51 protein-coding genes, 2 tRNA genes and 2 pseudogenes (2 of these 55 cut by a window edge) are annotated in these 55,166 nt (G+C 70.9%); 32 read left to right on the top strand and 23 right to left on the bottom strand.

Annotation, left to right across the window (positions count from 1 at the left end; genetic code table 11):
• A protein-coding gene (locus ACFOWE_RS14635) for a hypothetical protein (protein ID WP_377287905.1) crosses the window boundary here: on the bottom strand, positions 1 to 11 show its start. It extends 328 nt beyond the left edge of the window; only the first 11 of its 339 coding nucleotides appear in the window; it begins with the start codon at positions 9 to 11; the stop codon falls past the left edge of the window.
• Between the two features lie 106 nt (positions 12 to 117).
• On the opposite strand from ACFOWE_RS14635, the gene ACFOWE_RS14630 reads away from it, so the two are divergent.
• Together ACFOWE_RS14630 and ACFOWE_RS14625 are read left to right on the top strand one after the other, a co-directional pair.
• Positions 118 to 600 carry a hypothetical protein gene (locus ACFOWE_RS14630; RefSeq protein WP_377287903.1) on the top strand — a complete coding sequence of 161 codons (483 nt, stop codon included), beginning with the start codon at positions 118 to 120 and terminating at the stop codon, positions 598 to 600.
• Positions 601 to 668: 68 nt separating this feature from the next.
• Complete coding sequence (locus ACFOWE_RS14625) at positions 669 to 1,415, top strand: serine/threonine-protein kinase (RefSeq protein WP_377287901.1); 747 nt, start codon at positions 669 to 671, stop codon at positions 1,413 to 1,415.
• 485 nt (positions 1,416 to 1,900) lie between these two features.
• Here ACFOWE_RS14625 and ACFOWE_RS14620 read toward each other — a convergent pair whose 3' ends face one another.
• On the bottom strand, positions 1,901 to 3,361 hold the full coding sequence (locus ACFOWE_RS14620; protein ID WP_377287899.1) for an alpha/beta fold hydrolase: 1,461 nt from the start codon (positions 3,359 to 3,361) through the stop codon (positions 1,901 to 1,903).
• Positions 3,362 to 3,551: 190 nt separating this feature from the next.
• Between ACFOWE_RS14620 and ACFOWE_RS14615 the strand changes: the two genes are divergently transcribed.
• The 3 genes from ACFOWE_RS14615 (at position 3,552) to ACFOWE_RS14605 (ending at position 5,055) form a co-directional block, all read left to right on the top strand.
• The gene (locus tag ACFOWE_RS14615) at positions 3,552 to 3,743 is read left to right on the top strand and encodes a hypothetical protein (RefSeq protein WP_377287897.1); all 192 of its coding nucleotides are present in this window, start codon (positions 3,552 to 3,554) and stop codon (positions 3,741 to 3,743) included.
• A 662-nt stretch (positions 3,744 to 4,405) separates the two neighbouring features.
• Positions 4,406 to 4,666, top strand: a complete 261-nt coding sequence (locus ACFOWE_RS14610) for a type II toxin-antitoxin system VapB family antitoxin (RefSeq protein ID WP_377287895.1) — start codon at positions 4,406 to 4,408, stop codon at positions 4,664 to 4,666.
• A complete protein-coding gene (locus ACFOWE_RS14605; RefSeq protein ID WP_377287893.1) occupies positions 4,663 to 5,055 on the top strand; it encodes a type II toxin-antitoxin system VapC family toxin in 393 nt (130 codons plus the stop codon). Before ACFOWE_RS14610 ends, ACFOWE_RS14605 begins: the two co-directional genes overlap by 4 nt.
• Before the next feature lie 122 nt (positions 5,056 to 5,177).
• On the opposite strand, the gene ACFOWE_RS14600 is transcribed toward ACFOWE_RS14605, so the two are convergent.
• A complete protein-coding gene (locus tag ACFOWE_RS14600) occupies positions 5,178 to 5,312 on the bottom strand; it encodes a hypothetical protein (protein WP_377287891.1) in 135 nt (44 codons plus the stop codon).
• 989 nt (positions 5,313 to 6,301) lie between these two features.
• On the opposite strand from ACFOWE_RS14600, the gene ACFOWE_RS14595 reads away from it, so the two are divergent.
• The 5 genes from ACFOWE_RS14595 to ACFOWE_RS14575 all read left to right on the top strand — a co-directional run bounded on the left by ACFOWE_RS14595 (position 6,302) and on the right by ACFOWE_RS14575 (position 11,944).
• A complete protein-coding gene (locus ACFOWE_RS14595; RefSeq protein ID WP_377287889.1) occupies positions 6,302 to 7,588 on the top strand; it encodes a helix-turn-helix domain-containing protein in 1,287 nt (428 codons plus the stop codon).
• 12 nt (positions 7,589 to 7,600) lie between these two features.
• Positions 7,601 to 8,344 (top strand): toll/interleukin-1 receptor domain-containing protein, encoded by a 744-nt coding sequence (locus ACFOWE_RS14590; RefSeq protein WP_377287887.1) that lies wholly within the window; start codon positions 7,601 to 7,603, stop codon positions 8,342 to 8,344.
• Positions 8,341 to 10,305, top strand: coding sequence for a hypothetical protein (locus tag ACFOWE_RS14585; RefSeq protein ID WP_377287885.1), 1,965 nt, complete (start codon positions 8,341 to 8,343; stop codon positions 10,303 to 10,305). Before ACFOWE_RS14590 ends, ACFOWE_RS14585 begins: the two co-directional genes overlap by 4 nt.
• A 63-nt stretch (positions 10,306 to 10,368) precedes the next feature.
• Positions 10,369 to 11,421 (top strand): hypothetical protein, encoded by a 1,053-nt coding sequence (locus ACFOWE_RS14580; protein WP_377287883.1) that lies wholly within the window; start codon positions 10,369 to 10,371, stop codon positions 11,419 to 11,421.
• A gap of 55 nt (positions 11,422 to 11,476) precedes the next feature.
• Entirely contained in the window at positions 11,477 to 11,944 is a 468-nt protein-coding gene (locus ACFOWE_RS14575) for a hypothetical protein (protein WP_377287881.1), read from the top strand.
• A gap of 65 nt (positions 11,945 to 12,009) precedes the next feature.
• On the opposite strand, the gene ACFOWE_RS14570 is transcribed toward ACFOWE_RS14575, so the two are convergent.
• A complete protein-coding gene (locus ACFOWE_RS14570; RefSeq protein WP_377287879.1) occupies positions 12,010 to 12,552 on the bottom strand; it encodes a flavoprotein in 543 nt (180 codons plus the stop codon).
• A gap of 111 nt (positions 12,553 to 12,663) precedes the next feature.
• Between ACFOWE_RS14570 and ACFOWE_RS14565 the strand changes: the two genes are divergently transcribed.
• From ACFOWE_RS14565 to ACFOWE_RS14540, 6 genes are all read left to right on the top strand, one after another.
• On the top strand, positions 12,664 to 13,914 hold the full coding sequence (locus ACFOWE_RS14565; protein WP_377287877.1) for a helix-turn-helix domain-containing protein: 1,251 nt from the start codon (positions 12,664 to 12,666) through the stop codon (positions 13,912 to 13,914).
• A gap of 57 nt (positions 13,915 to 13,971) precedes the next feature.
• Positions 13,972 to 14,274, top strand: a complete 303-nt coding sequence (locus tag ACFOWE_RS14560) for a hypothetical protein (RefSeq protein ID WP_377287875.1) — start codon at positions 13,972 to 13,974, stop codon at positions 14,272 to 14,274.
• Positions 14,275 to 14,474: 200 nt separating this feature from the next.
• Positions 14,475 to 14,762, top strand: a complete 288-nt coding sequence (locus tag ACFOWE_RS14555; RefSeq protein ID WP_377287873.1) for a hypothetical protein — start codon at positions 14,475 to 14,477, stop codon at positions 14,760 to 14,762.
• A gap of 352 nt (positions 14,763 to 15,114) precedes the next feature.
• Positions 15,115 to 15,861, top strand: coding sequence for a hypothetical protein (locus ACFOWE_RS14550; protein WP_377287871.1), 747 nt, complete (start codon positions 15,115 to 15,117; stop codon positions 15,859 to 15,861).
• Between the two features lie 35 nt (positions 15,862 to 15,896).
• A complete protein-coding gene (locus ACFOWE_RS14545; RefSeq protein ID WP_377287869.1) occupies positions 15,897 to 17,567 on the top strand; it encodes an McrB family protein in 1,671 nt (556 codons plus the stop codon).
• Entirely contained in the window at positions 17,567 to 18,859 is a 1,293-nt protein-coding gene (locus tag ACFOWE_RS14540) for an McrC family protein (protein WP_377287867.1), read from the top strand. The genes ACFOWE_RS14545 and ACFOWE_RS14540 overlap by 1 nt, the downstream gene beginning before the upstream one ends.
• A 435-nt stretch (positions 18,860 to 19,294) precedes the next feature.
• On the opposite strand, the gene ACFOWE_RS14535 is transcribed toward ACFOWE_RS14540, so the two are convergent.
• Positions 19,295 to 20,143, bottom strand: a complete 849-nt coding sequence (locus ACFOWE_RS14535; RefSeq protein ID WP_377287865.1) for a replication-relaxation family protein — start codon at positions 20,141 to 20,143, stop codon at positions 19,295 to 19,297.
• 1,016 nt (positions 20,144 to 21,159) lie between these two features.
• Here ACFOWE_RS14535 and ACFOWE_RS14530 point away from each other — a divergent pair.
• Positions 21,160 to 21,417, top strand: coding sequence for a DNA-binding protein (locus tag ACFOWE_RS14530; RefSeq protein WP_377287863.1), 258 nt, complete (start codon positions 21,160 to 21,162; stop codon positions 21,415 to 21,417).
• Positions 21,414 to 22,862 (top strand): tyrosine-type recombinase/integrase, encoded by a 1,449-nt coding sequence (locus tag ACFOWE_RS14525; RefSeq protein ID WP_377287862.1) that lies wholly within the window; start codon positions 21,414 to 21,416, stop codon positions 22,860 to 22,862. The genes ACFOWE_RS14530 and ACFOWE_RS14525 overlap by 4 nt, the downstream gene beginning before the upstream one ends.
• 122 nt (positions 22,863 to 22,984) lie before the next feature.
• On the opposite strand, the gene ACFOWE_RS14520 is transcribed toward ACFOWE_RS14525, so the two are convergent.
• Positions 22,985 to 23,058 (bottom strand) — tRNA-Ile (locus ACFOWE_RS14520).
• Positions 23,059 to 23,207: 149 nt separating this feature from the next.
• Between ACFOWE_RS14520 and galK the strand changes: the two genes are divergently transcribed.
• Both galK and ACFOWE_RS14510 read left to right on the top strand, forming a co-directional pair.
• A complete protein-coding gene (gene galK, locus ACFOWE_RS14515) occupies positions 23,208 to 24,329 on the top strand; it encodes a galactokinase (protein WP_377287860.1) in 1,122 nt (373 codons plus the stop codon).
• 273 nt (positions 24,330 to 24,602) lie between these two features.
• Positions 24,603 to 25,103 (top strand): DUF402 domain-containing protein, encoded by a 501-nt coding sequence (locus ACFOWE_RS14510; RefSeq protein ID WP_377287858.1) that lies wholly within the window; start codon positions 24,603 to 24,605, stop codon positions 25,101 to 25,103.
• 21 nt (positions 25,104 to 25,124) lie between these two features.
• On the opposite strand, the gene ACFOWE_RS14505 is transcribed toward ACFOWE_RS14510, so the two are convergent.
• Positions 25,125 to 25,325 carry a hypothetical protein gene (locus ACFOWE_RS14505; RefSeq protein ID WP_377287856.1) on the bottom strand — a complete coding sequence of 67 codons (201 nt, stop codon included), beginning with the start codon at positions 25,323 to 25,325 and terminating at the stop codon, positions 25,125 to 25,127.
• A 190-nt stretch (positions 25,326 to 25,515) separates the two neighbouring features.
• On the opposite strand from ACFOWE_RS14505, the gene ACFOWE_RS14500 reads away from it, so the two are divergent.
• Positions 25,516 to 27,465 (top strand): ABC transporter ATP-binding protein, encoded by a 1,950-nt coding sequence (locus tag ACFOWE_RS14500; protein ID WP_377287854.1) that lies wholly within the window; start codon positions 25,516 to 25,518, stop codon positions 27,463 to 27,465.
• A gap of 70 nt (positions 27,466 to 27,535) precedes the next feature.
• On the opposite strand, the gene ACFOWE_RS14495 is transcribed toward ACFOWE_RS14500, so the two are convergent.
• The 3 genes from ACFOWE_RS14495 to ACFOWE_RS14485 form a co-directional block, all read right to left on the bottom strand.
• On the bottom strand, positions 27,536 to 28,309 hold the full coding sequence (locus ACFOWE_RS14495) for an enoyl-CoA hydratase-related protein (RefSeq protein WP_377287852.1): 774 nt from the start codon (positions 28,307 to 28,309) through the stop codon (positions 27,536 to 27,538).
• 93 nt (positions 28,310 to 28,402) lie between these two features.
• Positions 28,403 to 29,554, bottom strand: a complete 1,152-nt coding sequence (locus ACFOWE_RS14490; protein ID WP_377287850.1) for a nitric oxide synthase oxygenase — start codon at positions 29,552 to 29,554, stop codon at positions 28,403 to 28,405.
• A gap of 351 nt (positions 29,555 to 29,905) precedes the next feature.
• A tRNA-Asn gene (locus ACFOWE_RS14485) sits at positions 29,906 to 29,981 on the bottom strand.
• Positions 29,982 to 30,106: 125 nt separating this feature from the next.
• Between ACFOWE_RS14485 and ACFOWE_RS14480 the strand changes: the two genes are divergently transcribed.
• Positions 30,107 to 30,484: a YtxH domain-containing protein gene (locus ACFOWE_RS14480; protein ID WP_377287848.1), complete on the top strand. Its 378-nt coding sequence runs from the start codon at positions 30,107 to 30,109 to the stop codon at positions 30,482 to 30,484.
• Positions 30,485 to 30,653: 169 nt separating this feature from the next.
• Here ACFOWE_RS14480 and ACFOWE_RS14475 read toward each other — a convergent pair whose 3' ends face one another.
• The 5 genes from ACFOWE_RS14475 to dnaG all read right to left on the bottom strand — a co-directional run bounded on the left by ACFOWE_RS14475 (position 30,654) and on the right by dnaG (position 37,289).
• Positions 30,654 to 31,115 (bottom strand): hypothetical protein, encoded by a 462-nt coding sequence (locus ACFOWE_RS14475; RefSeq protein WP_377287846.1) that lies wholly within the window; start codon positions 31,113 to 31,115, stop codon positions 30,654 to 30,656.
• A gap of 9 nt (positions 31,116 to 31,124) precedes the next feature.
• Entirely contained in the window at positions 31,125 to 32,477 is a 1,353-nt protein-coding gene (locus ACFOWE_RS14470; protein WP_377287844.1) for an MGH1-like glycoside hydrolase domain-containing protein, read from the bottom strand.
• A 24-nt stretch (positions 32,478 to 32,501) separates the two neighbouring features.
• Positions 32,502 to 33,698, bottom strand: a complete 1,197-nt coding sequence (efeB, locus tag ACFOWE_RS14465) for an iron uptake transporter deferrochelatase/peroxidase subunit (protein ID WP_377287842.1) — start codon at positions 33,696 to 33,698, stop codon at positions 32,502 to 32,504.
• Positions 33,699 to 34,077: 379 nt separating this feature from the next.
• Entirely contained in the window at positions 34,078 to 35,181 is a 1,104-nt protein-coding gene (rpoD, locus tag ACFOWE_RS14460; protein WP_377287840.1) for an RNA polymerase sigma factor RpoD, read from the bottom strand.
• A 185-nt stretch (positions 35,182 to 35,366) separates the two neighbouring features.
• Positions 35,367 to 37,289, bottom strand: coding sequence for a DNA primase (gene dnaG, locus ACFOWE_RS14455; protein ID WP_377287838.1), 1,923 nt, complete (start codon positions 37,287 to 37,289; stop codon positions 35,367 to 35,369).
• Between the two features lie 160 nt (positions 37,290 to 37,449).
• Between dnaG and ACFOWE_RS14450 the strand changes: the two genes are divergently transcribed.
• The gene (locus ACFOWE_RS14450; protein ID WP_377289124.1) at positions 37,450 to 38,310 is read left to right on the top strand and encodes a M23 family metallopeptidase; all 861 of its coding nucleotides are present in this window, start codon (positions 37,450 to 37,452) and stop codon (positions 38,308 to 38,310) included.
• A 38-nt stretch (positions 38,311 to 38,348) separates the two neighbouring features.
• On the opposite strand, the gene ACFOWE_RS14445 is transcribed toward ACFOWE_RS14450, so the two are convergent.
• Both ACFOWE_RS14445 and ACFOWE_RS14440 read right to left on the bottom strand, forming a co-directional pair.
• Positions 38,349 to 39,605, bottom strand: coding sequence for a deoxyguanosinetriphosphate triphosphohydrolase (locus tag ACFOWE_RS14445; protein ID WP_377287836.1), 1,257 nt, complete (start codon positions 39,603 to 39,605; stop codon positions 38,349 to 38,351).
• A 93-nt stretch (positions 39,606 to 39,698) separates the two neighbouring features.
• Entirely contained in the window at positions 39,699 to 41,012 is a 1,314-nt protein-coding gene (locus tag ACFOWE_RS14440; protein WP_377287834.1) for an RNA-guided endonuclease InsQ/TnpB family protein, read from the bottom strand.
• Between the two features lie 223 nt (positions 41,013 to 41,235).
• Between ACFOWE_RS14440 and ACFOWE_RS14435 the strand changes: the two genes are divergently transcribed.
• Positions 41,236 to 42,087, top strand: coding sequence for an IS5 family transposase (locus ACFOWE_RS14435; protein ID WP_377287832.1), 852 nt, complete (start codon positions 41,236 to 41,238; stop codon positions 42,085 to 42,087).
• Between the two features lie 26 nt (positions 42,088 to 42,113).
• On the top strand, positions 42,114 to 42,539 hold the full coding sequence (locus ACFOWE_RS14430; protein ID WP_377287830.1) for a hypothetical protein: 426 nt from the start codon (positions 42,114 to 42,116) through the stop codon (positions 42,537 to 42,539).
• A 12-nt stretch (positions 42,540 to 42,551) separates the two neighbouring features.
• On the opposite strand, the gene ACFOWE_RS14425 is transcribed toward ACFOWE_RS14430, so the two are convergent.
• Positions 42,552 to 43,358: a nucleotidyltransferase gene (locus ACFOWE_RS14425; protein WP_377287828.1), complete on the bottom strand. Its 807-nt coding sequence runs from the start codon at positions 43,356 to 43,358 to the stop codon at positions 42,552 to 42,554.
• Positions 43,359 to 43,547: 189 nt separating this feature from the next.
• Between ACFOWE_RS14425 and ACFOWE_RS14420 the strand changes: the two are divergent.
• From ACFOWE_RS14420 to ACFOWE_RS14410, 3 genes and pseudogenes are all read left to right on the top strand, one after another.
• A pseudogene (locus ACFOWE_RS14420) lies at positions 43,548 to 43,803 on the top strand (transposase domain-containing protein); the annotation flags it as partial.
• Positions 43,799 to 43,936 (top strand): annotated as a pseudogene (locus ACFOWE_RS14415) (transposase); the annotation flags it as partial. The pseudogenes ACFOWE_RS14420 and ACFOWE_RS14415, both read left to right, overlap by 5 nt.
• Positions 43,925 to 44,206, top strand: coding sequence for a hypothetical protein (locus ACFOWE_RS14410; RefSeq protein WP_377287826.1), 282 nt, complete (start codon positions 43,925 to 43,927; stop codon positions 44,204 to 44,206). The pseudogene ACFOWE_RS14415 and the gene ACFOWE_RS14410, both read left to right, overlap by 12 nt.
• Before the next feature lie 354 nt (positions 44,207 to 44,560).
• On the opposite strand, the gene ppdK is transcribed toward ACFOWE_RS14410, so the two are convergent.
• From ppdK to ACFOWE_RS14385, 5 genes are all read right to left on the bottom strand, one after another.
• Positions 44,561 to 47,203 carry a pyruvate, phosphate dikinase gene (gene ppdK / locus ACFOWE_RS14405; protein ID WP_377287824.1) on the bottom strand — a complete coding sequence of 881 codons (2,643 nt, stop codon included), beginning with the start codon at positions 47,201 to 47,203 and terminating at the stop codon, positions 44,561 to 44,563.
• 415 nt (positions 47,204 to 47,618) lie between these two features.
• The gene (locus ACFOWE_RS14400) at positions 47,619 to 48,587 is read right to left on the bottom strand and encodes an acetylxylan esterase (protein ID WP_377287822.1); all 969 of its coding nucleotides are present in this window, start codon (positions 48,585 to 48,587) and stop codon (positions 47,619 to 47,621) included.
• A gap of 140 nt (positions 48,588 to 48,727) precedes the next feature.
• Entirely contained in the window at positions 48,728 to 50,110 is a 1,383-nt protein-coding gene (locus tag ACFOWE_RS14395; protein WP_377287820.1) for a glycine--tRNA ligase, read from the bottom strand.
• A gap of 244 nt (positions 50,111 to 50,354) precedes the next feature.
• Complete coding sequence (locus tag ACFOWE_RS14390; protein WP_377287818.1) at positions 50,355 to 50,633, bottom strand: antibiotic biosynthesis monooxygenase family protein; 279 nt, start codon at positions 50,631 to 50,633, stop codon at positions 50,355 to 50,357.
• A 152-nt stretch (positions 50,634 to 50,785) separates the two neighbouring features.
• The gene (locus tag ACFOWE_RS14385) at positions 50,786 to 52,198 is read right to left on the bottom strand and encodes a BtrH N-terminal domain-containing protein (RefSeq protein ID WP_377287816.1); all 1,413 of its coding nucleotides are present in this window, start codon (positions 52,196 to 52,198) and stop codon (positions 50,786 to 50,788) included.
• 447 nt (positions 52,199 to 52,645) lie between these two features.
• Between ACFOWE_RS14385 and ACFOWE_RS14380 the strand changes: the two genes are divergently transcribed.
• From ACFOWE_RS14380 to ACFOWE_RS14365, 4 genes are all read left to right on the top strand, one after another.
• Positions 52,646 to 53,074 carry a DUF6703 family protein gene (locus ACFOWE_RS14380; RefSeq protein WP_377287814.1) on the top strand — a complete coding sequence of 143 codons (429 nt, stop codon included), beginning with the start codon at positions 52,646 to 52,648 and terminating at the stop codon, positions 53,072 to 53,074.
• 223 nt (positions 53,075 to 53,297) lie between these two features.
• A complete protein-coding gene (locus ACFOWE_RS14375) occupies positions 53,298 to 54,281 on the top strand; it encodes a metal ABC transporter substrate-binding protein (RefSeq protein ID WP_377287812.1) in 984 nt (327 codons plus the stop codon).
• Between the two features lie 60 nt (positions 54,282 to 54,341).
• Complete coding sequence (locus tag ACFOWE_RS14370; protein ID WP_377289122.1) at positions 54,342 to 55,100, top strand: metal ABC transporter ATP-binding protein; 759 nt, start codon at positions 54,342 to 54,344, stop codon at positions 55,098 to 55,100.
• A gap of 49 nt (positions 55,101 to 55,149) precedes the next feature.
• Positions 55,150 to 55,166, top strand: the start of a protein-coding gene (locus ACFOWE_RS14365) for a metal ABC transporter permease (RefSeq protein WP_377287810.1). The gene runs 817 nt beyond the window's last position; the window shows 17 of its 834 coding nt (coding positions 1-17); the start codon lies at positions 55,150 to 55,152; its stop codon lies beyond the right edge, outside the window.

Here is a 55,166-nt window from a genome sequence, read left to right as displayed (position 1 = left end):
CGGCTGTCCAACCTCCGTCATCCTTCGCGACGGAGCTCATATGCCCGCTGCAGAAAATACAGGATCATGCCGACGTTCACCGGGGTCCAAGAACGGCCCCCGTCCCAGAATTCCCTCATGTCCCCCGAGAACGCGACGAACCACCGGTTTCCATACCCGGATGAAAAGACCGGCCGTCGCGTCTCCCCTCTCATCCTCGTGCTGAGCATCCTGTGGGCTCTCATACCAGCGTTCTCGTTCGGACTTCTCACCTTCGCGGTCATCGGATCCGCAGCCATCCGCCTGAAGAGCCGCGCCCACGGCATCGCGGCAGGCATTTACGGCGTCACGCTCGTGGCATTCGTCTCGACAGCCGGAATCCACGACTTCCCGGCGGGCGCCTGGCGCAACGAGCTCGCGCTATGGATCTGGATCGCGGGGCTGTGGGGAGGTGGCGCCGTACACGCCCTCGTGCTCCGTGGCGAAGTTTTCCGTCCTCGTCCAGCGGAGCCGCAACCGCCTTCCCCGCCTGCCTTCCCGCGGACGTCGTCAAGCACCTCGGTCTCAGGCCCGTTCCAGGCCCCGATGCCGTTCCCCACGGCCGGCGCTCCTTTTTCCTGAGACCCCTGGGGAACCTCCCCTTCGTACGGCGGCGATGCCGGCAACATGCGCAGCGTCAGCGGCTCGCCTTGCTGCACAAGCTGGGCGAGGGCGGTCAGGGCGCGGTCTACATCGGAATGGCACCGGACGGCCGGCAGGTGGCGGTCAAGGTGCTTCACGCGTGGTTCCACGGAGGCACGAAGGAGCGGGAGGGATTCCTGCGTGAGGTGGCCGCCGCGCGGCGTGTCCCGCAGTTCTCGACGGCCCAGGTCATCGGCGCCGGAATCGAAGGCGACAGCGCCTACATCGTGAGCGAGTACGTCCCGGGCCGCTCCCTGGAACGGCTCGTGCGTGAAGACGGCCCGCTCGGCGGCGGCGGCCTGGTCCGGCCGGCCATCGCGACCTCCGCGGCGCTCGAAGCCATTCATTCCACCGGGGTCGTGCACCGCGACTTCAAGCCCGCCAACGTCCTCATCGGGCCGGACGGCCCCAGGGTCATCGACTTCGGCATCGCCAAGGCTCTGGACCAGGTGACCATGGCATCCGGCGGTATCAAAGGAACCCCCGCTTACATGTCACCCGAGCAGATCTCCGGCCTGCGGGTCGGCCCCGAGTCCGACATCTTCAGCTGGGCGTCGTCCATGTACTTCGCGGCGACCGGCCGCCTGGCCTTCAACGGCGCGACCCTGTTCCAGATCTACGATTCCATAGCCCATCGCCAGCCCGATCCGCTTGCCGTACCGCCACCGCTGCGTGATCCGCTGGCGGCCTGCTTCCGCAAAGAGCCCGGGGCGAGACCGACGGCCGCGCAGCTCATGATGACGATCGCGAGTTAGTCGCCACGCCGGTCCAGACTCTCCGGCGGCACGCGTACGTTCCCGGTCTCCGGATTGCCAGGGCTGCGACCATGTCGGGCGGCGGCGCACGCAGCCGGACACGGGCCTCCCGATGGTCGCCCATCCTCGCCATCGGTTCGGTGATCCCACGGCGGGGCTCCGACGTGAGGGCATCATGTCCGCCTGCTGCGGCCCGCACATCCGCGAGAAGAAGGGGCATCTCGTCCAGCGCGGCCTCGTCCCGGCCCAGTGCGGCCAGTCTGAGCGTCTGATCGCAGCGGCGGTCGGGACCGGCGTGGTGATCCGCTCCGGGCATCCCGGGGAGCGCGGGCGAAAGCTCCTCGAAGCCGTCCAGGGCCGGCCCGCGGCCACGGGCCGCGAGCCGGGCGTCCGCCGGATCCATGCGCAACGCGATCACCGGTTGCCGTTCCCCCGCGAGCGCCCTGCCGGCCCTGACGGCCTCTTCGGATCGTGTCAGGACCGGCTCACCGGACGGGGATCCGCGCGGTGAAGGGCCGGCCGTCGAAGCTGCCGGAGACGGGTACGGGGTCCAGCGGACGGAACGCGGGCCAGGACAGGACGACCTCGGCACCGCCGACGGTCAGCCGGGCGGTGGCCGTGCGGTCCGGGCTCAGGACGATCCGGCCGCTCACTGCCAGATCGCTCACGAAACGCACGTCCTCGAGGCGGATGCTCGCCGCCTTGTCGTCGAAGACCAGTCGTCCGCCGCGCAGACCGGGCTCCTCCGTCAACCTCCGGTAGGAAGCCGAACCCGGGTCACGCCGGACCAGCGCGTCGGAGGCGGCGGCGAATCCGGCGACGACGCGCCGGTCGAGGTCACCGGCGGCCGGCAGGTCCTCCGCAGTCCGCGGGAAGGCCGCGAGCGCACGGTGGCTCGACACGTCGCAGGAGCGCGGGAGCTCGCCGGCCTGGGCGAGGAACGACCGCAGCGCCTGGCGGGCGCAGTCCACGCCGAGCGTCGTGCTGTGCCCGCCGCCGATGACCCGGAGCAGTTCGCCGTGCGGGAAGTGCCGGGCGACCTCGGCAGGGGTGTGGGTGTCGTAGTCCCCGGCGACGGTCACGGTCGGCACGTCAGGATGGTCGGCGCGGCGCGGGACCGGCGGGTTGTCGCGGGGAGTGGGCCAGTGGAGGCACCAGTCGGCCCACCCGGTCGTCCCGCCCAGTTCGGCGACGGTGAACGGCCTCATCGGCCGCTTCTTGTCGTAGAAGCGGCTCAGCCGGCGCTCACGCTCGGCGGTCGTGGCGTTCCGGCCGAACGGGAACGCCGCGTCGCCGCACTTGTAGGAGAGCATGCCGGCGAAGCCGGGTCCGCGCAGAGGCTGGACCGGGGCCGCGGCGACGGCCTTGGCCAGGCGGCGCAGCGGCAGCGGGTCGCCGCGCAGATAGGCCGTGGCGGCCGCGTTGAGTTCACGGCCGAACACCGGCTCGTGGAGGCGGGGCAGCAGGCTCTGCAGCGTCAGCATGGAGATCGCCGGGTCCTGCCGGTCGCGCAGCCGCCGGACGAGCGCCGACCAGGTTGCCGCGCAGTCCCGGGACGAGCGGCAGGTCAGCTCCAGCAGGTCGGTCCTGGCCCGGATGGGCTCGATCGCGTAGCCGTTCTTCCCCACCGGGACGAGGCTGTCGAGGAACACCCCGGCGGTGCTGTCCGGGAAGCGGGCGGCGTAGGCCTGGGCGAACAGGGTTCCGTAGGAGATGCCGTAGAACGTCACTTTCGGCAGGCCCAGGGCCTTTCTGACCGCGTCCATGTCCTTGACGGCCTGGTCGGTGGTGAAGAACCGGCTCCGCGGGCCCAGGTGCGCGGCACACGCGGCGATGCTCTCCGGACGGTTCAGATCCAGTTCAGGGCAGTCGAGCGGGCTGGACGCACCCAGTCCGCGCGGTTCGACGACCAGGAGGTTCTGCCGGTCGACCGTCCGTTCAAGCACGGGGAGCATCGGCAGCGCCGGCAGCGGCCCTCCGGGGTTGGCGAGGACAGTGGATGTGGCACCCTTCCTGGGGACCCAGGCGAACGCCACCTCGATCCGTTCCGATGCGGGGTCGCTCCAGTCGAGCGGCACCCGGATCCGGCCCTCGCACCGCTGTGCGGCTGCGGCACACGGATGGGCGGGCGGGCTCGTGGGAGTGACCGTTGAGGCCGACGAGGCCGACGAGGCCGACGAGGCCGACGAGGCCGACGAGGCCGACGAGGCCGACGAGGCCGACGAGGCCGACGAGGCCGAAGGTACGGCGAGCAGCCCGGTGAGCAGAGCTACGGCCGTGAAAGTGATCCGTAACATCCGTGGCGCCTGCCCTGGCACCCGGAGGTAAAACCAGGGCAGATCTATATCTGCCACTGTCTTTCGACATCTCCGGAACGTCCGATCATCTGCTCTCGGAAGACCCGGTGATCCGGTCGTTCTTCCGGTTCCACCTCCTCCTCCGACGCCTCCCGTCGCACATGGCCGAGCCGAGCCGGGCCGGGATCCGGAGGAGACCAAGGTCACGTCACCCGGGTCCTTCCGCTCCGGGAAGTCGTGCAGCGCCAGCAGTGGAATCTCCGCCGTTCAGGATCTCCCCGCCGGTCAGGGAGTCCAGCGCGGACTCGGCCATCCGCGCGGCTTCGACGTCCTGCGCACGGAGCGCCGCCGGCGCCTGATGCCCGATCGCCATACGACCAGTCCGCCGGACGGCAGTGGGCCGACAGCGCCTCCGGCGCACCGCGAGCGGGGAACGGACTCAGGTCTCAGGACGAGCGCCTCCCGGATCGGGACTGACGCAGTAGAGCGAGGAGCGGCTCGATCCGGCGTCCGGCGCAGGGATGGCTCAACGGCAGCCGTGCGCCACGATCCCCGGCGCCGTCATCCCCGAGGCATCCCGCATCACCCGCAGCCCGACTCGGTTCGAGGGTGGCTGGGGCGGCCCGCGAAACGAGAACACCGGTTGCTGTAAAGGGTAGAATAATAGGGTAGTAAAGGTAGAAAGGAGCGGCCATGAGTTTGAACATCAAGAACCCCGAGGCCGACCGCCTGGCGGCCGAAGTCAGCGCGCTCACCGGGGAGAGCAAGACCGCGGCGGTCATCTCCGCGCTCCGGGAGCGGCGCGAGCGGCTGCTCGCCCACCGCCAGGCGACTCAGGATGACGCGATGGCCGACGACCTCCTCGCCCTCGCCGCGAAGATCCGCTCCCGGATCGGTCCGGCGGATCTGTCCACCGACTTCCTCTACGACCCGGAGACCGGACTCCCCACATGATCATCGACACCAGCGCGATCGTCGCGATCCTGAACGACGAGCCGGACGCCACCGACTTCGCCCGGGCCATCCAGGACGCTCCGACACGCCGGATGTCGGCTGCGACCTACGTGGAGCTGGCCGCCGTAGTGGAACGAACCCGCGATCCAGCCGCCTCCCGGCTTCTGGACGACTTTCTGGCCCGAATACGGATCGAGATCCTGCCCGTCACACCGGAGCAGGCACAGATCGCCCGCCGCGCCTACTGGGACTACGGCAAAGGCAGCGGACACAAGGCAGGACTGAACTTCGGCGACTGCTTCTCCTACGCGCTGGCGCGGGACAGACACGAACCATTGCTGTTCAAGGGCGACGACTTCACCCACACCGACGCGACCTCCGCGCTATGACATCATCACCGTTCCCTCAGACGAGCATGTGACAGGCCGAACCACCCCGCCGCTTCCGCGAAGGCCGTGGCCCCGGATTACCTGACCACCTCGACCCGGGCCATCTTGCCCAGTCTTACGGATCATCGCGTGTGAGCACGGTCCATCTCCTCGGCCGCCTCGTGCGCCTGGGCGACCTCGGCCGCGATGCCCGGGTCTGCCAGGAGCCGGTCCAGACGGTCGTTGCCACGGACGAAGACCCGCTCCGGATCGGTCATGTCTCCTCCTGGGAACCCGTCCTGCGAGCAGCACGCATTCCGGAACACGGTGCGTCCAGCCAGGCCCTCGCGCCAAGGCCGGCAGCCTCACCGAGCCGGGAAGCGCACCTCGCGTGGCACCCAAAGCCCCGCACCGTCCCAGAGCGACTCACCCTCAGGATGAGCAGATGCCCCTTCAGGCGAGCCCCTTCATCGGCGAGCCGCCCACACCGTGTGCCCACCAGGCGAAAAAGCGGACACGGAAACGATCAAGGAAACGGAATCGCCGCAGGTCACAAGGGGTAGGGCGGGCGGGACTCGAACCCGCGACCCAGGGATTATGAGCGTGCCTCGCCCCGTGACAGACCATGATCGGCGGTGCCGGATGAGGCCGTTTCCGCACGTCAGCGGCGATTTCCGGTGACGGCTGCTGACGACCCGTACGTGGGCACGGACACCCGTCCGTGCCCACCACGTGCCCCACCGGATATCACGGCACACCGGCTACCGTGCCCGTCACGGTCTCGTCAGTCAACGACCGCACCGAGCCGCCCAACCCCCGGACACCCAACCACCGCCGGAGACGACGCGTGGTCGATCGTCACTCAGACGCCCCTAAGAAAATCAAGGACCATAATTCCACACCCCAAACCTCTTATATAGGCCACTCCTTTAGTCACAGTCGGCCACTCTTCTCGCAACATACGAACAAGTATTCCTACCCGATTTACGGGCCATCCTATGTGAAACCCGGTACCCGCCTCTTCCCTTCGGCCGCCCGGACTTCAACCCGGCTACTGAAGACCATGATCGAAAGACAACGCCCTCTAGGAACAGGAAGAAGTCACACGGAGCCCTCGGATCAATCTGGACAGGAATGACGGCCTCCCGTTTCCTTCGAAGGAGGAAACGGGAAACCCCAGGACGAGTCTTGTCTCCCCGAGAGCAGATGACGCAGGCTGGTGCGCACCGGCTCAAGACTGCACGGGCGGACAGCGACGGAGGTTCGTGTGGTCGAGCAGCCGGTCCATTTCGGCAGGGAACTTCGCAGACGGCGCCTCGCCGCCGATCTCACCCTTACCGATTTATCCAAACTGGTTCATTACAGCAAAGGCCAGATCAGCAAGGTCGAACGAGGCATCAAAGCACCGAGCCGCGAACTGGCTCGTCTCTGCGACAACGTACTCGATGCCGGAGGGAGGCTCGCCGCTCTGGTCTGCGGGCCACCTCCTGACAGAGAACCCGCCCAGGAGAACGGTGACGACGAGGTGTGGTTGATGCAGTTGTCCGTAGACGGACAGAACCGGTTCCAGCCTATGAGCCGAAGGCAGGCGATGGCCGCCGGTGCGGTCTCGATCGCGGGGATGAGCATCGGCGGACCGGCCAACCAGGCTGGAATCGAGGACCCGACGCTTCTGGGAACGTCCCGCTCACTGTTCGACCATTACCGGCGGCTCGGCCAGACGGTCGGTCCCGGCCTCCTGCTCCCCGCACTCATCGCACAGACCCATACGCTCCGGGAGCTGTCCGTCCCTGCCGGTTCCCGGACCCGCCAAGGGCTGCTGCGACTCGGTGCCCGGTACGCCGAGTACGTCGGCTGGCTGGTGCAGGAGACGGGGAACGAGCAGGCGGCGCTGTGGTGGACGCAACGTGCCGTCGACCTCGCGGCCGCCGGCGGCGACCATGACCTGGCCGCGTACGGACTGGTCCGCCGGGCGCTGGTCACGCTCTACCGCGAGGATGCGGTGCAGACCGTCGAGCTGGCCAGGCAGGCGCAGAGCGGCAGGCTGCCACCGCGGATCCGCGGCCTGGCCGCGCAGAGGGAGGCGCAGGGCCATGCGCTCGCGGGTGACTACGAGGCTTGCATGCGCGCTCTGGACCGGGCGCGGACGCTCCTCACCCGCCATGTCCCCGACCCCGACGTACCTGTCATCGGCACCACCAACTTGACCGACCCGGCCGAGATGATCACTGGTTGGTGCCTGTACGACCTGGGGCGGCCGGCCGAGGCCGCCGAAATCATGGAAGCACAGTTGAAGCGGGTGTCACCCCAGGCGCTGCGTACCCGGGTCCGTTACGGGGTGCGCTGCGCGCTCGCCCACGCGGCGGCCGGGGAAGTCGATCATGCGTGTGCCCTCACCGGCAGGCTGCTCGGTGACGTCGTCACGGTGGGTTCGGCCACGATCGCCCCGGACCTGCGCAGCCTCGCTCGCGTCCTGGCCCGTCATCCGCGCAACCGGTCGGTACGCGAGCTCGCTCCCGACCTCGGTACGACCGTCCAGATCATCACCCCGTAGAGAGGACCCCACATGGCCACCGTGTTCATCAACTACCGCACCGGCGACGGGGAGAAAACCGCCCTCCTCATCGACAGGGAGCTCTCCGGAATCCTCGGAGGAGAGGACCACGTCTTCCGCGCCACCAGGTCCATCAGGCCCGGTCAGCGCTTCCCCGAGGAACTGCTCGGCAACGTACGGCGCGCCACCGTCGTCCTCGCCGTCATCGGCCCGGCCTGGGCCCGCTCCCCCAGGCTGCGCGACAAGGACGACTGGGTCCGCCGGGAGCTGCTCGAGGCGCTCACCTTCGGCATACCGGTTGTACCCGTCCTGGAAGGACCGGGAGCCCGGCGACTGGATCCGGCGGATCTTCCGCTGGAACTGAAGTGGCTCGCCGAGGTCCAGTCGGAACGCCTGGACATGGAGGACCTCCAGGCCGGCCTCAGACGCCTGTTCACCAGGATCGCCGAGTGGATCCCGTCACTCGGGCCGGTCGTCCGTCCTGCTCCCCGACCGGGGGCCCCCGATTCCGGCTCCGTCTCCAACGCGGCGGACAACGTGCACGGCCCGGTCCTCCAGGGCCGCGACATCACCGCCGGGGACGTCGGGACCGGCATCAAGAACAACCACGGGATCGCCCATCTGGGCAACGGCAACGTCTACCGCGACTCCCAGCACTTCTCCGGCGACGGGGCGACGTATGTCGCCGGAGACAATCACGGCGGCATCGGCCACCGGTTCGGGAACTCCCGCGAGGACGAAGAGGGCAAGCGTTGAACGAGCGGTCCGGCACCTTTGTCGAGAGCAACTACGGAGCGACGCACACGGGCGACGGCGACCAGTACGTGACCCAGCACATATCGTTCACGCAGCTGGCGCAGGCCGCCGGCAAGGACCCCCGGCGCATCGCCGACGACCAGCTGGCCTGGCTCCGGAAGCGTTTCGTCCCCCCGCCGGGTCTCGCCCGCGCCCGCCGGATCCTGGAATGCAACGGCACCGTCTTCCTGGACGGAACACCGGGCGCGGGGCGGAGGAGCGCGGCGTGGATGCTCCTGTACGAGCTGCACTCCGGACACGAGACGTTCCACGAAATCCTGCCGGACGAGGATGGCGGGCAGCGCTGTCTCGACCTCGACCAGGTCGGAGACAGCGCTCTGATCCTGGTGGACCTGTCGGCACCCGCCGACGAACAGACCTGGTCCAAGGTTCGGGGCGAACTCCACGATCTCCGGGTGGCCGCGCACGAGCACGCCGCCCGGCTGGTGGTGGTGCTCCCGGCCGGGACGGCCGGGCGGCTTCAACCGGATCTCAGCGCCTTCCGAGTCGAGATCACCCGCCCACCCGAGCAGACGGTGTTCCAGCGCTACCTGCGTGCGGCGGACATCCCGGTCACCGAGACCGACTCCATCTCCAAACCCCTCTCGGATTTCCTGGCGGGGACGCCCTCGATGCGGAAGATCGCGGACCTCGCCGAGCTCGTCGTCGAGGCGCGGGAGAGATCGGAGGGCGGATTCGCCGCCTGGTGCGAGGACGCCCTGGCCGTGCTGGACAACCGGCAGGGCACACGTGTTACGGAAAAGCTCACCACCCTGCGCGAAGGGCCGCAACGAGCGCTGCTGCTGGCCACAGCCATGCTGCACGGAACCCGCGCCGAGATCGTTCACCGCGCCACCGCTGCGCTCCTCCGAAAGGTGAAGCACCCGCAGGCCGACCTCCCGCTGCTGGAGCACACGGACCTCACCGTACGCCTCAAGGAGATCGGCGCATCGGCCGATGCCTCCGGCCGGGTCAGGTTCGACAAGTTCGGATACGACTCCGCGGTCCGGTCCCACTTCTGGACCCACTGGCCGGAGTTGCGAGACCCCCTCCAGAAGTGGGTCGCCGGCATCGTGGACCTGCCCGGCCTGGAACAGAGCGACCGCGACGAACTGGTCGAACGGTTCGCCCGGCAGTGTCTGCACGACGGACACCCGAACATGCTGATGGATCTCGTGCGGCAGTGCACCGGAGCCCCCGTAACCCGCTTCCGGCTGGAAGCCGCAGTCCGAGCGCTACACCACGGACTCCAGGACGAGGTGCACAGCCGGTTCTTCCGCCGGAAGATCCTCGATGCGGCGGAGACCACCCCCGTCTCCCGAGAATTCACCCAGGTGCTCGCCGTGACGTGCTGGAAGGTGATCGCGGTGCACCACCCGGACCAGGCTCTGGTCCGGCTCCACCACCTGGCCCGCAGGGAGGCCGGGACCGTACACGCCCGAGATGCACTCGCCCGACTGGTGGGCTCTGACGCGCAACTACGCGTCTGGATGCTGAAGCGACTGGTCCAGCGGCTCCAGTCGGAAAGCGAGAGATGGCGGCGGTTCGACGCCGGCCTGTTCCTGGAACTCGCCGATCCGGCGCCGCTCACGGCACCGGGACCGCACACGCACTCCCCGCTGTCCGACCCCGGCGTGCAGGAGCAATTGGCCGCCGGATGGCACCTTGTCTTCCTCATGTGCCCGTACGAGGTCTGGCGGGCGCAGGCACAGCACTGGTTCCGAACGGCCCTCGAGGGCGAGGCACAGCGCGGGCCCCTTATCGACGTCCTCATCAGGGGCGGCAGGCAACGTACGGATCTCCTGGCCCTCCTGTACGTCGCAGCCCGGGATCTCTCAGCGGACGGGCGGGAGCGCCGCGCCCCGTTCCTCGCCCTCGTCCGGCAGAAGATCGACGCTGCGCTGGGTCTCCGAGACCGGTGAGCCGTCACCGTGACAACGCATTGGAAGGACAACACCATGGGCTCCGGCCGTAGAACGATCACGATGTATTTCGCCGTCTTCGCGGGACTGCTCCTCATCGGTCTCATCGTGTTCGCCCCGCTTCCGCCCTGGATGTGGGCGGCGCTCGCCGCGGTGGCCGGCGCCGGGTTCCTCATCGTGAGACACCTCAGTCACGGGACGCATGCCGCTTCTCCGGCGGAGCCGACGTACTTCCTCCCGCCACCGGTGGAGAACCGGGAGCATCGGGTCGTCGACGTCGCGCTGCCGAGCCAGGAGGAGGATTACGACTTTCTCTTCTCGGCGACGGTGCGCTGGTCTCCCCTCGGCGGAACGACGGGCGAGGCGGGTGCCAACCTCGGCAACCTGGCGGTCGACGCGATCCTGGAGCGCGCCATGGCCATCACGAGGGACCGGCCTCCGGGGAGAGCCTCGCTCGTCCAGCACGAACTGAACGGCGCGCTGGGCACGATGCAACCGGACACCGCGGAACGCGTGCGGGCGATGGCCGAGTCGGTCGTACTCACCCTCTCCGATCACGACCGGCAGCGGCTGGACAAACTCGCGGAGATACGCAAGGAGAAAGCCGTCTGGGAGCACGAGAGGACCTACGAACAGAGCAGACGGGAGTACCTGGGGAAGGACGTGCTGAAGGATCCCGGTAGCGCCGTGGTCTGGTGGCTCGCCAGGAACGACGACCAGGTGGAGAAGGTGGTGGAGGACCTAGGCATCCTTGCCCAGGTCTCCTCCGCCGCGAACAACCAGGAGGTTCCCGAGCATTTTCGCCATTTGACCCAGTGGCAGTCCTCCCCCCGGCTGGCGGACGACGGCGAGCCGGGCACATCCGGCTTGAGGTGCGACTCTTCCGCCGCCGACATCTTCGCGACCTTCTTGAAGTCCGCTGACTTTCCGGACGGCGACCCGCAGCGTGCCCTGTTCAGCAGGCAGGTGGCCGAATACCTCACCAAGTACGGAAAGCAGGGCGTCGCCGACGATCTAATACGCAGATTCGACGCGCCTGACGACTTCATGCCAGATGATGAGGCCCCTCCCTCCGGGAGGCCCGGCGAGGGACCGCCGGTCGGTGATCTCGGATGAGCCGCATCACAGCATTCACCATGTCGGCCCTGACGACGTTTCTCGGAGGCGGATCGTGGAAGCAGAGCTTGCCGCTCTGGCGGGTTCGGGAGCGGCGACGCTGATCGGACTGATGGTCACGGATTCCTGGACACAGGTGAAGGAGAGACTTACGCGCTTCTTCGTCGGCAAGCACGCGGCGGAAGACCTGCTCCTCGATCTGGAGATCTCCCGCGGTGAGGTCATGGCCGCGTGTGACGCAGGTGACGGCGGCATGGCGGCTGACGTGGAGGCCCAGTGGCGGCTCCGGCTGCGTCGTCTGCTGCTGTCCGACCCCGTTACGGCCGCCGAACTGCTGCGCCTGCTCGGCGCCTTGGACTCGGAGCTGCGCAGCCCGCGAACGAACACCGTGCGCAACGTCGTCAGCGGAGGCGTGCAGTTCGGTCCGGTGATCCAGTCGGGACGGATCTCAGGATTGGCCTTCCACACGCCGCCTGCTCCTCCATTGAAAGAACACGCCATCCATCCCGAAGAGAAAGGGTGAGCCTGAACCGCGTCGGGTTTCGTGGAGGCCGCGGTCTCCACGAAACGCTCCGGAATTAGCCTCTATCAGATGGTGCGCATCGTCCGGAGCTCCTTGTGGAAGTCCTCCCAGGGGAACATGGCGGCTCCCGGCTGGCCCGAGTCGGGGGCGGGGAGCCGCTCCGGGTCGAGGACGACCTTCACGCCCCACTCCCGGAGCAGGGCCACGCTGTTGCCGAAGGCCGGATGGCGGGCGAGGGCGACGTTGGGCCAGGGGACGGCCACGATCGGCAGCCCCAGGCCGAGTGCCTCGTTCAGCAGCCCGAGGGCGAGGGTGTCGCTGATGCCCTGGGCCCACTTGTTCATCGTGTTGAAGGTGGCCGGGACCACCGCCATCGCGTCGGCCGGAGGCAGGACGTCCGGGTCCTCAGGGCGCTTGTAGTCGCTGCGCACCGGATACCCGGTCAGCTCCGCGAGCCTGGCGGAGTCGATGAACTTCGTCCCCGAGGGGGTCGCGACCACGCAGACGGTCCAGCCCTCCTGCTGAGCGTGCGTCACGAGGTCGGGTAGCTCTCCGGCCGGCCGCCCTCCGCACGCGATCACGTACAGAACCGGCCTGCCGTTCGTCATGTCCCGCCGCGCTCCTCGCTGCACCGATCACCCGTTGTCGCCCTCCTGCGGCGCAACGCGTGGTTACCGTGGTTCCACGCGAACCCTACGTCCGAGGCCCGAGGTCGTGCCATGGTGACGCAGCACAACGATGACGGTGAGGCGGACCGGCGTATCGGCCGGCGTGTCCGCGCGCTCCGGCTGCGCCGCGGGCTGGGCCTGCGGGCCTGCGCCGAGTTGTGCGGGCGCACCGAGGAGTGGCTGCGCCAGGTCGAGCGCGGCGAGCAGCGGTTGGACAAGCTCTCCACCCTGGTCACGCTGGCGCGCGTGCTCGGTGTCCGCGACCTGGGTCTCATCGCCGAAGACCGGCTGGGCGGGATGACCTGCAGCCTGGCCGAGGGTGGCCGGGTCCGACACGAGGCGGTGCCCGCCCTGCGGCAGGTGCTCTCGACCCCGGTCTTCCCCGCCCAGCCAGCCGGTGACCTGTCCGTCGAGGTCGACCGGCTGCGGCGTCGGCTGGCCATGGCGTGGTCGGCCTGGCACCGGTCGGTGCGGCCGTACACGGCGCTGGGCGTCGTGGCTCCCGGGCTGCTGCGCGACGCCCTCGGCGTGCACCGCGCAGCGCAGCCGCCTGAGCGGCGCGCCACCTGGACGGTCCTGGCCGAGGTGTTCCAGTTGGCCCAGCGGTTCCTGTACTGCGTGGGCGAGCCGGAGCCGGCAGCGCGGGCCGCCGACCGGGCGATGGTGGCCGCCGAGGAGACCGAGGACCCGGTCCTGCTCGCGGCCTCCGCCTGGACCTCCACCATGGCCGCCCTGGGCCGCGGCCAGGCCGGCGAGGCGTGTGAGATCGCCACCGCCGCGGCGGAGCATCTGCGGCCCGCGTGCGAGACGTCCGAGGCGGCGCTGTCGGTGTGGGGGTCTCTGCAGCTGTTCACGGCGATCGCGTACGCGAAGAACCGGCAGGCCGCCGACGCCTGGCGGCACTGGGACCTGGCCTGCCGCGCGGCGACCGCCCTGGGTCCCGCGCACCACAACCCGCTGACGATGTTCGGCGCGGCGAACGTGGCCGTCTACGCCGTGGCCATCGAGGTGGAGACCGGACGGTCGGCCGTGGCGGTCGACCGCGCCAAAGCCGTCGACGTCTCCACCATCCCCTCCTCCAACCGCCGGGCGCAGCACCTCATCGACCTGGCCCGCGGCCACGCCCACCGCCGCGACCCGGAGCAGGCGCTGGCGTGCCTGCGCCTGTCCGAGCGGCACTCCACCGAGACGATCGTCTTCAGCCCGGTCGCCCGGCAGACCATCAGCGAACTGATCGAAAAGCAGCGCCGTCCCTCTCCGTCCCTGCTCGACCTCGCGGTCCGGGCCCGCGTCATCGCGTAACCAACCCCCAAGTGCCACTTGGGTTCGCCGCTGCGCCCCGGCCGTACGGTCGGCGGCATGAACCGAGAGCTCGTTGACACCCAAGCCGCCCACGAGGCGTTGCAGAGCCTGGCGGCGGAGCTGGAGAAGCGGCGCTTCAGCGTGCGGCTCCGCACGGTCGAGGGCCGCCCGCTGAGCCTCATCGTCACCAACACCGCTGCGCCCGTCCTCACCGAGAGCATCCTGACCGCTCCGGACGACAGCGGCGCGCTCTGGTACTGGTTCCCCTGGCGCGCACCGATCAGCCGCGTCGACGACATCACGGCCGCCGCCGACCTCATCGAGCGGGTCCTCGCTGAGGTCGGCCGACCGGCCTCCTGACCGGCGCGGCGGCGTGACCCGCGCCGACGTGCAGGCGGGTGCGGGTCCATCCCACACCGCCGCCGCGCCTTCCCTGTTCCGGAACCCGACGACCTCGTACGGCGCCACTCGTGGAGGGGACGGCGCCGTACGACGCGGCGGCATGGCCGGGGCGCGTCACCGCCCAGGCCATGCCGTCGCAGCCATTCAAGGAGGCGGGCATGGGTTTTCCTCTGGAGTTCCACGGCGTCCATGCCGCTCCGCTCGCCGCCGCACACGAGCGGATCCGCTGGGCCGTTCCGGTCCCCCGCACCGATCGGATCCGGGGGCGCAGCCACACCTGCGTCTGCCAGGAGGTCCAGTTCGAGCTGTGCGAGGCCGGCGGACTGGCGTTCATCAGACGCCTCCGCGTTCTCCAGGGCCGCGTCGTCGTCCACGAGACGGAGTGGACAGTGACCGCGCGTGCCGTACGGCTCTGGGAACTCCTCCTACGCGGCCGGGCTCGATAAGCGGACCCACCAGTCTTGAAGTGTCCGCCCCGTTGTCGACATCTGTTCCGATCGTGGACAGGATGATCCTTTCTCCGGCTACGTAGCCGTACCTGCGCTCGATCTACCTGGAGGCCGTTCTTCCGGGCCTGCGTCGCCGTTTCACGGCCTGCACCAGCGCCTCCATCGCTGCGAGAGCAGCGCCCTATTGACCGCGACATGTTCTCCAGCCGCCCAGCATTAAAGCAATCGGTGATGTATGTATTACAGAGAGCAGCAACCACCGCAAGGTCACCCGCCCCTATGACAAGCGGAGCCCCAGCACCGTAGGCCACCTCGTTCACCCCGACCTGGAGCCCGGATGCCCGATGCCATGCCCGAGATCATCAAGTACGGGAGCAGGAACTACAGGCTGATCCCATCGCCGGGGAAGGTCATCTGCTCCGGGAGCGGCGAGAGCATGCACCACAGCGAGGACTGCCGGCGTCTGCGTGGCGGCGACCGGTCCGGCTGGCGGCTGTACGACGATCCCGACGGCCTCACATGGCAACGCCTCCTCGACTCCGCTCCGCCGAGCGACCGGGAGGGCCGCCGGGAGTTCGCCCGGATACACGGTTTGCTCAACGGCGTCGGGGAACCGATCACCGACGCCTGTGACGACTGCATCCTGAAGGAGGTCCCGATGACCGAGGACGGGCGTGCGATTCACATGCCCCTGGCCGAGGCCCTTGCGGCCTTCGACCGGTCCACCGCCACAGACGATGCCTCCAGAGCCGTCTCCGATCTCGAGCGGGTCCGCCGGGAGTTTCCTCTCACGGCCTGGGCCGACATGCCGCTCGAACGGTACGCGCTCGGAGTCGCCGACTACAGGAACACCTTCTGCTACCAGATGGAGTTCGGCACCGCAGGGCTGGGCGGCATCGGCGGTGGGAGCGCCCGCAAGCACATGATCTTCCGCCAGAAGAAGGACCAGCGCTGGTACCACGACCCCGCCTTCGGCAACGAGCAGGAGGCGTGGACACATCTACGGCAGGGGTTCCTCGACGCGTTCGTCCTGGCGGAGAAGGCGAGATCGCGGCGGTCAACGGGATCAAAGCGCTCCGTTCGGGACCCAGCCTGACGGCGAAGACCCTCTACGTCTACTTCTCGGACCGCATGCTGCCGATCTACGGCCGGGAGCACGTCCGCCACTTCGTCTCGCTGCTGTCGGGCGAGGACGCCTCGAAGCTGGAACCGTTCGAGGCCCATGCACGGCTGAAACAGCTGGTCGACCAGATCGACCACTTCCGCGGATGGCACGGCAGAGAGATCGCGAGCTTCCTGTACTGGTGGAGCGATCCCAGGCAGAGCGCGGCCGTAGTCAAAATCGCACCCGGGTCGGATGCGCAGTACTGGCAGGAGTGCCTGGAGGGCGGATACATCTGCGTCGGCTGGGACGACGTCGGAGACCTCACCGCCTACCCAGCGGAAGACGACTTCCTCGAAGCGTTCCGAGCGGCTTACAGCAAGGAGTACAAGGACAATCAATCCAAGATCACAACGAAGGCTCGGGAACTGTGGCGGTTGACCCAGCTCCAGCCCGGTGATCTGATCGTCGCCAACAAGGGCACCCGGCAGGTTCTCGCCGTCGGACACGTCACCGAAACCGGCTACACCTGGCGCGAGGATCGCCCCGAGTTCCGGCACACGGTGGCCGTGGACTGGGACACCTCCTATGCCCAGACGCTTCCAGAGCCGGAGAAACGCTGGGGTGTCGTCACCGTGGCCGGCGTGCCGACCCGCCTCTGGAAGATCATTCAAGCGGGAACCGGTACTTGGAAGGAACCAGCCCCCGGACGAGGAAACGGCCCGGTGGTGCCGCAAGCGGATCCGCAGCTCTCCAAACTCGCCACAGCGCTTACCCGCAAGGGGCAACTCGTGCTGTTCGGCCCGCCGGGCACCGGCAAGACGTACACCTCCCTGCGTTTCGCCGCCTGGTGGCTCTCGGAGAAGCTCGGACTGGAGTCCGACGCCGATCCCGACGGCGGTTCCGTCCACCGGTTGGTGGCCGAGTTGGCCCGGCGCGACGGGCGACCGGCAGGCCACCTCACCCAGGTGACCTTCCACCCGGCGTACGGCTACGAGGATTTCATCGAGGGCTTCCGTCCAGTCGAAGGCCAGGGCTCGGGCCTGTACCTGTCCCTCGTGGACGGTGTCTTCAAACGCATCTGCCGGGCCGCAGAGAAAGATCCTGACCATCCGTATCTGCTGCTCATCGATGAGATCAACCGCGGTGACATACCGAAGATCTTCGGCGAGCTGATCACTCTCCTGGAGAAGGACAAACGCGGCCTCAGTGTGGTCCTCCCGCAGAGCGGCGAGGACTTCAGCGTCCCGCCGAACGTCTACCTGCTCGGCACGATGAACACCGCGGACCGCAGCATCCGGCTGCTGGACTCCGCGCTGCGCAGGCGGTTCGCCTTCGAGGAGCTGCTTCCGGACGCCGCCCTGCTCCAGGGCTCGTTCGTGGGCAAGATCGACCTCGGTGACCTGCTCGACGAGCTCAACCGCCGTGTGCTCAAGGAACTGGGCCGTGAGCGTCAGATCGGCCACTCGTTCTTTCTCCTCGACGGGAAACCCGTACAGGACGAGGCCACTCTCGCCGCCGTGATCCACAACGAGGTGCTGCCCCTGCTGCAGGAGTACGCCTACGACGACTACTCCATGCTCGTCCGGTTCCTCGGACCTGAGGTCGTCGACGACGTCGAGCACCGCATCAACGACATCGACGACGAGAAACTCATCGACGCGCTCTACACCGAGCTCCTGGCGAACGCGGGCGGCTGATGAGAACCGAGGTCGTGGACGAGTACCAGAAGGTCGTCATCAGCGGTCTGACGCCGAGTCCTGCCGACCGGGCGGCGGCCGACTCCGATGATCTCGGAGGCCGGCTGAGACTGCGCTGGCTGGCGGACGGGAAGCTGGAAGTGGAGGCGACTTCCCACGTAGGAGTCGTCTCCCTCGACTGCGTCACGATCCATGTCCGTCCCAAGCTGGTCGGCCGTGAGCTGGCCGTGCTGAAGATGCTCGACTACGCGAGCGGTCTGCCTGCGCTCCGGCAGGTGGACCGCCTGCGTGACCTTCCGGACAGCGGGCACGACCTGCGGGATCTGATCTGCCTGCTGCTGACGCTCGAATGCGAGGCGCTGGTACGGCATGGGCTGCGGCGCGACTACGTCCGGCGGCAGGAGACACTGCCCGCGATGCGCGGCCGGCTGCTCGCCGATCGACAGGTACTGCGCCGGTTCGGCCGGTTGGACGCGCTGGAGTGCCGCTTCGATGAGTTCGACGGCGACATCCTCGACAACCGAGTATGCGCGGCCGCTCTCCACGTGGCCGCCCGTACCGCTCGGGACAGGACCGTACGCACCCGGGCTCGCCACGTGGCGAGCGACTTCTCCGAGGTCTGCGCCGCGGAAGGCCTCGACGCGCGCCAGGCCGCGCAGTATCTGGTCTACCACCGTCACAACGAGCACTACCGCCGGGCGCATCGGTGGGCACTGCTCCTGCTGCAGGCACCCGGCTTCTCCGGCCTCTTCTCCACTGCCGGGCCGTCATCCCGCACCTTCCTGCTGGACATGAACAGCTTGTTCGAGGCCTTCGCCACGCAGCTGCTCCGCGAGGCCACGCACCGCACCGGCATCGCTGTGCACGCGCAGGAGAGCCTGTCGCGCAGCATCAGCCGTCCCGACGGCCGTCACTACACCTCGATCGCTCCGGACATCCAACTCGTTCTGGGGCGCGGCCCGAGTGCCTGGCGGCGCCCGGTCGACGTCAAGTACAAGCTCTACAGCGATCGGACGGTCGCGTCCGCCGACCTCTACCAGAGCTTCGTCTACGGCCAGGCGGTGAGCAGGGAGAAGACCCCCATCGCGTACATCCTTTTCGCCGCCGACCGGGACATCGATCCGGACCACATCGTCCTGCGCCGCCTCGACGGCGCTCCGATCGCAAGGCTCACCAGTGTCGGAGTGAACGTGCCCCGCATCCTGGAGACTCTCGGCACACCGCACCTCCCGCCCCTGCTCGACAGGCTTCTCGGTGACCTGGGCGGCCGTACACAGCCTGACGGCCGATGAAGGGGATCGTCACGCCCGGCCGACGGGCTTGCAAGGCAATAGAGAGTCGATTCATGATCCTGACCGCCGCAGCTCCGGGTGGCCAGCGGAAGGCCGATCGCCACGGAGGGTCCGTCAAGAGGACTGCCATACGACACACGGGACGGCTTCACCGCGACGCCGCCTGGGCAGAGCGACGCGGCTACGGCCCGATCTGCCGATGCCTCCGTCCGTCATGTGGTCCGCGATGCGCTTCGTGAGGTTGCTTTGACCACCTCTCCCCGCGCGGGATATTCCCGCTGGTCATTCCCCTTCTGTCCGATGCGGTGATGGAGCCGACTCGCCCATAGGGCGCCCCGCGGCATATGGGCGTGCCGTACGGGGCCGAGCCGTGTCACCGATCGTCGTTCCGTGTTCGGGCTCCATCGGGCGTATGGCCGGCCTGATCTGGTCTGGTCATAGCGGAAGATCGGCCAGCTCGGCCAGCCGCCGTCGTGGTCCCTGCGATCCGCAGGCTAGCCAGACGCGCCCGGCGGGACCGTCGCCGATGAGGGTGTGGACGGCCGTGGCGACCGGCACCTCTGGGACTCCGATGAGCTCGCGGAGGTTGGCCTCGCGCCGGACGCTCGGCAGCCAGAGCAGGACGGGCGTGGTGATGCCGGTGGCCTCGGCCAGGTCGGCGTAGTCGTTGAGCTTCCGGGCGACCTTGGCCAGCGGCTCGCTGCCGGTGTCGTGTTCGAGGAAGAAGTCGACCTGGTCACCGTTCTCGATCCAGCGGCCGTAGGCGTCCGGGCGGGCCAGGTCGCCCCAGAGGGCGGCGCAGCGGCGCTCACTCCACCACTCGGCGACCCGCGTCGTCCCTTCGCTCCGCCGGGCGTGCCGGTGCAGGCCGGCGAAGAAGTCGTTCACGCCGATCAGGTGGCCGAGGCGGGAGGAGAGGCAGACGCTCATCGCGGCGTCCCGACGGTAGCCGAGCCGGGTGACGCCGATCCCCCGCTGAGCGGCCAGGACGGCGGCTCCGGCGGGGCCGAGGACCCAGTGACAGGGTGAGGAACCGGTCGGAGCCCACGGGCGGAAGCGTTCCAGCGCCGCCAGGCGGTGGAGTACGGCCAGGCGCCGCCGGGCGATCTGCGGCCGGGTGAAGAAGATGTGCTCGATCTGGTGGGTGGTGAGCACGCGGTGCTCGAACACCGTGGCCAGCAGATCGTGGTCGCGTTCGGTGAGCCGGGCCGCGAGTTCGCCCAGGAGGGCCGGGTCGGCGCGCGGGCCGGTCGGCTGGCGGAGGCTGCGCGGGTTTCTCGCCATGCTCTGCGTTCCCTTCGGTAGTGCGGATCTGCGGACGGTTCCGTGATCGGAAAACCAGGTGGGCGCGCCGATGAAGGACCCGCGCCGGTGGCCGGTAGCGCAGCGGGCCGCTGACAGCCGACGTCGGCCCCGTTGCCGGGGAGGCCGGGCAAATGGCGGAGGTCGCGTGGTCCGCCCGTCAGCGGGCCGACAGGGCGTGCACCGGCCCGGTCACGGCCGCCGCCCCGAGATCCGGTGGAGCGACCGATGCCGACACGGCTCTGACGACGGCCAGGCAGGCAGGCAGAAACAGGTCGTGAGCTCCTCCCGGAGACGGCAGGGAACGGGCGGGTTGTCAGGGCGGCGCGGACTCGGAGGCCTCGGGAGCCGTCGGGCTCTCCTCCTTCGTGTGAGACTGCGGACTGGCCGGGTGGGGACCGGTGCCGAGTGGCTCCCACGGCTCCGAGTCGTCCGCGCTCCCCTGTCACCTGGAAAAAGACTGTGGATCCGGGCCGCGTTCAGACGTCGATCTTGAAGATTTGACCGGAAGATTGTCGGTCCGAAGAGCGGCGATCACCCGCTCGCCACTCCCCGGGTGCCGTGTCCCGGCCGTGTACGGAAAGTGTCCGAGAACGCCGTCACCTGCGTCTATGCGGTCCCGCAGTCTCGCACCGGAGCACCCCGGCCGCGCTGATCCGCATTCCCCGCCGTTGCCGATGTCCCATCAGGCACCGTCCTCCAGGTATTTCTCCGGTGGGGACCAGGGCTCGGGGTTCGGGCCACATCGGCATGACGACATCGCAGCATCCGGAGCACGACGCCGGAGCCGCTCTCCGGCACCACACGCGGCACCGCACCGCCGCTACCAGGCGAGACGAGAACCTTGACGACCCCGTCCGAGCCAGGGGTGCATCCGTCCGGCACCGGACGGATGACCGGCCGGAACCGCTCCGGTTCCGCACCCCGGCCGCCGTCCGGAGCCTGGCCAACAGGCGAGGGTCGGACGGCGGTGTGCCGAGCGCGGCCGGGGACCGGCGATGAACGCGCCCATGTCCCGGGCAGAGCTGCTGGCGCTGCCTCCGGTGATCGACGTCGTGACGGCGGGCAGGGCACTCGGCTTCGGCCGTACCAAGTCCTACGAGCTGGCCCGCACGGGCGAGTTCCCCTGCCGGGTGATCCGCGCGGGCCGGTCCTATCTGGTCCCGACCGCGGTCCTGCTCGCGGTGCTCGGTCTGGAGCCGCACCGTCCGCGCCTCGCCGACGTCTCCGACGACTCACGAGGTGCACATCGGTGAAAGGCTCCACCTTCAAGCGTTGCGGCTGCCGCAACCCGGCGACCGGTCGGCAGTACGGCCCCGGCTGCCCCAAGCTACGCAGAAGAGACCACGGGTCCTGGTGGGCCCGCTACGACCTGCCGCGCGGGGCGGACGGCAGGCGCAGGCAGGAGAAGATCGGCCCCTACGCCACCAGGGCCGAGGCGGAGGCGGCGCTGGCCGAGGCCGTCGACGGGGCCAACAAGGGCACCAACCACGGGGTGAACCGGCAGACCTTCGGCGACTACCTCGACCAGTGGATCGCCGGCAAGGCCTGGCTGAGCGAGAACACCCGCACGGGCTACCTGACGCACATCCGGCTCTACTACCGGCCCGGCCTCGGGCACGTCCGCATGTCCGACCTGCGCGACCACCACTTCGAGGAGCTGTACGCGGCCATGCGGCAGATCGGCCGCCTGGCCGACGGGGTGCGGCCGTCGCCGATGCTGCGCCGCCTGCTGGAGGCCCGCACCGAGACGCAGCAGGCCCGGCGGCCGCTGAGCGCCTCGCGGATCAAGCGCATCCACGCCACCGCGACCAGTGCGCTGAACAGCGCGGTCCGCCGCAAGCGGATCCCCTTCAACCCGGCCGAGCACATCGAGCTGGTGCCGCCCCGCAGGCGGCGCCCGCTGGTCTGGACGGCCGAGCGGATCGAGCGCTGGCAGCAGACCGGTCGCCGCCCGGCACCGGTCATGGTGTGGACGCCGCAGCAGACGGGCGCGTTCCTGGACTTCGTCGCCGACGACGCCCTGTACGCGCTCTGGCACCTGCTCGCCTACCGTCCGCTGCGGCGCGGCGAGGTCGCCGGGCTGCCCTGGAGCGACGTGGACCTGGCGGCCGGGACGCTCCTGGTCCGGGAGACCAACCCCGGTCACGTCACCGGCGACGAGGACGGCTGGGACGATCCCAAGAGCGACGCGGGCGAGCGCACCGTCACCCTGGACGACCAGACCGTCCAGGTCCTGCGCGCCTGCAAGAAGCGGCAGAGCGAGCTGCGGCTCGCCCTCGGCGACGGCTGGGTGGACTCCGGACGGGTCTTCACCAAGGAGACCGGTGAGCCGCTCAGCCCGGACGGCATCTCCCAGCGCTTCGACCGCTTCCTCACCCGGCACGCCGTCATCCGCCGCAGGCACGCGGAGGACGGCTGGAGCGTCGAGCGGCTCGCCCGCGCGCACGCCGTACCCGAGCGTGCCGTCCTGACGGCCCTCGCGGCTCCGCTGCCGCCGATCCGGCTGCACGACCTGCGGCACGGCGCGGCCTCGCTCATGCTCGCGGCGGGTGTGGACATCAACGTCGTCAAGGAGGAGTGCGGCCACGCCACGGCCGCCTTCACCCGCGACTTCTACCAGCACGTCTTCCCGGAGGTGGCCAAGGCCGCCGCCGAGGCGGTGGCGGCGATCGTGCCCCGGTCCGCGCTCGGGAAATGACCGCCCGGGAAATGATCACCATGGGACCCCGCGGAGCGGCGTGTGCCCACCGTGTGCCCACCAGGCGACAAAACAGACACGTAAACGATCAAGGAGACGGCATCGTCGCAGGTTGTGAGGGGTAGGGCGGGCGGGACTCGAACCCGCGACCCAGGGATTATGAGTCCCCTGCTCTAACCGGCTGAGCTACCGCCCCTCGCGCAAGCCGCACCGACGCATTCAATCAAACCGCCGCCCTGTTCGCACATCCGCTGGGCGAACCGGCTCAAGATGTGACCTTACTCGGCGGAGGGCTCCACAGGACTCGCTAGGGTACGGTGGAGTCGCGTTGAGGAGTGTTGGAAAATGAAGGTTGTTGAGGCTTTTCGCGAGTCGTTCGGCACCGAACCCCACGGGGTCTGGCATGCGCCGGGCCGGGTCAATCTGATCGGGGAGCACACCGACTACAACGACGGGTTCGTGCTGCCGTTCGCCGTGCCGTGGGGGGTCACCGCGGCGGTCTCGCCCCGCACGGACGACCTCGTCCGTCTCCGTTCCCTCCAGGCGGCCGGCCCGGCGGTGACGGTCGAGGCCCTGGAGGAGGCCGAGGGCTGGACCCGGTACGCGGCCGGGGTGGTCTGGGCCCTGAGGGAGGCCGGGCACCCGGTGCGGGGCGCGGACATCGTGCTCGACGGGGACGTGCCGCAGGGCGCGGGACTGTCGTCGAGCGCCGCGCTGGAGGTGGCGGTCGGCCTCGCGCTCGACGAGCTGTACGGCCTGGGCCTGTCCCGGATGGACCTCGCCCGCGTCTGCCAGGGGGCCGAGAACGACTTCGTCGGCATGCCCTGCGGGATCATGGACCAGGCGGCCTCGGCGCTATGCGAGGAGGGCAGGGCCCTCTTCCTGGACTGCCGGACGCTCGGCGCCCGGACCATCCCGTTCGACCTGACCGCGTACGGCCTCCAGCTTCTGATCATCAACACCGGCGTCCACCACGAGCTCGCCGACGGCCAGTACGCCCGGCGCCGGCAGGACTGCGAGAGCGCAGCGGCCCGGCTGGGCGTGGCCGCGCTGCGCGACGTCACCGACCTGGCCGGGGCGCTGGCCCGGCTCTCCGGGGACGAGCGCCGCCGCGTGCAGCACGTGGTGACCGAGAACCACCGGGTGGAGGCGGTCGTCGGACTGCTGCGCGCCGGAGCGGTCCGGGAGGTCGGGGCGCTGCTGAACGCCTCCCACCTGTCGCTGCGCGACCAGTTCGAGGTCTCGTGCCCGGAGCTGGACGTGGCCGTGGAGGCCGCGATCCGGGGCGGGGCCCGAGGGGCGCGGATGACCGGCGGCGGGTTCGGCGGGTCGGCGATCGCGCTGGTCGCCGACGACCGGGTGGAGCCCGTCCGGGACGCGGTGCTCCTGGCCTACGCCGAGCACGGCTGGGCGCCGCCGGAGGTCTACCCCGCGTCCCCCGCCGCCGGGGCCCGTCGCCTGGCCTGAACCCCGCGGGACGGGCCCTCCCACCGGGCGCCCGTCCCCACTTCCGCCGATTCCTCCGCCGGGCGCCCGTGCCGCGCTCGCCGCTCCGGACCCCGGCATGACGCGGTCCGGCGTGACACAGTCCGGCGTGACACAGTCCGGCGTGACACAGTCCGGCGTGACGGGGCCCGGCACCACCTGCCGCACCGGCACCCTCCACCACACCGGGCCCGGCCGTCCACAGGCGCCGGATATCGGCGGGCGCCGGAACAGTTGGTCTTCTACTGTCGGTGCATGTCCTTCGAAACCGTGAACGTCGTCTACCGCAAGTACGACGGCAGTCTGCACTGGCACCACCCCGCCCTGCTCCTGGGGGAGGACGAGCACGGCGTCTGGACCGGCTGCGTCGCGGGCACCCTCGGCCGCAAGGGCTCCGAGCCCCCGATCATCTGGCAGCAGGCCTTCGTGATCCTCTTCCCCCGCGACGGGTGGTGGACGGCCCTGTTCAACGCCGAGCCCGACAAGACCGAGATCTACTGCGACATCACCACCGTGCCCGAGTGGCGTGACGGCGAGGTCACCATGGTCGACCTGGACCTCGACGTGATCCGCAAACGCGACGGCCGGATCTTCCTCGACGACGAGGACGAGTTCGACGAGCACCAGGTCCGTTACGCCTACCCCCCGGACGTCATCGCCAACGCCCGCGTCGCCGCCGACCACCTGATGAAGGCCGTCACCGACTTCACCGCCCCCTTCGCCACCCCGCCCCACTGGCTCTCCCACGTCACCTGACCTTCCGCGCGGCAGGTCACCTCACCTGACCCTCCGCGCGACCGGCCGCGTCGCCCGGTCCGCCGTACGGCAGGCACCGCCCCTGCGGCCGTACGGCGGACCGGCGCACGGCCCCTGCCCCTGCCCCTGCCCCTGCCCCTGCCCCTGCCCCTGCCCCTGCCCCTGCCCCTGCCCCTGCCCCTGCCCCTGCCCCTGCCCCTGCCCCTGCCCCTGCCCGACCATGGGTCCGGAGCCATGACTTGATCTCAACTTTGGTTGAGGTTTTAGGGTCTGCTCATGAATCCAGATGAGCCTGCGGCTTCCGCGGACGTCTCCGCAGAGAGGGGCCGGTCATGAGGGAACACGGCACGATCCCGCGGCCCGGATCCGGTCCCGGGCCCGTCATCCCGGTGACGGAGATCGGCGGTGTGCGATGAGCATGGAGATGACGGCGTGGAACGCCCTGTACCGGACGATGAACGCCCAGGACGAGCGGCGGCCGTTCTCCCGGGCGGCGCTCCGGCGGATCGCGGCCTTCGCCCGGCCGCACCGCCGGCGGCTGGTGTGGTTCGTGGTGCTCAGCCTGGTGACGGCCGTCCTGGCGGTCGCCACCCCGGTGCTGGCCGGCCGTGCCGTCAACGCCATCGTCGCAGGGGCGCCGCTGGAGATCGTCGTCCGCCTGTCCGCGCTCATCGCCGTCATCGCGCTGGTGGAGGCCGGGCTCGGGCTGATGGCGCGGTGGCTGTCGGCCTCCATCGGCGAGGGGCTGATCCTCGACCTGCGCACCGCCGTCTTCGACCACGTGCAGCGCATGCCGATCGCCTTCTTCACCCGGACCCGGACCGGTGCGCTGGTCAGCCGCTTGAACAACGACGTCATCGGCGCGCAGCGGGCGTTCACCGACGTCCTGTCCAACGTGGTCGGCAACCTGGCGATGCTCGTCCTCACGCTCGCCGTGATGGTGGAGATCTCCTGGCAGATCACCCTGCTCGCGCTGGTGCTGCTGCCGGTGTTCGTGCTGCCCGCCCGGCGGATGGGCGCCCGGCTGGCACGGCTCCGCCGTGAGGCCGCCGACCACAACGCGGCCATGGGCACCCAGATGACGGAGCGCTTCTCCGCCCCGGGCGCGATGCTCGTGAAGCTCTTCGGACGCCCGGCGCGGGAGTCGGCGGAGTTCGCGGCGCGGGCCCGGCGGGTGCGTGACATCGGGGTGCGCACCGCGATGGTGCAGTCGGCGTTCGTCACCGCGCTGACGCTGGTCTCCGCGCTGGCCCTGGCGGTCGTCTACGGGCTCGGCGGCTTCTACGCGCTGCGGGGGACGCTGGACCCGGGGGCCGTCGTCGCGCTCGCACTGCTGCTCACCCGCCTCTACGCGCCGCTGACCTCCCTGGCCGGCGCGCGGGTGGAGGTGATGAGCGCCCTGGTGAGCTTCGAGCGGGTCTTCGAGGTGCTGGACCTGAAGCCCATGATCGCAGATCGGCCCGGCGCCCGGCGGGTTCCGGACGGGCCGGTCTCGGTGGAGTTCGACGGGGTGCGCTTCGGCTACCCGTCGGCGGAGAAGGTCTCGCTCGCCTCGCTGGAAGAGGTCGCGGCCCTGGACGCGCGCGGCGGCGCCGAGGTGCTGCACGACGTCTCCTTCCGGGTCGGGCCCGGGCGGATGGTGGCCCTGGTGGGCTCGTCCGGGGCGGGCAAGTCGACGATCGCGCAGCTGCTGCCGCGGCTCTACGACGTCGACGCCGGCGCCGTACGGCTGGCGGGCGTGGACGTGCGGGACCTGTCGGCGGAGTCGATCCGCGAGACGGTCGGGATGGTGACGCAGGACGGGCACCTGTTCCACGAGTCGATCCGCGCCAACCTGCTGCTGGCCCGGCCCGAGGCGGCGGACGAGGAGCTCTGGGAGGCGCTGCGCCGCGCCCGGCTCGATGGCCTGGTCGCCGCGCTGCCCGACGGCCTGGACACCGTGGTCGGCGAGCGCGGCTACCGGCTCTCCGGCGGGGAGCGGCAGCGGCTGACGATCGCCCGGCTGCTGCTGGCCCGGCCCCAGGTGGTGATCCTGGACGAGGCCACCGCCCACCTGGACTCCACTTCGGAGGCGGCGGTGCAGGAGGCGCTGGGCGAGGCGCTCGCCGGCCGGACCGCCGTGGTGATCGCGCACCGGCTCTCCACCGTGCGGGCCGCCGACCTGATCCTGGTGGTCGAGGACGGGCGGATCGTGGAGCGGGGCGCGCACGCCGAGCTGCTGGCCGCCGGCGGCCGTTACGCGGAGCTGTACCGGACCCAGTTCGACCGGCCGGAGCAGCCCTCCGAGCCCTCCGAGCCCTCCGAGTCCTCCGAGTCCTCCGAATCCTCCGAGCCCTCCGCCCTGGAACCGGCCTCCCGCTGAGCCCGGGCAGGGACCGCCATCGCCTCCGGAGGACGGGGCCGGGATCCCCCGCCCTCCGGAGGAGAGGACGTCAAAGGGGCGGGAAGCTCGGAGGGCGGCGCTCCAGGAAGCTGGCGACGCCCTCGGCGAAGTCCGGCCGGCCGAAGGACTCGGCCATCAGGCGGGTGGCCGCCGACTCCGCCGCCTGGAGCGTGGTGGTCCAGTCGCCCCAGACCTGGCGCTTCATCACCGCCATGGAGGCCGGAGAGCTGTGCACGGCCAGCTCGCGGGCGTAGGCCAGGGTCTCCTCCATCAGGCTCTCCCCGGGCACCGAGCGGGCCGCCAGGCCCAGCGCGTACGCCTCCTGCCCGGTGAAGGTCCGGCCGGACAGCAGCAGGTCCATGGCCCTGGCCTGGCCGATCAGCCGGGGCAGGACCCAGGAGACGCCGTACTCGGCGATCAGCCCGCGACGGGCGAAGGCGGTGGTCCACTTGGCCTCCGCGGCGGTGAACACCAGGTCGCAGACCAGGGCGTGGACCATGCCGAGCCCGGCGCAGGCCCCGTTGACGGCGGCGATGACCGGCTTGCCGAGGGTGGTGGGGAAGGTGGTGGGGCGCGGGTCCGGCTCACCGGCGTAGGAGCCGTCCTGGAGCGCGCCGAGCGTCTTGAAGTCCGCCCCGGCGCAGAACCCCTTCCCCGCCCCGGTCACGACGACCACCCGGACGTCGGGGTCCTTCTCCGCCTCGGCCAGCAGGTCGAAGTAGCGCCGCCCCATCTCGTCGGTCCAGGCGTTGAGCCTGTCCGGCCGGTTGAGGGTCAGCGTCAGCACACCCCGGTCGAGCGAGGACAGCACCGGATCCGGCATCTCCACCCCTTCCTCCAAGCTACAGAATAACGTTCTACACCTTTTCCCCCTCCGGCGAAAGCGTCCGCTTACCCGGTCCGGACGCCCCGGTGCTCACCAGCCGCGCCGCGCGGCGCGGCCCAGTCCCAGCTCCAGCGAGTCGGGATGCTGGACGAAGGCCGGTGAGAGCCGCGCCTCGTCGTAGTAGCGGTGGAAGACCGGGGTGGCCGAGCCCGAGATCGGCGGAACGATCCAGCTCCAGTCCGCGGGGCAGATCCGGCCCGCCCGTTCCTCCCGCTCCAGGTGGATCAGGAAGCGCCGCGACTCGGTGTGGTGATCGGTCATGGTCACCCCCGCCCGCTCGAAGGAGTGCAGGACCGCGACGTTCAGCTCCACCAGGGCGTGGTCGCGCCAGAGCGAGCGGTCGTTGCCCACCTCCAGGCCCATCCGCCGGGCCACCGCCGGCATCAGGTCGTAGCGGTCCTCGTCCGCCAGGTTGCGCGCGCCGATCTCGGTGCCCATGTACCACCCGTTGAACGGCGCCGCCCGGTAGCAGACCCCGCCGATCTCCAGGCACATGTTCGAGATCGCCGGTACGGCGTGCCAGCGCAGCCCGAACTCCTCGAACCAGGGGTAGACCGGATGGGAGATCGGCACCTCCAGCACCGCGTCACCGGGGACGTCGGCCAGCAGCGGCGGTCCCGAACCGGCCGAGACCGCCAGGGGGAGCACGTCGAACGGCGTGCCCGGCCCGCCCGGCCAGCCGAGTTTGCGGAGCATCGTGGTGAACCCCGCGTACCGGGGGTCGCCGACGACCGAGCCGTCGTCCATCTCGTATCCGGCGTACCGGATCAGCTGCTCGTTCCAGATCCTCGGTCCCGGCGCTCCCGGCCGGTCGGGGGCGAACACCGTGATGGTGGGGCGGATCCGGCCGCCGGGCGCCGCGTCCCTCAGGTGCTCCACGCACTCGGCCGCCACCTGACCGGGATCGTTCACGTGCCTGCGGTCGCGCACGCGCAGCGACCGCCAGTAGAGCCGCCCGATGCACCTGCCGCTGTTGCGCCAGGCCACCCTCGCCCCGAAGGCCAGCTCCGCGGGCGTGTGCGTGTAGGTCCCCCTCCTGCCGATCTCCGCCCGCACCTCGCGCAGGCGCGGCTCCACCGGTCCCTCCGCGGGGTTCTCCGCGTGGAACAGCCTCAGATACTCCTCCGCCGCCGCCATCACGTCGCCGTACGGCGCCACGACCGGCGCCGCCGGCTCCGGCACCGGCTCCGGCGTCTGCTCGTGGGGACCGCGGGCACCGTGAACCGGATCCGGCGCACGCCGCCGGGACCTCCGCCAGGTCAGCACTGAACCAACCACCCATGCACAACTCACGGGCACGGCGGCCGTTCCGGGCGGCCCGGTGCCCTGCGCGCAGTGGCCCTTCCCCACTGCGGTCACTGTGGTCCGCGGCAGTCGCGCTCCCCGCGTCGCGTCCGCGTCCTGAGGCGCGGGACGCGCACTGCGACGCAGGGTGCAGCGCTCATCATTTTCTGTGATTCACCAGCATTTGTCCGCCGAACGGGGCAGGAACGTCAGAAGGCCCCGGGAGCTGGGCTCCCGGGGCCTTCTGGGTGGCTCCCGCGATAGGACTCGAACCTATAACCTGCCGGTTAACAGCCGGCTGCTCTGCCGATTGAGCTACACGGGATCGTGCTTCGCGCCCGTGACCGGGGGTTTTCCCCCCGCTCCCTGCGGCGCATGAATAGATTAGCGCACTCCCGGAGTGCGTGTCGCATCGACGGCTTCGGGTAGGTCGGAGAGGAATCGCGATCCGTGGGTAGGGTCCGGCTGAGCACGCCTGTGGAGGTGGAGATGTACCGGATGATGTTCTGCGCGGGCCTGGCGGTGGGCTACGTCCTCGGCAGCCGCGCCGGCAGGGAGCGCTACGAGCAGATCAGGAGGATGGCCCAGCGGGTGACCGACAACCCCTCCGTGCAGGAGGCGGCCGGCCTGGTCGGCGCGCAGGTCACCAAGGTGAAGAGCATGGCCAAGGAGCAGGTGGCCAACCGCCTGCCCCACCGGGGCGAGGAGCACGACGGGAGCGGGACCGGCTGGCCCGAGGAGGAGGCGCGGACCGTCTCCTCTCCAGCGACGACCGCGACGACCACGACGGCCGCGACGTCCTCGACCTCGCCGACCTCGCCGTACTGAGGCAGGACCGCGCCGGGCGGAGGACGCCGGGTCGACCGGGGGCGCTGAGCCGACCGGATCGACCGGGCGTCGGGCCGGCCCGCCGCGGCCCGGGCACGGCCGCCGCCGGACGGGATATCCGTCCGGCGGCGGTCGTGCGTCCGGGTCCCGTCCGGGACCAGGAGCGGGTTCAGACTCCGAAACTCCGGCGGGCCCCCTCCAGCGCCTGCTCGGCCAAGGCCCGCAGCCCGGGGTCGTTCCCGTCGAGCCCCTCGTCGAAGCCGAGGCTCCAGACCGTCTCGCCGTCCTCCCCGCGCCGGGCGACCAGCCGCACTCCCCCGCGCGCGTCCAGCGGCACGTACTGGCTGACCAGGATCGAGGAGACCACCCGTTCCCGCACCGCCTCCGGGATCCGCCCCGGATCCGGCAGCGGCACCCGGTGCTCCCGCCCGCCCGTGGTGACGACCGTCAGCCCGTCCTCGTCCCACACGCCCCGGTCGACCTGGCACCACGGCAACCGCAGCCGCCCGAGATAGAGCGCCCGGTCCGTGACGGTCACGTAGCCGTCGGCCCCGGGGGCATAGGTCAGGACCCTGTCGGGGGGGACGACGGCGGCGCGGATCTCGGCCGGCACGCGGTTGAAGAGCCTCATGCCTCCACGCTATCCGCGCGCGGAACGATGTCCGCGCGGGGAACACGGCCCCGTCCCGGGGGCCTCACCTCTCCCCATGCCGTCCGCCAGCAGATCGAGGGTGAGCGCGGCCGACCAGGAGAAGTCCCTGCCGCCCCTGCCGCTGCCGTCGAAGGGGTCGAAGCACTCGCGGAAGCCCGACTGCCGGACCATCCGGAGCGTCGCCGCGGTCAGCTGCCTGGCCAGCTCCACCCGGCCGTGCAGTATCGCCGCCTGCCGCAGCAGCCAGTTGGCGTTCACCCACGACGGTCCCCGCCAGTAGCGGGAGCGGTCGAACTGGGGCGCCCGGATCTCGCAGCTCGGCACCGGGTAGCCGGCCGCCCCCATGAACCGCGCCGACTCCAGCACGCCCACCAGCTCCGCCACCCGGTCCCCCGGCAGCCGGGGGTCGAGCATCGGCCCGAAACAGCCGACCGTGCAGACGGGGATCAGCCGTCCGCTCCGCAGATCGCGGGCGTGGAACACGCCGCCGGTCCAGAGCCGCTCCAGCAGCCCCGCGCGGATCCGCTCCGCGGCCTCCAGGTGCGGCCCCGGATCGGCCCCCGCCACCGGTGCCAGCTCGGCGAGCGCCTCGCAGGAGGCCAGCCAGATCCCGTTGAACATCGGCTCCTCGACCGCGAAGGGGTGCTCCTGCCGCAGGTACGACCCGTCGTAACCGGAGTCGCGGTAGCGCAGGGCCAGCCAGACGTAGCGGTCCTGGTGGCTGTCGGGATGCCGGTCGGGCAGCTCTTCACGGCGGGCGTACCGGATCCCGGGCAGCGCCTCCAGCGGGTCGTCCCACACCGGGCTGTCGTCCATCCCCGACTCCCAGGGATGGACGATCGCCGCCAGCCCTCCTCCGCCCAGGTCGCGGGTGGTGGCCAGGTACTCGTGCTGGGCCACCAGCATCGGGTAGAGCCGCCGAACCAGCGCGGCGGCCTCGTCCCGGTCCGTCGCGTGCCGCCACACCTGCCAGACGGCCAGGGCGTGCATCGGCGGCTGGGTCAGTCCTGAGGTCGCCACCCTCCGCGGGGAGGCCGGATGCTCCGCCGACCGCCAGACGGACGGGCCGGGGAAGTAGACCTCGGCATGGATCGGATGGAAGACGATGTGCGGCACCATGCCGGTGCTCCACTGCCCGGCCAGCAGGCTGAGCAGTTCCCCGCCCGCCCTCCGGCCGTCCCGCCGGGCCAGCCCGAGCGCGACGAAGGTGGAGTCCCAGCTCCACTGGTGGGGGTAGAGCCCGGGCGCGGGCACGGTGGCCGGCCCCATGCGGTTCGCGTTGAGAACCGACCACGCCTCGCGCTCGAGTGCGGCATCGTCTATCGCCGCCCGCGCTTCCATCCGTCCAGTCTGCGCCTGTATCGCCTACGAGAACAGGGCCTCACCCCAGAACGATCCCTGCCGGACGCCTCCGGGGCACGCCCACACCCCCGAGCCGACGTGCTGGATGTACCGGTTGAGCGCGTCACCGGCCGACAGCTGCCGCTGGAGCGGGATGAACCCCGTCTCCGGGTCGCGCTGGTAGGCGATGAAGAACAGGCCCGTGTCCTGCCGTCCCCGGCTGTCGGTGCCGTCGCTGTAGGAGTAGCCGCGGCGCATGATCCTGCGCCCGTCGTTGGAGTCGGGGTGGGCCAGCCGGACGTGGGAGCGGGGCGGGAGGTTGTGGATCCGCACCGGGTCGAACTCGTGGCTGCCGCCGTAGGGGGCTCCGCTGCGCTTGTGGCGGCCGATGGTGTCCTCCTGGTGCCTCAGGGAGGTCCGGTCCCACAGCTCGAGGTGCATCCGGATCCGCCGGGTGACCATGTAGGACCCGCCGTACATCCACTCAGGGCCCTCGTCGCCCACCCAGACGTGCCTGTTCAGCTTGCTCTCGTCGTAGATGGCGATGTTGTTGGTGCCGTCCTTGAAGCCCATCTGGTTGCGCGGGGTCTTCTCGTGCGGCGAGCTCGTGGCGGCCCTGGCGAAGCCCATCTGCGACCAGCGGATGCGCGCCGTCCCGGTGGCCATCCTCGTCAGGTTCCGTACGGCGTGCACCGCCACCTGGGGGTCGTCCGCGCACGCCTGCACGCAGATGTCGCCGCCGCTGCGGGCCGGGTCCAGCCGGTCCCCCGGGAAGGGCGGCAGCTCCTTCATCGGCGCGGGCAGGTTCAGCCTGGTGAAGAAGGAGGGACCGAAACCGATCGTCAGGGTGAGCCGCGAGGCCGCCAGGTCCAGTGTCTCGCCGCTGTCGTCCGGCGGGACCGTCGCTCCGCCCGTGGCGCCCCTGCCGACCTCCTGCCCCGTGGTCATCCGTACGGCCGCCGCCGTCCAGAGCTTCAGCAGCTTCGTCACCTCCGCCGCCGAGGTCGTGGAGAGGTCGAAGGCCGCGAACTGCAGCCGTTCCTGGACGGGGGTGGCGATCCCCGCCTGATGAGGACCGTGGAAGGGGATCAACTCATCTGATGCGGCTGCCGCGGCAGGCTCCGGCGGCACGAACCGCACCAGCCCGGCACCGGTCGCGGCGCCGGCGCCCACCGCCAGTCCCGCACCGGTCAGAAGCCTGCGACGGCTGAGGTCGGTCATATGATCCTCCACTTCCTCTCGCACCACGAGAAGATCGGCTGCTCTGGATGGGAGATCAGCTTCCTGCACGCGGCGGCGGAGCGGTCAGAGGCTCGGCGGGCGCGTTAACCGCGTCGGCGGGTTCCTTGACCCGCCCTTGGACCGCCCCTCCCGGGACGGCCGGAGGGACCTTCCCGGACCGCCGGAGCGGCCTTCCCGGGGACGATCGGAGCGGTGTTCCAGGACGGACCGGAGCGGTGTTCCGGGACGATCGGAGCGGTTTTCCGGGGAAAGCATCTCCACGCGGACGCGCAGGGGCCCCGGAGCGTCGCTCCGGGGCCCCTGCGCCCGTCTCCCGGGCCTGGCGGACGCCCCCTCGCGGGCCGGGGCCGCCTCCCCTTCAGTCCAGGTAGTCGCGGAGTATCTGCGCCCGAGTCGGGTGGCGTAGTTTCGCCAGGGTCTTGGACTCGATCTGGCGGATGCGCTCACGTGTCACGCCGAACTCCCGGCCGACCTCCTCCAGCGTCCGGGGATGCCCGTCGGCCAGGCCGAAGCGCAGCTGGATGATGCGCTGCTCGCGCTCCGACAGCGTCGCGAGGATCTCCTCGAGCTGGTCCTGCAGCATGATGAAGGCCGCGGCCTCCATCGGCACCACCGCGTCGGCGTCCTCGATGAAGTCACCGAGGTCGGAGTCCTCCTCGCCGATCGGCGACTGCAGCGAGACCGGCTCCTGGGCGATGCGCTGGATCTCGATCACCCGCTCGATCGGGAGGTCCATCTCCAGCGCGATCTCCTCCGGCGCGGGTTCCCGGCCGAGGTCCTGGTGGAGCTGGCGCTGAACCCGGACCAGCTTGTTGATCGTCTCCACCATGTGCACCGGAATGCGAATGGTGCGCGCCTGGTCGGCGATCGCCCGCGTGATCGCCTGGCGAATCCACCAGGTGGCGTATGTGGAGAACTTGTAGCCTTTGGTGTAGTCGAATTTCTCGACCGCCCGGATGAGACCGAGGTTGCCTTCCTGGATCAGATCCAGGAAGAGCATTCCGCGTCCCACATAGCGTTTGGCGATCGACACGACCAGCCGGAGATTGGCCTCGATCAGCCGCTGCTTGGCCCGCTGCCCATCCCAGGCGAGCTCGCTCAGCTCCGGGAAGGCCAGCGGCGAGACCAGGCCGGCGAGCTTCTCCTCGGCGAACAGGCCGGCCTCGATGGACTTGGCGAGCTCCACCTCCTCCTCCGCCGTGAGCAGCGGCACCCGCCCGATCTCCCGCAGGTAGATGCGGACCAGGTCGCTGGTCGGCGCCCGTCTTCCGGCCTCTTCCTCCTCGGGTCTGGCGCTCTCCTCCTCTCCCTGGGGCTCGAGGACCTCCACTCCGTTCTCGGCGAGCATCCGGACGACGCGCTCGAGCGCGTCGGACGGCAGCTCGGATCTGTCGAGAGCCGCGGCCACGTCGTCGACCGTGACGCTTCCGCGCTCCCTCCCTTTCGCGACGAGGTCGGCCACCTGGTCTACCGAAGGCGGCCCGCTTGGCAGCACCGATGCACCCACGGGACACAGTCTGCTGTATTAGTCACCCAAAACGGCAGACCTATTTTTGTCACCAGAGGTAAGGTCGCAATCATTATCGGATCGAGACCTAATTCAGGTTTGGTCGAATACGCGCCAGGAAATTAAAGCCGATTGCGCGGTCAGCCGCCGGCGGTCCGCTCCCGCAGCGCCCGCCGTTGCCTCTCCAGCTGGAGCAGCTCCGCGAACAGCCGGTTGTACTCCTCCTGAGCGGCCACCGGGTCGGTCCGCTCGAGCTCCGACTTCAGCTGGTCGATCGCCCGGGAGACCGAGATCGTCTCCAGCGCGGTGAGCAGGTCGGAGGCGTACCGCTGCTCGTTGGCGGGATCCGTCCGCAGCTCCTCCACCGCCAGCCGGGTGACCGTCCCGCGCAGGTCGTCGCCGGCCGCGGCGAGCAGGCGGTCCACCCACTCGCGCCCGCCCGGGCCCCCCGACACCGCCCCTCCCGCGTCCATGACGAGCTTGTGGAGCGCGACGTGCTCGGGCAGCGTGAACGCCTCCGGGCCGATCGCGTCGAACCGGGCGCCGAGCAGCGCCGGACGCTGCACCGCCAGCTTCAGCACCTCGGCCTCGGTCCGCACGCCCGGGTCGGTGAGGTCGGCGACGCGCCGCGGCCCCTGAGGCCCCTGAGGCCCCTGAGGCCCCTGGCGGCCCTGGAGACCGGGCCCGCCCTCCCGGGAGCGGCCCCGCCCCGAGCCCGCGCCGGAGGCCCCGGGGGCTCCGGCGACCTCGGTGATCCGGTCGACCACGAACCGCTCGTTGTTGAAGCCGAGCCAGCGGTCCAGGTCCACCGCGTACAGGCCGCGCAGCGCCCGGTCCCTGATCCCCGCCACGATCGGCGCGGCGGCGTCCAGCGCGGCCAGCCGTCCCTCGTTGGTGCTCACGTCGTAGCGGGAGATCGTGCTGCGGATCGCGAACGCGAACAGCGGCTGCCTGCCCGCCACCAGGTCGCGGACCGCCGCGTCGCCCCGCTGGACCCGCAGGTCGCACGGGTCCAGCCCGTCCGGCTGGACCGCCACGTAGGTCTGGGCGGAGAACTTCTGCTCGTCGGCGAAGGCCCGCAGCGCCGCCTTCTGCCCGGCCGAGTCGCCGTCGAAGGTGAACACGACCTCGCCCTGCGAGCCCGTGTGGTCCAGCAGCAGCCTGCGCAGCACCTTGATGTGCTCGGCGCCGAACGCGGTGCCGCAGGTGGCCACGGCCGTCGTCACCCCGGCCAGGTGGCAGGCCATCACGTCGGTGTAGCCCTCGACGATCACGGCCTGGGAGTGCTTGGCGATCTCCCGCTTGGCCAGGTCCACGCCGTACAGGACCTCGCTCTTGCGGTAGAGCGGCGTCTCCGGCGTGTTGAGGTACTTCGGGCCGTCCTCGGCGTCGTTCAGCTTGCGCGCGCCGAAGCCGATGACGTCGCCGGTGATGTCGCGGATCGGCCAGACCAGCCGCCCCCGGAAGCGGTCGATCGGCCCCCGCCGCCCCTCCTTGGCCAGCCCGCCCTTGACCAGCTCGGCGGCGGTGAAGCCGCGCGCCAGCAGGTGCCGGGTCAGCGCCTCCCATCCGGCGGGGGCGTAGCCCACGCCGTAGCGCTCGGCGTCGACCCGCTCGAACCCGCGCTCGGACAGGAAGCGCCGGCCCGGCGCGGCCTCCGGGTCGGACAGCTTGGCGGCGTAGAACTCCGCGGCGGCCCGGTGCGCCTCGACGAGCCTGCTCCGCTCGCCCTGCTCCCGGCCGGGCACGTAGCCGCCCTGCTCGTAGCGGAGCTGGATGCCGGCCCGCTGCGCCAGCCGCTCCACCGCCTCGGCGAACGACAGGTGCTCCATCCGCCGCACGAAGGTGATGACGTCGCCGCCCTCCCCGCAGCCGAAGCAGAAGTAGTAGCCACGGGCGGGGGTGACGTTGAAGGAGGGGCTCTTCTCCTCGTGGAAGGGGCACAGCCCCTTCAGGTTGCCGCCTCCGGCGTTGCGGAGCTGGATGTGCTCGCCCACGACGTCGGCGATCGGGGAGCGCTCCCGCACGAGCGCGATGTCGTCGTCACTGATCCGGCCTGCCACGCCGTGAGTCTAGTCCGGCCCTCCGACAGCCCTGGGCGGGAGCGGGCCGGGCCCGGCGACGGCCGGAGGCAAAGCGACTTTCCGGAACAGGTCGTGGCCGATGCCGGGGTCCGTTACAAAGGTAACGGCCTATTCTGGATAGCTTATGCGGGTGGACATCATGCGATCGGGGCATCGATCGGGACATACAGCACGGCTGGCCGCCGTGGCCGGCGCCGTCCTCGCCGTGGGGGCGTGCGGCTCCCCGGCCGGGGTCGCGGGGGTCAGCACGGTGCCGCCGGCCTCCGGGGCCGAGGCCGCCGCGGCGGATCCGGTGACGGCGACGATCCCCGCGCCGGTCGCCCAGGGCGAGCCCTCGGCCACCCCGGCGGTGGCGCCGCCCAAGGGCGACGAGCCGGTCCCGGTGCCTCCGCCGAAGGTCTCCGAGTTCACGTACACCTTCCCCGTGCAGGGGTGCGAGACCTCCTACCAGAGCAAGCTCCTGGTGCTTCCCAAGACCACGATCTGGGCTCCCAAGGGCTGTTCGTTCGTCTCCCCCGTGGACGGCGTGGTCCACGAGGTGAACACCAAGAACCGGTGGAGGCCCTCCACCGACAAGGGACAGGACCGCGAGGGCCGGTTCGTCACGGTCCTCGGCGAGGACGGCGTGCTCTATCTCGGCGGCCACCTGGACGCGGTCGCCCCGGGGATCGCGCCGGGCACGCGGGTCAAGGCCGGGCAGGTGCTCGGCCAGGTCGGCAACTCGGGCAACGCCCGCGCCACCGCGAGCAACCTCTACTTCGCCATCTCCTGGAAGACCGAGCCCTCCCTGTGGTGGGTACGGCGGGGCATGGTCGAGCCCTGGGACTATCTGGACGCCTGGCTGAAGGGCAACCGCACCCTCTCCCCCGCGGCCGAGACGCGGGCGATGGTCAAGCGCGTCGGCGCCACGCCGAAGTGCGCGATCCTGTGCGCGTCCAAGGCCCCCGAGCGGAAGCCCGAGCCGAAGCCGGAGAAGACCAGGATCAGCCTGAACGACTGACGCGCCCGCACGTCAGCGCCCGCCCGGTCAGCACCCGGTCAGCGCCCGCTCAGGCGGCGGTGCCAGGTGACCGCCGAGGTGTCGGTGAGCGAGGCGATCTGGTCGACGACCACGCGGAGCCGGCCCGCGTCGTCCTCCGCCCTGGCGAAGGCGGGCCGGAGCGCGGGCTCCAGCGAGCCGGGCGCGCCCCGCGCGATCAGCCGGGCCAGCTCGTGGATGAGCTCCCGCTGCCTGGCCCGGTTGGCGCTGTGGTCCTCGCTGGTGATCACGTAGTGGGCGGTGAGGCCCTTGAGCACCGCGCACTCCAGGCGGACGTCCCGGGGCACGACCAGGTCGGCGCCGTAGCGGCCCGGAGCCGGGCCGTACGCCTGCCGGGTGGCGCACTCGGCGGCCCGGCACAGGCGGCCGATGAGGGCGCTGGTGAGGGCCTTGAGCGCGGCGAGGCCGGCCAGGGAGCCGTCGAGGTGGCGGGGCCACAGCGGCAGGGAGACCAGACGGGCGAACGCCTCCTCCAGTTCGGCGGGGTCGGCGTCGGGGGCGTACCACGCGCGGGTGGTCACGCACACGTCGCGGCGCTCGGCGGCGTCGCGCAGCGCCTCCGGCGTGACCAGCCCCGCCTGCAGCGCGTCCTCCAGGTCGTGCACCGAGTAGGCGACGTCGTCGGCCCAGTCCATGATCTGCGCCTCGAAGCTCGCCCGCCCGTCGGGGGCGCCCCGGCGCATCCACTCGAAGACCGGCAGGTCGTCGTCGTAGGCCCCGTACGGCCGCCGCCCGTCGGCGGCGGGGGGCGGTGCGGCCCCGCGGGTCCAGGGGTACTTGCAGGCCGCGTCGAGGGCGGCGCGGGTGAGGTTCAGCCCGGCGCTGCGGCCGTCCTCGGTGAGGATCTTGGCCTCCAGCCGGGTGAGCAGGCGCAGACTCTGCGCGTTGCCCTCGAACCCCCCGCACGGCGCGGCGATCTCGTTGAGCGCGGTCTCGCCGTTGTGCCCGAACGGCGGGTGCCCGAGGTCGTGGGCCAGGCAGGCGGTCTCCACGAGGTCGGGGTCGCGGCCGAGCGCCTCGCCCATCTCGCGGCCGATCTGCGCGCACTCCAGCGAGTGGGTCAGCCGGGTGCGGGGGATGTGCTGGCCGTGGCCGAGGGTCTCGCCCGGCCCGACGACCTGGGTCTTGGCCGCGAGCCGCCGCAGCCCGGCGCTGTGCAGCACCCGTGCCCGGTCCCGGGCGAACGGCCCTCGCTCCGGGTTGCCGGGGGGTTCCGGCACCCATCGTTCCTGGTCGCGCTGATCGTAGTGCTGCATGAGTGCAGTGATTTTATCCACGTAGGGGAGGTCCATGCCGAACCGCCGTTGACCTGCTCCCCGCCCTGAAAGGGACGGGGATTCCCGTGCCGCTCACGCGGCAGCGCACGGCGCGCCGCGCGCTGTGGAACGGGTGCTTGACGCTTCACCGACCCAGGCGACCCCGAGGTCTCCACGCCCTGAGACGGCCGGCCCGGCCGCCTGTCCTGTGGCCTTGACGCACTTGGCCGCGTTCACGTCGGCGTGCTCGGTATGCCCGCAGGCGGTGCAGCGAAAGAGCGCTTGGCTGTCGCGGCTCTTGGCGTCCACCCGCCCGCAGGCCGGAGCCGAGCACGTCTGGGACGTGTACGCGGCCGGGACCATACTGACGATGCTGCCGGTGCAGCGGGCTTTGGAGCGCACCGCGACCTCCAGCCCGTACCAGCCCTTGTCCAGGATCGCCCGGTTCAGTCCGGACTTCTGCGCCACCCGAACTCCTGGCGCGTCCACCGTGCCGGCCGCCGAGGCGGTCATCGCGCGCACGTTCAGATCTTCGAAGACGATGTGCGCGTAGTCGCGGGTCAGCCGGTGCGCGGCCTGGGCGTTGAAGTCCGCCCGCCGCTGCCGGGCCCGCCGCATGAGCTGCGCTATCTGGGCGGCCACCCCGGCGCGCCGGGCCGACCCTTTGCGGGCGCGGGCCAGGCGGCGCTGCAACCGGACATACCGCTCCGCCTCACCGGCCGACAGATACCCGGCCCGCTTCCCGCCCTCGCCTTCTCCTTCGGTCGGAGGGCGCATGCTGGACACCCCGGCCGGGCCGGCATGGCGGCGATCGAAGAACTCCCCGTCACTGGTGACGGCCGCGGTGACGACCCCCCGGTCCACCCCCGCCACCGCATCCGGACGGGCGTGCACCTCCGGCGTCCGATGCCCGTCCTCGACCACGAACGCGATGAACCAGTGCACGCCGTCGCGGGAGACCGTCGCCGACCGCACGCTCCCGCCCAGCGGCCGCGACAGCCGGAAGGGCACCCATCCGAACTTCGGCAGCAGCACCCGCCCCCATCTGCGGTTGACCGTCTGGACCGGGACGTGTGCGGGGGTGGGGAAACGAAACGACGGCCGCCACCGCTGCCTGGTCTTCCAGCGGACCCTCCCGGTGCCGTGCCGGCGGCACGCGGCGTCCAGGTCCTTGAGCGTCTGCTGCAGCACCTGGGCGGGCGGCTCCGCCAGCCAGGGGAACTCCTTCTTGGCCTCGGCGAGCTGGCGGCACTGCTCGGCGTAGCCGATGAACGCGCCACGGTCGCGGTAGGCGCGGCGCTGGGCCGGGCCGGTGTTCCACACCGACCGGCACACCGCGGCCACCCGCTCGGCCAGCAGTCGCTGCCCGGTGTCGAACTCCAGCCGGTAGCGGCGCCCGGTCAGCACGCGAAACACCTCCCTCGGCCCGCCGGATGACTCCTTTTCCCGTATCGGACTCGAACACGCTAGCGGCCGATCGATGATCAGGGAGGGCGAACACCGAAGAAGCAGGCCGGTGCCGTTGCCTGAGAGGGAGTTTTGTGATGGATCGTCCTCATATGGGTTCTCTCGGAGGTGAGGGTCCTGTGATGGAGGTCGACGCTCGGTGTGAACCCGGTGGACTGGCGGTATGGGCGAGCGTAAGCCGTACCCCAGCGATCTGTCCGACGAACGATGGGCGCTGATCGAGCCGGTCATCACGGCATGGAAGGCCCGGCACCCCTCGGTCAGCGGACATCGGGGGCGTTACGCGATGCGGGAGATCGTCAACGCCATCCTCTACCAGGCCCGGACCGGCTGCCAGTGGCGATACCTTCCCCATGACCTGCCGCCGCACACCGCGGTGTACTACTACTTCGCCGCCTGGCGCGACGACGGCACCGACCAGACCATCCATGACCTGCTGCGCTGCCAGGCCCGGGAGAAGGCCGGACGGCGAGAGGACCCCACCGCGGTGGTCTTGGACACCCAGACCGTGCACGCCTCGGTCAGCGCGCCGGCCGCCACGACCGGGCTGGACGCGGGCAAGAAGAGCCGGGGCCGCAAGCGGGGCATCGCCGTCGACGTGACCGGGCTGGTGATCGCGGTGGTGGTGGCCGCCGCAAGCGTGCACGACAACGCGATCGGCGTCGCCCTGCTGGACAAGGTCACGATCGACAACCCCGCCGTCACCAAAGCGTGGGTGAACGCGGGGTTCAAGAACGCGGTCACCGCGCACGGAGCCGCTCTGGGCATCACGGTGGAGACTGTGCACCGCGACCCGCAGACCAGAGGGTTCGCGCCGCTGCCCAAGCGGTGGGTGGTCGAGCAGGTCTACGGCAGCCTGATGCTGCACCGCCGCCGGGTACAGGGCTACGAGCGGCTGACCGTCAGCGCCGAATCGATGCTCTACTGGTCGATGACCGACAATATGACCCGTCGGCTGACCGGCACCGCGACCTCGCCGTGGCGGCCGGCTGCGCGTCTGAGCCTGGCGGCGTGAGGCCACCGCGTTCCGGCGCCGCACCGATGGTGCCCGATGAACTGCTGCGGCACCTGGACGAACGCGAACAGGACGCTCATGCCGAAGCCGATCGGCTGCGCGCCGCGATCGCCGAGTTGTCGGCTCGGCTGGAAGAGGCCGAGCAGGTGGTGTCCCGTCTGCGGCTCACCCGGCAGACGCTGCTGGAGATCGCCGGGCGGCAGGACGAGCAGGACCGGCCCGGCGCAGGCGGCTCAGGTGAACCTCTTCCACCCGCCTACCAGGAGATTCTGGCCGTCTTGGCGCGCACTGAAGGCGGCCTGCGAGCCAAGGACCTGTGCCGTGCCCTGGACGTCGGAGATCAGCCACGTCATGTCGAGGGCATGCGCGCCAAGCTCAAACGCCTGGTCGGCCGCGGTATCCTCACCGAGCCGGAACCTGGCCTATTCACGACGAACAGGAACAAAAGCTAACAAAACTCCCTCTCAGGTCCGTGAGGTCTTGTGTCCGTGAACAGCGGTGTACTCGGTGGCGAGCCAGGGGCCGAGGTTGTCGATGAGCATGCTGATGGTGCCCGCATCCGCTGTCGGGGTGCGGGCTGTCGCCGCGGCGAGGCGCATCTGGGCGGCGCGCTGAGGGTAGTGCCCGGCGAAGATCTCAGCGGAGTGGGCCAGATCGCTGGTCCAGCCGCCCCAGCGGGGCATGACCAGGGTGAAGCCGGTCCGCACGATGCGGCGGGAGACGACGCGGGTGAGCGCTCTACGTTCGGTGTCCGAACTGATAGTGACCGCCCGCTTACGCCATTGCGGGAGCATCAGGTCCAGATCGCCGTTGGTCTCGCGGGCGCGCAGGGAGGTGGGGCGGTAGCGGGGCAGTCGTGCGGCCAGGTCATCACCGAACAGCGGAGTGCACAGGCAGGCGACGAACCAGCCGAGGTCATGGCGTTCCAGATCGCTCAGCAGAGTGTCCGTGCTGAACAGCAGGGTGCCGACTCCGTTGACCTGAGAGAAGGAGGCATCAAGCATGGCCTCCAGCGCGTCGGCGTCGGCCCGGTCGGTGGTGGTGGGATCGTGGTGCAAGGCGAGCACCAAGTCGAGGTCGGAGACGGCGGGGATCGCGGTGCCACGCGGGATGCTGCCGCAGAGGTAGGCGCTGTGCAGCCGCGTGCGGTCGAAGGCCGCGGCGATCTGCTCGCGAGCGACATCGACTACAGCTACGAACTCCTTCTGCACGCGGCTCAAGGAGCCCTCCCGTGCGATGAACCCGTCGGCATCCAGTCCCTTATCTGTCATGAAAGCACTGTGCCGTGCCTGCCACTCCGTCGGCGAACGATTATTCGATCTTGGGACAAGGCCGCGTAGTTGAGGATCCCGAGTACGCGGCAAGCCATCGGTGAGTACGACCACAGCCAGAAAGAACAGGAACGGGACCTCTGATAGACCAGGAGATCCGCCAAGATCCCCCCGTGTCCCGAGGTCCCGTTGCGTTCTGATTCCGCCGCTCTCACGCTCACCCGCACCATCACCATCACCATCACCGACGGAGTCTTCGCCCCGGCCACCTGGGCGAACTCACCCAGCACCTGCCGTTCGAGCTGATCGACGCGGTACTGGCCGACACCGGCACAACCCAGCAGCGGCTGCGCGCCTTGCCCTCCCGAATCGGGATCTACTTCCTGTTGGCCCGGGCCTGATCCCCGAACTGGGCTACCTGCGGGTCCGGGACAAGCTGACTGCCGCGCCGGTGGGTGGTGGAGAGAACGTTCGCCTGGCTGAGCCGCTACCGCCGGCTGGTGCGCATCTACGAGCGCAGGCCCGACCATCACGAAGCCCTGATCTGGTGGGCCACCGTGCACCAGATGACCCGCCGCCTGACTCGTGAGCTGTCCAGTCGGCCGCTCCATGGCCGCTGGAGCGATCCGCCGCCCCTGCCGGAGCTGACCAGCCCCGACCGGCGCGGCAAGGTCCTGGAGCTGCTGGCCGCTCAGCCCTGGCGGGCCCGGAGAGGGGCGGAGCCGGCCGCGATCCTCGGTATCGAGAACGTCAACAGCTTCCGCGTCCAGCTGTCCCAGTGGTCCCCCCAGGGCCACATCAACAAGATCGGACCAGCTCTCTACGGTTCCGTCCCTGTGAGCGCTTAAGCCTTTGCCAGCAGGCTCTAACGCTCAGTCGCTCTGCGTAGTGCTGCTATGCGCCGCAGCATGGGGCGGGTACGGTGCAGCATGCCGAAGCCCGGGATGTCCCGCCTATCGGCGGGACATCCTCTGACAGAAACCGTATTCATCCCCGGTCTGAAGGCCGATGCCTTCTGCGGCCCTTCGGTAAACACTCGCGGGACTCCGGGGAAGGCCGTGGCCCTCCTGGGTGCCCCTCCCGGACCGGGAACGCGCGCGGCCCGTGCCCTCCCCCAGCGGGGCGGGCACGGGCCGTTGGACGGGGTCCTCCGGGGATGGAGGGCGCGGGCGGAGCGGCGGGCGCAGCCGCGTCAGCGGGTGTTAGCGGGTGTCGGAGCCCCCGCCGGCCAGGGCCGCCCGGGCGGCCTCCAGCCGGGCGACCGGGACGCGGAACGGCGAGCAGGACACGTAGTCCAGGCCCACCTCGTGGCAGAAGTGGATCGAGTCGGGGTCGCCGCCGTGCTCGCCGCAGATGCCCAGCTTGAGGTCGGGGCGGGTCCTGCGGCCCTCCTCCGCGGCGATCCGCACGAGGCGGCCGACGCCGTCGCGGTCCAGGGTCTCGAACGGGGAGACGCCGAAGACGCCCAGGTCGAGGTAGCGGGAGAAGAACGCGGCCTCGACGTCGTCGCGGGAGAAGCCCCAGGTCATCTGGGTGAGGTCGTTGGTGCCGAAGGAGAAGAACTCGGCGGCCTCGGCGATCTGGCCGGCGGTCAGCGCGGCGCGCGGCACCTCGATCATCGTGCCGACCAGCGCCTCGACGCCGGTCTCCGCCAGGATCCGCACGGCCTCCTCGCGGACGCACTCCAGCTCCTGGACCGCGCCGACGAGCGGGATCATGATCTCGGCGCGGGTGCCGGGCACCGCCCTGGCGGCCTCGGCGATCGCCCGGACCTGCATGGCGAACAGGCCGGGGATGACCAGGCCGAGCCGTACGCCGCGCAGGCCCAGCATCGGATTCTGCTCGTGCAGGCGCTTGACCGCGGCCAGGAGCTTGACGTCCTTGGCCTCGGCCCGGTCCCCGGCGAGGGCGACCCTGACCGAGAGCTCGGTGTAGTCGGGCAGGAACTCGTGGAGCGGCGGGTCGATCAGGCGGATGGTCACGGGCAGGCCGTCCATCGCCCGGAAGAGCTCGGTGAAGTCCGCCCGCTGCAGCGGCTCGAGCGCGGCCAGCGCCCGCTCCCGTTCGTCGTCGCCGGCGGCCAGGACCAGGTCCTCGACCAGCTGCCGGCGGTCGCCGAGGAACATGTGCTCGGTACGGCACAGCCCGATGCCCTGCGCGCCGAACCGGCGGGCGCGGGAGGCGTCCTCGGCGTTGTCGGCGTTGGCCCGTACGGCCAGGCGGCGCCTGGCGTCGGCGTGGGTCATGATGCGGTCGACGGCCGCGACGAGCTCGTCGTCGCCGACCGGGGCGCCCTCGAAGTACTCCACGACCGGGGAGGCGACCACGGGCACCTCGCCGAGGAAGACCTCTCCGGTGGAGCCGTCGATGGAGATGACGTCGCCCTCGGAGACCACGAGGCCGCCGGGGGCGGTGAACCGCCGCTCCTTGGTGGAGACCTCCAGCTCCTCCGCGCCGCAGACGCAGGTCTTGCCCATGCCGCGGGCGACCACGGCGGCGTGCGAGGTCTTGCCGCCGCGCGAGGTGAGGATGCCGCGCGCGGCGATCATGCCGGCGAGGTCGTCGGGGTTGGTCTCCCGGCGGACCAGGATGACGGCCTCGCCCTGCGCGGCGAGCTCGACGGCCCGCTCGGCGGTGAAGACGGCCTTGCCTACGGCCGCGCCCGGGGAGGCGTTCATGCCCTTGGCGATCTTCTTCTTCTCGGCGCCGCCGTCGAAGCGGGGGAACATCAGCTGGGCGAGCTGGTCGCCGGTGACGCGGGTGACCGCCTCGTCGATGCCGATCAGGCCCTGGTCCACCAGCTGGACGGCGATGCGGAAGGCGGCGGCCGCGGTCCGCTTGCCCACCCGGGTCTGGAGCATCCAGAGCTTGCCGCCCTCGATGGTGAACTCGATGTCGCACAGGTCGCGGTAGTGGTTCTCGAGCTTCTCCATGATCTGCAGGAGCTCGTCGTAGGAGCGCTTGTCGATGCGCTCCAGCTCCTGCAGCGGAAGGGTGTTGCGGATGCCCGCCACCACGTCCTCGCCCTGGGCGTTCTGCAGGTAGTCACCGTAGATGCCCTGGTGGCCGCTGCCGGGGTCGCGGGTGAAGGCCACGCCGGTGCCGGAGTCCATGCCGCAGTTGCCGAAGACCATCGTGCAGACGTTGACGGCGGTGCCCAGGTCGGCGGGGATGCGCTCCTGGCGGCGGTACAGGACGGCCCGCGGGGCGTTCCAGGACTCGAAGACGGCCGTGATGGCCATGAGCATCTGCCGGTGCGGGTCGGCGGGGAAGTCCGACCCGGTCTGCTCGCGGACGATGCCCTTGTAGGTCTCGACGAGGCGCTGGAGGTCCTCGGTCTCCAGGTCGAGGTCGCTGCGGCCGTTCTTGAGCTCCTCCAGGGCCTCGTCGAACAGTTCGCCGTCGATGCCCTGGACCGTCTTGCCGAACATCTGGATGAGGCGGCGGTAGGAGTCCCAGGCGAAGCGCTCGTTCCCGCCGGCCTGCTTGGCCAGGCCCCGGACCGACTCGTCGTTGAGGCCGATGTTGAGGACGGTCTCCATCATGCCGGGCATGGAGAACTTCGCACCGGAGCGCACGCTGACCAGCAGGGGGTCGTCGGCCTGGCCGAGGCGGCGGCCCATCTTCTCCTCCAGCGCGGCCAGGTGCCGGGAGATCTCCTCCTCCAGGCCGCCGGGCAGGGCGCCGTCGGTCAGGAAGCGGCGGCACGCCTCGGTGGTGATGGTGAAGCCGGGAGGCACCGGCAGGCCGAGATTGGTCATCTCGGCCAGGTTGGCCCCCTTACCGCCGAGCAGATCCTTCAGATCTTTGTTGCCCTCGGTGAAGTCGTAAACGTACTTGGGCACGGCTGCTCCTTCTACGGCTTCAAATGACGTGCGCTTCCGCCTTAGTCGGGACTCTACCGACGAAGAAGCGGATGAAACGCCACACACGCCCAAGTAAGGCATCTATGCAGGTCACATGCCTCCATGCGGTCTAATCCACTTAAAATTGGCGATATTTTCCGAGTGATATCGGTCACCCCATGAATTGGTATGAACCAATTGGTATAAACCAATTTCCCGATGTTCACCGGAGCCCGTGCGCACCGCGGAGCCCTGCCGGACCGCCCTTCGCGAGGCCGCTCCCGGCGCCCTTCAGGGGCGGTCCATCGAGGGCGGCCCGGCAGGAGTGCTCCCTCAGAAGTGATCCGTCAGAGGCGGCCCCGCAGAGGCGGACCGGCGGAGGATCCATCAGAGGCGGACCGCCAGAAGTGATCCGTCAGAGACCGAGGTGCGTCCGCAGGAACGCCGCCTCCTCCATCGCGTGGGCGGACTCGCCGCCCTCGTGCCCGTTGAACGGGTACACCCTGATCTCCTTCGGCCCCGCGTAATGGTTGTGGGCGGCGAAGACCGTCGAGGGCGGCGTGACGCCGTCCCGCAGGGCGACGGAGAACAGCGCCGGCGTGGCGGCACGGACCGCGAAGTTGAGCCCGTCGACGTACGACAGGGTGGTGAAGACCTCCTCCACCCGGTCCTTGAAGGCCCGGCAGTAGGCGGCGAGCTCCGCGTAGGGGTACTCGTCCGTGATCTGCACGGCGTGCCGGATGTGGCACATGAACGGCACGTTGATCAACGCGCAGGACAGGTCCGGCACCAGCGCGGAGACCGCCAGCGCCGTGCCGCCGCCCTGGCTCGTGCCCGCCACGGCGATCCGGCCGGCGTCCACCGCCGGGTGGGAGCGGGCCGCCTCGACCGCCCGGACGGCGTCGGTGTAGAGCCGCCGGTAGTAGTAGCCGGCGGGGTCGCCGATCCCCTTGGTCATCACGCCGGGCGTCTGCGGACCGGTGCCCGGCTCCGGGTCGGCGGTGTCACCGCGCCGCCAGCCCGCGCCCTGCCCCCGCGAGTCCATCACGAACACCGCCCGGCCGAACGAGGGCCAGAGCAGCCAGTCGATCGGCAGGCCGCGCCCGCCGCCGTAACCGATGTACTCCACCACGCACGGCACCGGGCCCGAGGCCCCGCGCGGCACCAGCAGCCACCCCCTGACCTGGTGCCCGCCGTACCCGGCGTAGGTGACGTCGTACACGTCGGCCACCGCCAGCCCGCTCTCGTACGGCGTGAACACCGCGTTCAGCTCGTGCTTGCGGGCCTCGGTGAGCGTACGGTCCCAGAAGGCGTCGAAGTCGGACGGCTCCGGCCGCTCAGGCAGATAACCACGCAACTGGTCCAGCGGCATGTCGACGAACATCGTCGGCTCCTTGTCGTGAAAGACGGGCATGCATCGGGCACCGCAGTGCCGACCAGGAGGATCCCGCCCGGATCAGACAAGGTCAACATGGAAGCGGCTCCCGCCGGACAGACGGGAGCCGCAGGCCGCACGCGGCGGGATCAGTCGTTGAGGTGCTGGCGGAGGTAGGACTCGACCTGGTCGAGGGAGACCCGCTCCTGGGCCATCGAGTCACGCTCGCGGATGGTCACCGCCTGGTCCTCGAGGGTGTCGAAGTCGACGGTGACGCAGAACGGCGTGCCGATCTCGTCCTGGCGGCGGTAGCGGCGGCCGATGGCGCCGGCGTCGTCGAACTCGACGTTCCAGCGCCGGCGCAGCTGCGCGGCCAGGTCCTTGGCCTTCGGCGACAGGTCGGCGTTGCGCGACAGCGGCAGCACCGCGACCTTGACCGGCGCGAGCCGGTGGTCGAGGCGCAGGACCGTGCGCTTCTCCATGACGCCCTTGGCGTTGGGCGCCTCGTCCTCGGTGTAGGCGTCGATGAGGAAGGTCAGCGTGGCGCGGTCGACACCGGCCGCGGGCTCGATCACGTACGGCACGTAGCGCTCGCCCGTGTCCTGCTCGAAGAAGCTCAGGTCGGTGCCGGAGGCCTTGCCGTGCGCGGTCAGGTCGAAGTCCGTGCGGTTGGCGATGCCCTCGAGCTCGCCCCACTCGCTGCCGGTGAAGTTGAAGCGGTACTCGATGTCGACGGTGCGCTTGGAGTAGTGGGACAGCTTCTCCTGCGGGTGCTCGTAGAGCCGGAGGTTGTCCTTGTTGATGCCCAGGTCGACGTACCAGCGGAAGCGCTCGTCGATCCAGTACTGGTGCCACTCCTCGTCGGTGCCGGGCTTGACGAAGAACTCCATCTCCATCTGCTCGAACTCGCGGGTGCGGAAGATGAAGTTGCCCGGGGTGATCTCGTTCCGGAACGACTTGCCGATCTGGCCGATGCCGAACGGGACCTTCCGGCGCGCCGACTGCTGCACGTTGAGGTAGTTGATGAAGATGCCCTGCGCGGTCTCCGGCCGCAGGTAGGCCAGGCCGGACTCGTCCTCGACCGGGCCGAGGAAGGTCTTCAGCAGGCCGCTGAACTGCCGGGGCTCGGTGAAGGCGCCCTTGTTGCCGCAGTTGGGGCAGGTGATGTCGGACAGGCCGCCGGGCTCCCTGCCGTGCTTCTCGGCGAACGCCTCCTCGAGGTGGTCGGCCCGGAAGCGCTTGTGGCACGACTGGCACTCGGTCAGCGGGTCGCTGAAGGTCTCGACGTGCCCGCTGGCCTTCCACACCTCGGGGGCGAGGATGACGCAGGAGTCGAGGCCGACGACGTCCTCACGCCCCTGGACCATGGCCGTCCACCACTGCCGCTTGACGTTGTTCTTCAGCTCCACGCCCAGTGGGCCGTAGTCCCACGACGCGCGCAGGCCTCCGTAGATCTCGCTGGAGGGGTAGACGAGCCCACGTCGCTTCGAGAGGCTGACGATGGTGTCCATGATGTCCGTACGGCGTGCCATAAGGGAGTATCTCCATCCGGCTGGAGGTCGGCGAGGAATCGACTGATGAGTTCCCAGCTTAGGGGAGGCCGGGAGGGACGGGCGCGCACATTCCCCGCCGGACCGGTCCGCGCCGCCGCGCGGCTCCGCCGGGACCGCGCCGCGATCCCCGCTCGACGCGCCGGGCGCGGCACGGCCGCCGCCCGGTGACCGTACCGGCCGCCGGGACACGGGCCGTGCCCGGGCCTCACAGCCGCCGGGCGCGTCAGGCGCGCTCGACGTCCTCGAAGGCGCTCGGCTCGTTGATCATCAGTGTCATCAGCGGGTACATCGCCATCCGCGCCGCGCCCAGGGCACGCCGGTAGAACCCCGCGCCCTCCCACTCGCTGACCAGCGCCCACAGCTCCGGCTCGTCCACCGACCTGGTCACGCGGCCCCGCACGTAGCCCGGCTGCGCGGCCAGCGTGTCGATGATGTCGTGCGCCTGGGCCAGGAACTCCCCGGTCCGCGCGGGCGGCACCGAGTAGCGGATGAGAGCGAGCATCCGCCCAGCATGCCAGAGCCGCGGGCGGGCCCGGTCGCGGGACCGGGCCCGCCCGCCGCCTCACGGGCCCGCCGCCTCGCACGGGCCCACGGGCTTCACCGCCTCACGGCCCCACCACCTCACGGGCTCACGGGCTCACGGGCTCACGGGCTTCACCGCCCGAGCACGTCCCGCAGGGCGGCCGCCGCCTCGGTCTCCGCCCGGTGGATCTCGGCGAGCCGCTCGCTCAGGTCGGCGAAGAGCGCCTGCTGGTCCCTGACCGGCGAGGCCCGGTCCACCGCGGCCCGCAGCTCCCGCAGTTCCGCGGCGCCGGCCACGGCTTCGTCGGCTTCCCCGGTCCCGTCGATCCCTCCGGCCTCATCAGCCCCGTCAGCCCTGCCGGCCGGACCGGCCCCGCTCTCCGCCGGGGCGCCGCCCGCCGTACCGTCCTCGCCGTCCCCGTCCGGCGGGCCGGCCGCCGCGCCCTCGGCGAGCAGGGACTCCCGGATCCGCGCGGTGAGCGCGCGCATGCGGGCGAACTCCTCGACCTCCAGCGGGAGGGCCGCCTCGGCCAGTCCGTGCCAGAGGCCGTGGATCCGGCGGAACTCCCCGGCGAGACCGGCCAGGGGGAGCCCCAGCAGCGGGCCGGCCTCCTCCAGCGCGTCGGCGAACAGGTCGCGCAGGTTGCCGCCGTCCGCGCCGACCGGTTCCACTCCCTCCCACATCGACAGCAGCGCGCCCGCCAGCCCGCGCCCGTCGGCGAAGACCCTCGGCCAGCCCTTGGCGTTGCGCGGGTCGACGAGCAGCCGCGACCACTTGCGCCAGGCGGGCAGCGAGAACGACTCGGAGGACGCGCTCAGGTGCTCGGCGGCGTCGTGCAGCCCCTCCAGCGCCGCCGCGGCCAGCCGCTCGGCGCCGAGCCCGCCCGCGGCGGCGGGGTCCAGGACGTGCATGACGTTCTTGTAGGAGGGCACCCGGGCCCGCGCGGCGTCCATCCGCGCCCGCGGCACCCTGATCGGGGCCGCTCCCCGGTCGTCGACGAGCACGTCCTCGCCGTCCCGCCGGTAGACGACCACCGGGTGCCCGCCGTGCCCGTCCAGGCTCGCGGGCAGGCCCCAGTAGCCGACGTGGTAGCGGTCGGGCAGCACGATGCAGGGCCGTCCCGCGTCGAGCTCCCCGGTGAGCCTCGCGGCCGCGCCCCTGACCCCCGAGGTGGTGTGCACGGCGTGGGCGAGGCCGAGCCGGTCGAGGGTCTTGGCCATCCAGCGGTCGTGGTACTGCCACTGGTTGCGGAAGCCGAGCACCAGGTGCCGGCTGTCGTCGTGCTTGAACTCCCACAGGATGTATCCGGCGCCGATGCCGCCCCCGGCGAGGAAGACCAGCGGTTCGCTGATCGCGGCGCCCTGGTTGGCGAGCACGGCGGCGATGGCCGCGCTGCCCGGCTCGCGCCCGCCGTGGAAGGTCCAGCCGCCGTCGGAGCGGGGCTCGGGTCGGTCGACGACGTGACGGCGGGCGGCGGTGTAGCTCTCCCCGGTCTTCGCCATGCGCGCCCGGATCCGGATCTTGAGCTGCTTCTTGCTGGTCATGCTGACTCCGCTCGCGGCGTCCGGCCACCCGCAGCCCACGCCTGCCGGTCGGCCCGCCGCGATACCGGTCGGTGCACGAGACCCGCAGGCTCCCGAGGCACGTACGTCCCCTTTGCCTCCGTGGAGCACGGGCGGCGTGGGCGCCCGATCGAGGAGGTTCGGCGGGGGAGCCCGCCGCCGCGAGTCTACGTACGGCCGGCGCCGGATCACAAGCGGGGAACCCGGGGGTCCGCAGCTCCCCGCACCACGGCTCCCCGCACCACGGCTCCCCGCACCACGGCTCCCCGCACCACGGCTCCCCGCACCACGGCTCCCCACGCCATCGATCCCCGCCCCGCCGCTCCCTCCGCTCCCTCCGCCTCCGGGCGGGGCGGCCGGAGGCGCGCCCCGGAGTCCTCGGTGCGCCGGACCGTACCGCGCCGGTCACCACGGCGTTAGGCTCGGGCCGTGGCCGACAAGCGCAGTCCCGACCGTCCCGGCTCCGCCCGCCCCACGCACCCGCTGGCCCGGCGGCCCGCCCCCGGCCGCCCGTCCGGCGGCGCGGCCCGGCGGCGCCCGCTCCCGCCCGGGGAGCAGTTCTTCACCCCCGGCGCCACCGGACTGCGGAAGAAGGCCGAACGGCTCAGCGCCACTCCCCTGGTCTTCCTGTTCCAGCTGCCGCGCTGGGTCCTGCCGGTGCTCCTGGTGGTCCTCCTCCTGGCGGGATTCGCGGTGCCGTCGTTCTGGGGCGGCCTGGCCGTGCTCCCGGTGGCCGCGTTCGTCGGCTGGCTGGCCTACATGTCGTGGCCGTCCCTGGGCGCCGGGGCCCGCGTCCTCCGGATCGCCCTGCTCACCTTCCTGCTCCTGCTGGCCGCCGACCGCTTCGGCGCCTTCTGAACCCGGCGGCGCCACCGCCGCACCCCGCCCCTTCGGCGCCACCGCCGTTCTCCCACCTCGCCGGCGCCGCCGCGCCCCCGCGCCCCGCCCCGGCGGCATCACCGCGGCACTGCGTCCCGCCCCTCCCCGGTCCGGCCGTGCCGTACCGGGCCTGCGGTGTCCCTGTGGGCGGCCACGGTACAGATTTTGACAACCGTTTTCATTTACACGCATACTGGCGGACATGATGTCCGACTCCTCCCCACGTATCCGCATGCGGGTGGCAGGCCTGCTCACCGGGATCGCCGCCCTCACCGCCACCGCCGCCTGCGGGGCGGGGAACGCCGCCTCGGGCAGCGCGGCGGACGGCCGCACCGAGGTCACCGCGGCCCTGTACCCCCTGGAGTGGCTGGCCGGGCAGGTGGGCGGGCCCGACGTCTCCGTCACCGCCCTGACCGAGCCGGGCGTCGAGCCGCACGACCTGGAGCTGACCCCGGCCCAGGTGGCCGGGATGGAGCGGACCTCCCTGGTGGTCTACATCAGGGGCGTGCAGCCCGCCGTGGACGAGGCGGTCGGGCAGCACGCCGCGGACCGGAACTTCGACGCCGCCGACGTGGTCAAGGTCCTCGCCCTGCCCGCCGAGGAGGAGCACGGCGAAGAAGGGCACGGCGAGGAGGGGCACGGCGAGGAGGGGCACACCCACAGCGCCTCCGACGTCTCCTACGACCCGCACCTCTGGCTCGACCCGAGCCGCTTCGCCTCCGTCGCGACCGCGCTCGGCGGGCGGCTGGCCGTCGCCGACCCGGCCCACGCCGCCGGCTACCGCGAGCGCGCCGCCGAGACGGCCGCCGCCCTCACCGCCCTCGACGGCGAGCTGGCCGAGGGGCTGGCGAAGTGCTCCTCGCGCTCCCTCGTCACCGGCCATGAGGCCTTCGGCTACCTCGCCGACCGCTACAAGCTCACCCAGGTCGGCATCAGCGTCGACCCGGACAGCGAGCCCTCCCCCGCGCGCCTGGCCGAGGTGGTCGAAATCGCCAAACGGGAAAAAGTGACTACCATTTTCACCGAGACCCTTGTCAGCCCGAAGGTCGCCGAGGTTCTCGCCCAGGAGGTCGGCGCCAAGACGGCGGTCCTCGACCCGATCGAGAGCCGGCCGGAGCAGGGGGACTACATGTCCGCCATGCGGCAGAACCTCACGACACTCAGAGCGGCGCTCGGCTGCTCGTGACGGCACCATCCCGTGAAGGCACCAGGTGACCAGGTGACAGACAGAGAAGAAGCGTTCACCATGCGCGGCGGCCAGGTCACCCTGGACCGGCGGCCGGTGCTGCGCGGGATCGACCTGACCGTCCACGCCGGTGAGGTGGTGGCGGTCCTCGGCCCGAACGGGTCGGGCAAGTCCACCCTCGTCCGCGCCCTGCTCGGCCTCGTCCCCCTCTCCGGGGGCTCCACCCTCCTGTACGGCCGCCCGCCCGCCCGCTTCCGCGACTGGTGGCGGATCGGCTACGTGCCCCAGCGGCTCTCGGTGGGCGGCGGCGTGCCGTCCACGATCCGCGAGGTCGTCGCCTCCGGCCGGATCGCCCGGCAGCGCCGGTTCCGGCCGACCAGCGCGGCCGACTCGGCCGCGACCACCCGCGCGCTGGAGGCGGTCGGCCTGGCCGACCGGGCCGGCGACCCGGTCCAGGCGCTGTCCGGCGGGCAGCAGCAGCGGGTGCTGATCGCCCGCGCCCTGGCCGGCGAGCCCGACACCTTCGTCATGGACGAGCCCACGGCCGGCGTGGACGCGGCCAGCCAGCAGATGCTCGCCGACACCCTCGCCCACCTCGTGGCCGGCGGCAGGACGGTCGTGCTGGTCGCCCACGAGCTCGGCCCGCTGGAGCCGCTGATCACCCGGGCGGTGGTCGTCCGCGACGGCTTCCTCTGCCACGACGGCCCGCCGCCGCACGCGGTCGGCACGCACGCGCTGCCCGGTCACGACCACGTGCACCCGCACGCCCCCGAGGAGCCCGCGAGCGCCCTCCCCCTGGACTGGAGGCCCACACCGTGACCGACCGCCGATCGGGCCGCCCGGCCCCCGTCCGCCCGGGAGCGCCGCGGTGATCGAGCTCCTCGG

The organism is Planomonospora corallina (genome assembly GCF_042650625.1).
GTDB lineage: Bacteria > Actinomycetota > Actinomycetes > Streptosporangiales > Streptosporangiaceae > Planomonospora_B > Planomonospora_B corallina.
This window is presented reverse-complemented; position numbering and strand designations above follow the sequence as displayed.

What these genes read in the sequence shown, in the direction of transcription:
- ACFOWE_RS14630 (WP_377287903.1), top strand. Translation starts at nt 118, where the DNA reads ATGTCCCCCGAGAACGCGACGAACCACCGGTTTCCATACCCGGATGAA.
- ACFOWE_RS14610 (WP_377287895.1), top strand. Translation starts at nt 4,406, where the DNA reads ATGAGTTTGAACATCAAGAACCCCGAGGCCGACCGCCTGGCGGCCGAA.
- ACFOWE_RS14605 (WP_377287893.1), top strand. Translation starts at nt 4,663, where the DNA reads ATGATCATCGACACCAGCGCGATCGTCGCGATCCTGAACGACGAGCCG.
- ACFOWE_RS14600 (WP_377287891.1), bottom strand. Translation starts at nt 5,312, where the DNA reads ATGACCGATCCGGAGCGGGTCTTCGTCCGTGGCAACGACCGTCTGGAC.
- ACFOWE_RS14590 (WP_377287887.1), top strand. Translation starts at nt 7,601, where the DNA reads ATGGCCACCGTGTTCATCAACTACCGCACCGGCGACGGGGAGAAAACC.
- ACFOWE_RS14580 (WP_377287883.1), top strand. Translation starts at nt 10,369, where the DNA reads ATGTATTTCGCCGTCTTCGCGGGACTGCTCCTCATCGGTCTCATCGTG.
- ACFOWE_RS14570 (WP_377287879.1), bottom strand. Translation starts at nt 12,552, where the DNA reads ATGACGAACGGCAGGCCGGTTCTGTACGTGATCGCGTGCGGAGGGCGG.
- ACFOWE_RS14565 (WP_377287877.1), top strand. Translation starts at nt 12,664, where the DNA reads ATGGTGACGCAGCACAACGATGACGGTGAGGCGGACCGGCGTATCGGC.
- ACFOWE_RS14560 (WP_377287875.1), top strand. Translation starts at nt 13,972, where the DNA reads ATGAACCGAGAGCTCGTTGACACCCAAGCCGCCCACGAGGCGTTGCAG.
- ACFOWE_RS14555 (WP_377287873.1), top strand. Translation starts at nt 14,475, where the DNA reads ATGGGTTTTCCTCTGGAGTTCCACGGCGTCCATGCCGCTCCGCTCGCC.
- ACFOWE_RS14550 (WP_377287871.1), top strand. Translation starts at nt 15,115, where the DNA reads ATGCCCGAGATCATCAAGTACGGGAGCAGGAACTACAGGCTGATCCCA.
- ACFOWE_RS14545 (WP_377287869.1), top strand. Translation starts at nt 15,897, where the DNA reads ATGCTGCCGATCTACGGCCGGGAGCACGTCCGCCACTTCGTCTCGCTG.
- ACFOWE_RS14540 (WP_377287867.1), top strand. Translation starts at nt 17,567, where the DNA reads ATGAGAACCGAGGTCGTGGACGAGTACCAGAAGGTCGTCATCAGCGGT.
- ACFOWE_RS14535 (WP_377287865.1), bottom strand. Translation starts at nt 20,143, where the DNA reads ATGGCGAGAAACCCGCGCAGCCTCCGCCAGCCGACCGGCCCGCGCGCC.
- ACFOWE_RS14530 (WP_377287863.1), top strand. Translation starts at nt 21,160, where the DNA reads ATGAACGCGCCCATGTCCCGGGCAGAGCTGCTGGCGCTGCCTCCGGTG.
- galK (WP_377287860.1), top strand. Translation starts at nt 23,208, where the DNA reads ATGAAGGTTGTTGAGGCTTTTCGCGAGTCGTTCGGCACCGAACCCCAC.
- ACFOWE_RS14510 (WP_377287858.1), top strand. Translation starts at nt 24,603, where the DNA reads ATGTCCTTCGAAACCGTGAACGTCGTCTACCGCAAGTACGACGGCAGT.
- ACFOWE_RS14505 (WP_377287856.1), bottom strand. Translation starts at nt 25,325, where the DNA reads ATGGTCGGGCAGGGGCAGGGGCAGGGGCAGGGGCAGGGGCAGGGGCAG.
- ACFOWE_RS14500 (WP_377287854.1), top strand. Translation starts at nt 25,516, where the DNA reads ATGAGCATGGAGATGACGGCGTGGAACGCCCTGTACCGGACGATGAAC.
- ACFOWE_RS14495 (WP_377287852.1), bottom strand. Translation starts at nt 28,309, where the DNA reads ATGCCGGATCCGGTGCTGTCCTCGCTCGACCGGGGTGTGCTGACGCTG.
- ACFOWE_RS14475 (WP_377287846.1), bottom strand. Translation starts at nt 31,115, where the DNA reads ATGAGGCTCTTCAACCGCGTGCCGGCCGAGATCCGCGCCGCCGTCGTC.
- ACFOWE_RS14470 (WP_377287844.1), bottom strand. Translation starts at nt 32,477, where the DNA reads ATGGAAGCGCGGGCGGCGATAGACGATGCCGCACTCGAGCGCGAGGCG.
- efeB (WP_377287842.1), bottom strand. Translation starts at nt 33,698, where the DNA reads ATGACCGACCTCAGCCGTCGCAGGCTTCTGACCGGTGCGGGACTGGCG.
- ACFOWE_RS14450 (WP_377289124.1), top strand. Translation starts at nt 37,450, where the DNA reads ATGCGATCGGGGCATCGATCGGGACATACAGCACGGCTGGCCGCCGTG.
- ACFOWE_RS14445 (WP_377287836.1), bottom strand. Translation starts at nt 39,605, where the DNA reads ATGCAGCACTACGATCAGCGCGACCAGGAACGATGGGTGCCGGAACCC.
- ACFOWE_RS14435 (WP_377287832.1), top strand. Translation starts at nt 41,236, where the DNA reads ATGGGCGAGCGTAAGCCGTACCCCAGCGATCTGTCCGACGAACGATGG.
- ACFOWE_RS14430 (WP_377287830.1), top strand. Translation starts at nt 42,114, where the DNA reads ATGGTGCCCGATGAACTGCTGCGGCACCTGGACGAACGCGAACAGGAC.
- ACFOWE_RS14425 (WP_377287828.1), bottom strand. Translation starts at nt 43,358, where the DNA reads ATGACAGATAAGGGACTGGATGCCGACGGGTTCATCGCACGGGAGGGC.
- ACFOWE_RS14410 (WP_377287826.1), top strand. Translation starts at nt 43,925, where the DNA reads ATGACCCGCCGCCTGACTCGTGAGCTGTCCAGTCGGCCGCTCCATGGC.
- ACFOWE_RS14400 (WP_377287822.1), bottom strand. Translation starts at nt 48,587, where the DNA reads ATGTTCGTCGACATGCCGCTGGACCAGTTGCGTGGTTATCTGCCTGAG.
- ACFOWE_RS14395 (WP_377287820.1), bottom strand. Translation starts at nt 50,110, where the DNA reads ATGGCACGCCGTACGGACATCATGGACACCATCGTCAGCCTCTCGAAG.
- ACFOWE_RS14390 (WP_377287818.1), bottom strand. Translation starts at nt 50,633, where the DNA reads ATGCTCGCTCTCATCCGCTACTCGGTGCCGCCCGCGCGGACCGGGGAG.
- ACFOWE_RS14385 (WP_377287816.1), bottom strand. Translation starts at nt 52,198, where the DNA reads ATGACCAGCAAGAAGCAGCTCAAGATCCGGATCCGGGCGCGCATGGCG.
- ACFOWE_RS14375 (WP_377287812.1), top strand. Translation starts at nt 53,298, where the DNA reads ATGATGTCCGACTCCTCCCCACGTATCCGCATGCGGGTGGCAGGCCTG.
- ACFOWE_RS14370 (WP_377289122.1), top strand. Translation starts at nt 54,342, where the DNA reads ATGCGCGGCGGCCAGGTCACCCTGGACCGGCGGCCGGTGCTGCGCGGG.